The 57,671-nt window shown below is 36.7% G+C and carries 62 protein-coding genes, 1 pseudogene and 1 riboswitch (2 of these 64 only partly in view); of the genes and pseudogenes, 8 read left to right on the forward strand and 55 right to left on the reverse strand.

Annotation, left to right across the window (positions count from 1 at the left end; translation table 11 throughout):
- The 3 genes from ypeB to prsW all read right to left on the reverse strand — a co-directional run.
- Window positions 1-402, reverse strand: the 5' portion of a protein-coding gene (gene ypeB, locus ACZ427_RS08295; protein ID WP_461177850.1) for a germination protein YpeB. Its footprint begins 933 nt before the window's first position; only the first 402 of its 1,335 coding nucleotides appear in the window; the start codon lies at window positions 400-402; its stop codon lies off the left edge, out of view.
- Between the two features lie 15 nt (window positions 403-417).
- Window positions 418-1,245: a spore cortex-lytic enzyme gene (gene sleB / locus ACZ427_RS08300; RefSeq protein ID WP_461177849.1), complete on the reverse strand. Its 828-nt coding sequence runs from the start codon at window positions 1,243-1,245 to the stop codon at window positions 418-420.
- A gap of 253 nt (window positions 1,246-1,498) precedes the next feature.
- Window positions 1,499-2,176, reverse strand: a complete 678-nt coding sequence (gene prsW, locus ACZ427_RS08305; protein ID WP_461177848.1) for a glutamic-type intramembrane protease PrsW — start codon at window positions 2,174-2,176, stop codon at window positions 1,499-1,501.
- An 85-nt stretch (window positions 2,177-2,261) separates the two neighbouring features.
- On the opposite strand from prsW, the gene ACZ427_RS08310 reads away from it, so the two are divergent.
- Complete coding sequence (locus ACZ427_RS08310) at window positions 2,262-3,230, forward strand: asparaginase (RefSeq protein WP_461177872.1); 969 nt, start codon at window positions 2,262-2,264, stop codon at window positions 3,228-3,230.
- Between the two features lie 27 nt (window positions 3,231-3,257).
- On the opposite strand, the gene ACZ427_RS08315 is transcribed toward ACZ427_RS08310, so the two are convergent.
- From ACZ427_RS08315 to ACZ427_RS08345, 7 genes are all read right to left on the reverse strand, one after another.
- A complete protein-coding gene (locus ACZ427_RS08315) occupies window positions 3,258-4,244 on the reverse strand; it encodes a YpdA family putative bacillithiol disulfide reductase (protein ID WP_461177847.1) in 987 nt (328 codons plus the stop codon).
- A 110-nt stretch (window positions 4,245-4,354) separates the two neighbouring features.
- Entirely contained in the window at window positions 4,355-5,635 is a 1,281-nt protein-coding gene (locus tag ACZ427_RS08320; protein WP_461177846.1) for a Glu/Leu/Phe/Val family dehydrogenase, read from the reverse strand.
- Between the two features lie 256 nt (window positions 5,636-5,891).
- Window positions 5,892-6,470: a genetic competence negative regulator gene (locus tag ACZ427_RS08325; protein ID WP_461177845.1), complete on the reverse strand. Its 579-nt coding sequence runs from the start codon at window positions 6,468-6,470 to the stop codon at window positions 5,892-5,894.
- Between the two features lie 208 nt (window positions 6,471-6,678).
- Window positions 6,679-7,017 (reverse strand): hypothetical protein, encoded by a 339-nt coding sequence (locus ACZ427_RS08330; protein ID WP_461177844.1) that lies wholly within the window; start codon window positions 7,015-7,017, stop codon window positions 6,679-6,681.
- A 13-nt stretch (window positions 7,018-7,030) separates the two neighbouring features.
- Window positions 7,031-7,597: a lysostaphin resistance A-like protein gene (locus ACZ427_RS08335; RefSeq protein ID WP_464883557.1), complete on the reverse strand. Its 567-nt coding sequence runs from the start codon at window positions 7,595-7,597 to the stop codon at window positions 7,031-7,033.
- Entirely contained in the window at window positions 7,594-9,135 is a 1,542-nt protein-coding gene (locus ACZ427_RS08340; protein ID WP_461177842.1) for a RecQ family ATP-dependent DNA helicase, read from the reverse strand. Before ACZ427_RS08340 ends, ACZ427_RS08335 begins: the two co-directional genes overlap by 4 nt.
- A gap of 14 nt (window positions 9,136-9,149) precedes the next feature.
- Window positions 9,150-10,199, reverse strand: coding sequence for a YpbB family protein (locus tag ACZ427_RS08345; RefSeq protein WP_461177841.1), 1,050 nt, complete (start codon window positions 10,197-10,199; stop codon window positions 9,150-9,152).
- Between the two features lie 134 nt (window positions 10,200-10,333).
- On the opposite strand from ACZ427_RS08345, the pseudogene ACZ427_RS08350 reads away from it, so the two are divergent.
- Window positions 10,334-10,587: pseudogene (locus ACZ427_RS08350) on the forward strand (ferredoxin).
- Between the two features lie 122 nt (window positions 10,588-10,709).
- Here ACZ427_RS08350 and ACZ427_RS08355 read toward each other — a convergent pair.
- From ACZ427_RS08355 to ACZ427_RS08430, 16 genes are all read right to left on the reverse strand, one after another.
- Window positions 10,710-11,891 (reverse strand): hypothetical protein, encoded by a 1,182-nt coding sequence (locus ACZ427_RS08355; protein ID WP_461177840.1) that lies wholly within the window; start codon window positions 11,889-11,891, stop codon window positions 10,710-10,712.
- Window positions 11,888-12,421 (reverse strand): RNA polymerase sigma factor SigX, encoded by a 534-nt coding sequence (gene sigX / locus ACZ427_RS08360; protein WP_461177839.1) that lies wholly within the window; start codon window positions 12,419-12,421, stop codon window positions 11,888-11,890. Before sigX ends, ACZ427_RS08355 begins: the two co-directional genes overlap by 4 nt.
- Window positions 12,422-12,517: 96 nt before the next feature.
- Entirely contained in the window at window positions 12,518-13,033 is a 516-nt protein-coding gene (locus ACZ427_RS08365) for an ECF transporter S component (protein WP_461177838.1), read from the reverse strand.
- A 7-nt stretch (window positions 13,034-13,040) separates the two neighbouring features.
- Window positions 13,041-13,463 carry a DUF4430 domain-containing protein gene (locus tag ACZ427_RS08370; protein WP_461177837.1) on the reverse strand — a complete coding sequence of 141 codons (423 nt, stop codon included), beginning with the start codon at window positions 13,461-13,463 and terminating at the stop codon, window positions 13,041-13,043.
- A 275-nt stretch (window positions 13,464-13,738) separates the two neighbouring features.
- Window positions 13,739-13,920: riboswitch (cobalamin riboswitch) on the reverse strand.
- A 51-nt stretch (window positions 13,921-13,971) separates the two neighbouring features.
- Window positions 13,972-15,735 carry an ATP-binding protein gene (locus ACZ427_RS08375; RefSeq protein WP_461177836.1) on the reverse strand — a complete coding sequence of 588 codons (1,764 nt, stop codon included), beginning with the start codon at window positions 15,733-15,735 and terminating at the stop codon, window positions 13,972-13,974.
- Entirely contained in the window at window positions 15,735-16,451 is a 717-nt protein-coding gene (locus tag ACZ427_RS08380) for a response regulator transcription factor (protein ID WP_461177835.1), read from the reverse strand. The genes ACZ427_RS08375 and ACZ427_RS08380 overlap by 1 nt, the downstream gene beginning before the upstream one ends.
- A gap of 264 nt (window positions 16,452-16,715) precedes the next feature.
- Window positions 16,716-17,897, reverse strand: coding sequence for a c-type cytochrome biogenesis protein CcsB (ccsB, locus tag ACZ427_RS08385; protein WP_461177871.1), 1,182 nt, complete (start codon window positions 17,895-17,897; stop codon window positions 16,716-16,718).
- A 70-nt stretch (window positions 17,898-17,967) separates the two neighbouring features.
- Complete coding sequence (gene resB / locus ACZ427_RS08390; protein WP_461177834.1) at window positions 17,968-19,608, reverse strand: cytochrome c biogenesis protein ResB; 1,641 nt, start codon at window positions 19,606-19,608, stop codon at window positions 17,968-17,970.
- Between the two features lie 19 nt (window positions 19,609-19,627).
- On the reverse strand, window positions 19,628-20,203 hold the full coding sequence (gene resA, locus ACZ427_RS08395; RefSeq protein ID WP_461177833.1) for a thiol-disulfide oxidoreductase ResA: 576 nt from the start codon (window positions 20,201-20,203) through the stop codon (window positions 19,628-19,630).
- 51 nt (window positions 20,204-20,254) lie between these two features.
- Complete coding sequence (locus tag ACZ427_RS08400; RefSeq protein WP_461177870.1) at window positions 20,255-20,998, reverse strand: pseudouridine synthase; 744 nt, start codon at window positions 20,996-20,998, stop codon at window positions 20,255-20,257.
- 75 nt (window positions 20,999-21,073) lie between these two features.
- Window positions 21,074-21,604, reverse strand: a complete 531-nt coding sequence (locus ACZ427_RS08405; protein WP_461177832.1) for a spore maturation protein — start codon at window positions 21,602-21,604, stop codon at window positions 21,074-21,076.
- 2 nt (window positions 21,605-21,606) lie between these two features.
- Window positions 21,607-22,191, reverse strand: a complete 585-nt coding sequence (locus tag ACZ427_RS08410; protein ID WP_461177831.1) for a nucleoside recognition domain-containing protein — start codon at window positions 22,189-22,191, stop codon at window positions 21,607-21,609.
- A 1-nt stretch (window position 22,192) separates the two neighbouring features.
- The gene (locus ACZ427_RS08415; protein WP_461177830.1) at window positions 22,193-23,293 is read right to left on the reverse strand and encodes a D-alanyl-D-alanine carboxypeptidase family protein; all 1,101 of its coding nucleotides are present in this window, start codon (window positions 23,291-23,293) and stop codon (window positions 22,193-22,195) included.
- Between the two features lie 132 nt (window positions 23,294-23,425).
- The gene (locus ACZ427_RS08420) at window positions 23,426-24,307 is read right to left on the reverse strand and encodes a superoxide dismutase (RefSeq protein ID WP_461177829.1); all 882 of its coding nucleotides are present in this window, start codon (window positions 24,305-24,307) and stop codon (window positions 23,426-23,428) included.
- A 244-nt stretch (window positions 24,308-24,551) separates the two neighbouring features.
- Window positions 24,552-25,139 carry an SMC-Scp complex subunit ScpB gene (gene scpB, locus ACZ427_RS08425; RefSeq protein ID WP_461177828.1) on the reverse strand — a complete coding sequence of 196 codons (588 nt, stop codon included), beginning with the start codon at window positions 25,137-25,139 and terminating at the stop codon, window positions 24,552-24,554.
- A 2-nt stretch (window positions 25,140-25,141) separates the two neighbouring features.
- On the reverse strand, window positions 25,142-25,879 hold the full coding sequence (locus ACZ427_RS08430) for a segregation/condensation protein A (RefSeq protein WP_461177827.1): 738 nt from the start codon (window positions 25,877-25,879) through the stop codon (window positions 25,142-25,144).
- A 169-nt stretch (window positions 25,880-26,048) separates the two neighbouring features.
- Between ACZ427_RS08430 and ACZ427_RS08435 the strand changes: the two genes are divergently transcribed.
- A complete protein-coding gene (locus ACZ427_RS08435) occupies window positions 26,049-26,132 on the forward strand; it encodes a YjcZ family sporulation protein (RefSeq protein ID WP_089062556.1) in 84 nt (27 codons plus the stop codon).
- Between the two features lie 65 nt (window positions 26,133-26,197).
- On the opposite strand, the gene ACZ427_RS08440 is transcribed toward ACZ427_RS08435, so the two are convergent.
- From ACZ427_RS08440 to ACZ427_RS08535, 20 genes are all read right to left on the reverse strand, one after another.
- Window positions 26,198-26,563: a GNAT family N-acetyltransferase gene (locus ACZ427_RS08440; protein WP_461177826.1), complete on the reverse strand. Its 366-nt coding sequence runs from the start codon at window positions 26,561-26,563 to the stop codon at window positions 26,198-26,200.
- A 268-nt stretch (window positions 26,564-26,831) separates the two neighbouring features.
- On the reverse strand, window positions 26,832-27,299 hold the full coding sequence (locus ACZ427_RS08445; protein WP_461177825.1) for a site-2 protease family protein: 468 nt from the start codon (window positions 27,297-27,299) through the stop codon (window positions 26,832-26,834).
- A 34-nt stretch (window positions 27,300-27,333) separates the two neighbouring features.
- Window positions 27,334-27,771, reverse strand: coding sequence for a peptidylprolyl isomerase (locus tag ACZ427_RS08450; protein ID WP_461177824.1), 438 nt, complete (start codon window positions 27,769-27,771; stop codon window positions 27,334-27,336).
- A gap of 83 nt (window positions 27,772-27,854) precedes the next feature.
- Window positions 27,855-29,162 (reverse strand): diaminopimelate decarboxylase, encoded by a 1,308-nt coding sequence (lysA, locus tag ACZ427_RS08455; protein ID WP_461177823.1) that lies wholly within the window; start codon window positions 29,160-29,162, stop codon window positions 27,855-27,857.
- Window positions 29,163-29,245: 83 nt separating this feature from the next.
- A complete protein-coding gene (locus ACZ427_RS08460) occupies window positions 29,246-30,727 on the reverse strand; it encodes a spore germination protein (RefSeq protein WP_461177822.1) in 1,482 nt (493 codons plus the stop codon).
- A 27-nt stretch (window positions 30,728-30,754) separates the two neighbouring features.
- A complete protein-coding gene (locus tag ACZ427_RS08465; RefSeq protein WP_461177821.1) occupies window positions 30,755-31,183 on the reverse strand; it encodes a stage V sporulation protein AB in 429 nt (142 codons plus the stop codon).
- Window positions 31,161-31,778 carry a stage V sporulation protein AA gene (locus ACZ427_RS08470; protein WP_461177820.1) on the reverse strand — a complete coding sequence of 206 codons (618 nt, stop codon included), beginning with the start codon at window positions 31,776-31,778 and terminating at the stop codon, window positions 31,161-31,163. Before ACZ427_RS08470 ends, ACZ427_RS08465 begins: the two co-directional genes overlap by 23 nt.
- Before the next feature lie 392 nt (window positions 31,779-32,170).
- Window positions 32,171-32,926: an RNA polymerase sporulation sigma factor SigF gene (gene sigF, locus ACZ427_RS08475; protein ID WP_461177819.1), complete on the reverse strand. Its 756-nt coding sequence runs from the start codon at window positions 32,924-32,926 to the stop codon at window positions 32,171-32,173.
- An 11-nt stretch (window positions 32,927-32,937) separates the two neighbouring features.
- Window positions 32,938-33,378: an anti-sigma F factor gene (gene spoIIAB / locus ACZ427_RS08480; RefSeq protein WP_461177818.1), complete on the reverse strand. Its 441-nt coding sequence runs from the start codon at window positions 33,376-33,378 to the stop codon at window positions 32,938-32,940.
- Window positions 33,375-33,728: an anti-sigma F factor antagonist gene (spoIIAA, locus tag ACZ427_RS08485; protein ID WP_461177817.1), complete on the reverse strand. Its 354-nt coding sequence runs from the start codon at window positions 33,726-33,728 to the stop codon at window positions 33,375-33,377. Before spoIIAA ends, spoIIAB begins: the two co-directional genes overlap by 4 nt.
- A gap of 105 nt (window positions 33,729-33,833) precedes the next feature.
- On the reverse strand, window positions 33,834-35,015 hold the full coding sequence (locus ACZ427_RS08490) for a D-alanyl-D-alanine carboxypeptidase family protein (RefSeq protein WP_461177816.1): 1,182 nt from the start codon (window positions 35,013-35,015) through the stop codon (window positions 33,834-33,836).
- A gap of 187 nt (window positions 35,016-35,202) precedes the next feature.
- Entirely contained in the window at window positions 35,203-36,507 is a 1,305-nt protein-coding gene (locus ACZ427_RS08495) for a pyrimidine-nucleoside phosphorylase (RefSeq protein ID WP_461177815.1), read from the reverse strand.
- A gap of 22 nt (window positions 36,508-36,529) precedes the next feature.
- The gene (locus tag ACZ427_RS08500) at window positions 36,530-37,351 is read right to left on the reverse strand and encodes a purine-nucleoside phosphorylase (RefSeq protein WP_461177814.1); all 822 of its coding nucleotides are present in this window, start codon (window positions 37,349-37,351) and stop codon (window positions 36,530-36,532) included.
- A gap of 16 nt (window positions 37,352-37,367) precedes the next feature.
- Complete coding sequence (deoB, locus tag ACZ427_RS08505) at window positions 37,368-38,546, reverse strand: phosphopentomutase (RefSeq protein ID WP_461177813.1); 1,179 nt, start codon at window positions 38,544-38,546, stop codon at window positions 37,368-37,370.
- Between the two features lie 90 nt (window positions 38,547-38,636).
- Complete coding sequence (xerD, locus tag ACZ427_RS08510) at window positions 38,637-39,530, reverse strand: site-specific tyrosine recombinase XerD (RefSeq protein WP_461177812.1); 894 nt, start codon at window positions 39,528-39,530, stop codon at window positions 38,637-38,639.
- 4 nt (window positions 39,531-39,534) lie between these two features.
- Window positions 39,535-39,741, reverse strand: coding sequence for a YqzK family protein (locus ACZ427_RS08515; protein ID WP_461177811.1), 207 nt, complete (start codon window positions 39,739-39,741; stop codon window positions 39,535-39,537).
- A gap of 386 nt (window positions 39,742-40,127) precedes the next feature.
- A complete protein-coding gene (gene fur / locus ACZ427_RS08520) occupies window positions 40,128-40,595 on the reverse strand; it encodes a ferric iron uptake transcriptional regulator (protein ID WP_461177810.1) in 468 nt (155 codons plus the stop codon).
- A gap of 110 nt (window positions 40,596-40,705) precedes the next feature.
- On the reverse strand, window positions 40,706-41,341 hold the full coding sequence (spoIIM, locus tag ACZ427_RS08525; RefSeq protein ID WP_461177809.1) for a stage II sporulation protein M: 636 nt from the start codon (window positions 41,339-41,341) through the stop codon (window positions 40,706-40,708).
- A gap of 101 nt (window positions 41,342-41,442) precedes the next feature.
- A complete protein-coding gene (locus ACZ427_RS08530; protein ID WP_461177808.1) occupies window positions 41,443-42,612 on the reverse strand; it encodes an endonuclease Q family protein in 1,170 nt (389 codons plus the stop codon).
- A gap of 1 nt (window position 42,613) precedes the next feature.
- Entirely contained in the window at window positions 42,614-43,159 is a 546-nt protein-coding gene (locus tag ACZ427_RS08535) for an NUDIX hydrolase (RefSeq protein WP_461177807.1), read from the reverse strand.
- 133 nt (window positions 43,160-43,292) lie between these two features.
- On the opposite strand from ACZ427_RS08535, the gene ACZ427_RS08540 reads away from it, so the two are divergent.
- A complete protein-coding gene (locus ACZ427_RS08540; protein WP_461177806.1) occupies window positions 43,293-44,213 on the forward strand; it encodes an aldo/keto reductase in 921 nt (306 codons plus the stop codon).
- Between the two features lie 41 nt (window positions 44,214-44,254).
- Here ACZ427_RS08540 and ACZ427_RS08545 read toward each other — a convergent pair whose 3' ends face one another.
- Together ACZ427_RS08545 and ACZ427_RS08550 are read right to left on the reverse strand one after the other, a co-directional pair.
- On the reverse strand, window positions 44,255-44,578 hold the full coding sequence (locus tag ACZ427_RS08545) for an iron-sulfur cluster biosynthesis family protein (protein WP_461177805.1): 324 nt from the start codon (window positions 44,576-44,578) through the stop codon (window positions 44,255-44,257).
- Between the two features lie 843 nt (window positions 44,579-45,421).
- Window positions 45,422-46,213, reverse strand: coding sequence for an SDR family NAD(P)-dependent oxidoreductase (locus ACZ427_RS08550; protein WP_461177804.1), 792 nt, complete (start codon window positions 46,211-46,213; stop codon window positions 45,422-45,424).
- A 159-nt stretch (window positions 46,214-46,372) separates the two neighbouring features.
- Here ACZ427_RS08550 and ACZ427_RS08555 point away from each other — a divergent pair, with 159 nt between their 5' ends.
- The 3 genes from ACZ427_RS08555 to ACZ427_RS08565 all read left to right on the forward strand — a co-directional run bounded on the left by ACZ427_RS08555 (window position 46,373) and on the right by ACZ427_RS08565 (window position 49,524).
- Entirely contained in the window at window positions 46,373-47,119 is a 747-nt protein-coding gene (locus ACZ427_RS08555) for a glycerophosphodiester phosphodiesterase (RefSeq protein WP_461177803.1), read from the forward strand.
- A 94-nt stretch (window positions 47,120-47,213) separates the two neighbouring features.
- On the forward strand, window positions 47,214-48,140 hold the full coding sequence (gene rnz, locus ACZ427_RS08560) for a ribonuclease Z (protein WP_461177802.1): 927 nt from the start codon (window positions 47,214-47,216) through the stop codon (window positions 48,138-48,140).
- A 13-nt stretch (window positions 48,141-48,153) separates the two neighbouring features.
- The gene (locus ACZ427_RS08565; RefSeq protein WP_461177801.1) at window positions 48,154-49,524 is read left to right on the forward strand and encodes an aldehyde dehydrogenase; all 1,371 of its coding nucleotides are present in this window, start codon (window positions 48,154-48,156) and stop codon (window positions 49,522-49,524) included.
- Between the two features lie 39 nt (window positions 49,525-49,563).
- Here the strand turns inward: ACZ427_RS08565 and ACZ427_RS08570 are convergent, their stop codons facing one another.
- The 5 genes from ACZ427_RS08570 to ACZ427_RS08590 form a co-directional block, all read right to left on the reverse strand.
- Window positions 49,564-50,814, reverse strand: coding sequence for a DNA polymerase IV (locus ACZ427_RS08570; protein WP_461177800.1), 1,251 nt, complete (start codon window positions 50,812-50,814; stop codon window positions 49,564-49,566).
- Window positions 50,815-50,923: 109 nt separating this feature from the next.
- Entirely contained in the window at window positions 50,924-52,048 is a 1,125-nt protein-coding gene (locus ACZ427_RS08575; RefSeq protein WP_461177799.1) for a M20/M25/M40 family metallo-hydrolase, read from the reverse strand.
- A gap of 21 nt (window positions 52,049-52,069) precedes the next feature.
- Window positions 52,070-53,617, reverse strand: coding sequence for an acyl-CoA carboxylase subunit beta (locus ACZ427_RS08580; protein ID WP_461177798.1), 1,548 nt, complete (start codon window positions 53,615-53,617; stop codon window positions 52,070-52,072).
- A complete protein-coding gene (gene mce / locus ACZ427_RS08585; protein ID WP_461177797.1) occupies window positions 53,617-54,441 on the reverse strand; it encodes a methylmalonyl-CoA epimerase in 825 nt (274 codons plus the stop codon). The genes ACZ427_RS08580 and mce overlap by 1 nt, the downstream gene beginning before the upstream one ends.
- Window positions 54,442-54,456: 15 nt before the next feature.
- A complete protein-coding gene (locus tag ACZ427_RS08590; RefSeq protein ID WP_461177796.1) occupies window positions 54,457-56,103 on the reverse strand; it encodes an acyl-CoA mutase large subunit family protein in 1,647 nt (548 codons plus the stop codon).
- Window positions 56,104-56,230: 127 nt separating this feature from the next.
- On the opposite strand from ACZ427_RS08590, the gene prli42 reads away from it, so the two are divergent.
- Window positions 56,231-56,344, forward strand: a complete 114-nt coding sequence (prli42, locus tag ACZ427_RS08595; RefSeq protein WP_461177795.1) for a stressosome-associated protein Prli42 — start codon at window positions 56,231-56,233, stop codon at window positions 56,342-56,344.
- A 229-nt stretch (window positions 56,345-56,573) separates the two neighbouring features.
- Here prli42 and ACZ427_RS08600 read toward each other — a convergent pair whose 3' ends face one another.
- Together ACZ427_RS08600 and ACZ427_RS08605 are read right to left on the reverse strand one after the other, a co-directional pair.
- Window positions 56,574-57,536 (reverse strand): aromatic acid exporter family protein, encoded by a 963-nt coding sequence (locus ACZ427_RS08600; RefSeq protein WP_461177794.1) that lies wholly within the window; start codon window positions 57,534-57,536, stop codon window positions 56,574-56,576.
- A 100-nt stretch (window positions 57,537-57,636) separates the two neighbouring features.
- On the reverse strand, window positions 57,637-57,671 hold the end of the coding sequence (locus ACZ427_RS08605) for a BrxA/BrxB family bacilliredoxin (protein ID WP_461177793.1). Its footprint extends 397 nt past the window's final position; 35 of the gene's 432 nt are visible here — the last part of the coding sequence; its start codon lies off the right edge, out of view; its stop codon occupies window positions 57,637-57,639.

Genomic DNA, 57,671 nt, shown 5'->3' on the forward strand with positions numbered 1-57,671 from the left:
CTGTTCCAGTGACTCTGTTTCTTCTTCTGATAGTGGTTCATCTTTCAGGTTTCTTACGGCTGTTCGATAGGTAAAGTCTCCAATATCGGATAAGAATTCTTCCGTTTTGTTAAATGGTAGTAATCCTAATGGCAGCTGTCCAACATCTGCTAGTGCTTCAGAAGTTAATCGCCATATATCCACTAATTTTGGTGAAAGTCTTGTATCTGAATTCATAGCTAAAGCCGTTCCAATCTCATCATGCATAAGGTCCATCCGATAGGAAAGTTCGTGAAACGCACGCTGGTAATTATTCTCTGCCTGGATTAATACGGCGTTCTTTTCCTGGTGTTCTTGATATCCCCAAAAAGCAGTTCCTGCAACTCCAATTGACAGAATCGCTATTAATATCCATCGAATCATAAGGATCACACCTTTCTATTTACAAAATATATGTTTTCCAATTTTTTTAATTTGCGGTCTTGACCATATCCAATCTGAGGTAGCAGTCACCGGATTAAAATAATATTCTGCATTTCCAGAAGGATCCCAGCCATTAATTGCATCTAATACAGCCTGCTTTGCCGTCTCATTAGGCGTTAGCCAAATCTGCCCATCCGCCACTGCTGTAAAGGCTCGTGGCTCAAATATCACTCCTGACACTGTATTAGGAAACGTTGAGCTTTCCACACGATTTAAAATTACCGCTGCAACTGCAACCTGTCCGACATACGGTTCTCCTCTGGCCTCTCCATGAACAGCATTTGCCATTAATTGAATATCATTTTGTGAATACCCCTGCGGAACATTTACGGCAGTATTATTCGTTGTTTCCGCATTTGTATTGGTATCTCCTCCACTATCACCCGAAGAAGATTGATTTTGGTTATCTGTTCCCCCATAATGTGTAAATTCTTTTCCCTGATTAATCTGATCCTTTACATAACCTTCATCATAATTACTTACCTGTGTAAGTTTCTGTTTTGTAGTCTCCCCTGCTAAACCGTCTATTTCCATCCCAAATTCATACTGAAAGTTTCGAAGTGCCCAGTAGGTTCCCCATCCAAAAACACCATCAATGTTTCCGTTATAAAAACCTAAATATTGCAATCTGGCTTGCAGTTCGATAACATCTTCACCAACAGCACCCTGCTGAATTACTTGTTCACTAAAAGCCGCAGCTGGCTTTGGCGAAAATGAAGATTGCAGTCCTATAAATAAAAAACATAGGAAAATCATTGAGAGCATCAGTTTTTTATAGGTCATTTTAAATCCTCCTGCTTATCCATTGTATTTCTAATACCTATTTTTCGAATAAATACCTTTTTTATTCATAAATAAATGATTGACTTACGAAAGATGCTATATTTCAAATTTGATATAGATTGATCGACGGTAGGTTATAGCCGGATCCTCCTGTTACATTTGAACGTTTTATCTTAAAATATTAGAATCCTTGGTATGAACTTATGTAATAAGAATCAAGAAAAAATCCCCTGTATTTAATATACAGAGGATTTCAGGCGTGCTGTTTATTGTTTTGTCGGTTGGAGTGTGAATGTTGAAGATTTGCCATTCTTACTCGCCTTAATCCCATCCACCATAAAATAATCATAAAGGGAGCGAGCAGGTACAACCAATTACTTGATAAAGATTTCAAAATATAATTATATATTCCATGCAAAAAGAACGGAATCAGGAATGCCAGGGCAATGTTTCTCCTTATATGATGTTTTGAAACTTTCGCTTTACCAAAATAATATCCCATTATGACACCAAATAAAGCGTGCGAAGAAACAGGGAACAGTGCTCTTGAAAAAGCATATCCGACCCCATTCGTTAATAAATATAAAACATTTTCCACAGAAGCAAACCCTAAACTCAGGGCAACAGCGTAAACAATACCATCATACTGTTCATCAAATTCCCGGTGGTGATAAATCATATATATAAAAATAAACCATTTGAAAAACTCTTCAATTAATGCAGCAAATAAAAAGGATTGAATGAAATTACTTTCAGTGAGCCCTTCCGTATTTAAGACATACTGAATAAACATAATCGGAAAGACAAGTAATGAACCAGATATAAATATTTTCAAGGTCAATGAAAGGGGCTCCGTAAAGCGGTCTTTCAAATAAATGAAAGACATTAATGCTAATGCTGGAGCAATTCCGGCGGAAAAAACAGCAAACATAGGTTAAACCTCTTTCCAAGTACGTTTCATTTATCGTATCATTATGTAAGCATAATGAAAATAGAAAAAAAGGAAGGTGAATGAATTGAAAGATATACTAATTATACACACTGGTGGAACAATATCCATGCTTGAGGATAAGGAAACTGGTGAAGTAAGCCCCACCAGTCAACACCCTTTAACTGATTTATCTTATCATTTTCAACCCTATGCAAATATTGAAGAACATGTTGAGTTTGACCTTCCTTCACCACATATCACACCACACCATATGTTAAAGCTATCGAAAAAAATCGAAAAGGAAATTCCAGATTACGATGGGATAGTTGTGACACATGGTACAGATACATTGGAAGAAACAGCTTATTTCCTGGATTTGGTTCTTAATACAGATAAACCTGTTATCGTGACAGGAGCAATGAGATCAAGTAATGAGATAGGTTCAGATGCATTATACAATCTCATCAGCTCAGTTAGGGTTGCTGCCGAAGATGAAGCTTTCCATAAAGGCGTGTTGGTTGTGATGAATGATGAAATACATACCGCGAATAATGTTACGAAAACATCAACAAGCAATGTAGCCACTTTCCAAAGCCCGCAATATGGACCAATTGGGATTATCACGAAAGATACAATTATTTTTCATCACACAATTCTGTCGAGAAGCATTCGACAAGTCCATAAAATATCTAAAAATGTATTACTCTTAAAAGCCTATGCCGGCATGGATGAACAAATCCTTAACGCCATACACCAGACACAGCCTGATGGAATTGTAATTGAAGGGCTGGGACAGGGTAATTTACCACAATCAACAATAGAACCACTGAAAAAGATGATAGCAGAACAAATTCCAATAATACTTGTGTCTAGATGTTATCAGGGAATTGTACAGCCTACCTATAGCTATGAAGGCGGTGGAAGACATTTAAAAGAAATGGGTTTAATTTTAGCAAACGATTTAACAGGACCTAAAGCTAGAATAAGATTATTAATCGAATTAGAAGCAACGAGTAACCTTGCATTATTAACGGATGTTTTTAGAGCAACCTAAAAAAATGATAGCAGAATAAAACTGCTATCATTTGTAATTTTCTTTATTGATAATCGCCTCTGCTATTGTTTGTCCATGAAAGCGTCCATTCTCAATAAATATTTTATTATTATTATAACCTGCAGCAACCACTCCAGCTATAAAGATATCGGGAATATTGGTTTCCATGGTATTTTCATTATAATTGGGTTTTCCACTTCTCTCATCGATCGTTATCCCGATTTCTTTAAATAAGTGATAATCAGGCTGATATCCTGTCATTGCAAAGACAAAATCATTTTCAATTTTATATGTCTTTTCATTCACAGAATAGTATACATGATCTTTTGTAATTTTAGTAACTTTTGCATTAAAATCCATATGTACAATACCCTTGCTTACAAGCGAATCAAATTCAGGAAGAATCCATGGTTTTATACTTTCGGAGTATTTACTGCCCCGGTATAACACAGTAACTCTTGCCCCGGCTTTGTGAAGTTCTAGGGTAGCGTCGACAGCTGAGTTTTTCCCCCCAACTACTACAATATCCTTATTATAATATGGGTGTGCTTCTTTAAAATAATGCATTACTTTATTCAAATCTTCGCCAGGGACGTCCATGTAATTAGGCTGGTCATAATATCCGGTAGCGATGATGACATGGTTTGCAATGTATTGATACATTTCATCTGCTTTCGTTTCTGTCTGTATGTGAAAATGCTCTCCCGATTTTTTTACAGAAATAACTTTTTCATATGCATTGACTCTTAAATTCATCCGTTCGGCAACCGTTCTATAATATGCCAACGCCTGATTTCTTACAGGTTTTTGTTTTTCAGTGATAAAAGGAATATCTCCAATCTCCAATTTATCACTGGAACTAAAAAATGTTTGATGTGTGGGGTAATTGTAAATAGTGTTTACAACATTTTCTTTTTCAATAATTAACGGGCTTATTCCATGTTTCTTTAGTTCAATCGCACAAGATAAGCCACATGGACCTCCACCAATAATAATAACTTTTTCACTTTGCAAAAATAGCCACTTCCTTCTTGACTTCGACATTATTTCTATATGGTCTCACAAAAAACTCTTATCTATCTATACATGATAAGAGTTTTTCATCTTGTATTTTTTAATTCATATTAAACCCAGCCACGGAATCTTGATGCTTCTGCCATTTTTCTTACACCAACCATATACGCAGCTAAGCGCATATCTATACGTCTGGTCTTTGCAGTATTATAAATTGAATTGAAGGATTTAATCATAATTTCATGAAGCTTTTTATCAATTTCCTCTTCTGTCCAATAATAACCCTGATTATTTTGTACCCACTCAAAATAAGAGACTGTAACTCCTCCTGCAGAAGCTATTACATCAGGGACCAGAAGAATATCTCTTTCCGTCAATATCTTTGTACCTTCTATTGTAGTAGGACCATTAGCAGCTTCTACAACAATACTCGCCTTAATATTATGTGCATTTTCTGCCGTTATCTGATTTTCAACCGCTGCAGGTACTAAAATATCACAATCTAATTCCAACAGGTCTTTATTGGATATTGTAGTTTTAAATAATTTAGTAACCGTACCAAAACTGTCTCTTCTATCTAGTAAGTAATCGATATCAAGTCCTTCAGGATCATGTAATGCCCCATAAGCGTCTGAAATTCCTACAACTTTCGCTCCGGCATCATTCAAGAACTTTGCCAAAAAGCTCCCTGCATTACCAAACCCTTGCACTACTACTCTTGCACCCTTGACATCAATTCCCTTTTTCTTCGCGGCTTCATTTAGGGCAATTGTAACACCCTTAGCAGTTGCAGACTCTCTTCCATGTGAACCACCAAGAACAATTGGTTTACCTGTGATAAAACCAGGGCTGTTAAATTCATCAATCCTGCTATACTCATCCATCATCCAGGCCATAATTTGTGAATTAGTAAATACATCTGGTGCAGGGATATCCTTTGTTGGACCAACGATTTGACTGATTGCCCTGACATATCCCCTGCTCAAACCTTCAAGTTCACGAAAGGACATTTCACGAGGGTCACAGACAATACCACCTTTTCCTCCTCCATATGGGAGATCAACAATCCCTGCTTTTAAAGTCATCCAGATTGATAAAGCTTTAACCTCTCTTTCCGTAACGTTCGGGTGGAAACGAACTCCCCCTTTTGTAGGGCCTACTGCATCATTATGTTGTGCACGATATCCTGTAAAGACTTTAATGGATCCGTCATCCATACGAACTGGAATTCTTACTGTCATCATTCGAATCGGGTCTTTAAAAAGTTCAAAAACTTCGTCAGGGTAACCCAACTTTTCCAATGCAGTTTTTACAACAGTTCGTGTTGAACTTAAAATATCCATTTTATTATTATCTTCTTTGGTAGAATCTGCTGTTTTATCGGCTACCATGAATTTACCTCCTAGAATATCCATAAGTGTTTTATATATAGATGTACTCAGAGATTAGTATACACCTTCACTATAAATATGCAATAAAATAAAACTGTTTGTGTATTGTCTGTAAATATTGTTTTTTAATGGCTGAGAAGGCTCTCCATAATCAATCATTTTATAAAGGAATCCTCTTTTTCTGTTTGCAATATTTCTCTCTCTGAACGCTTCGTTGAAGGTGACCTTGGCGAGCATCCTTGTGTCAGGGGAATGATTAATAAAAAACCTCAATAATTTGTTTCACGGCATTTGATTGATAAATTTCTTTTCCATATTCTTTTAACCGATGAGAAGTTATAATACTGGGATTGGAGTACTCAGACATAATGGCAATAATGTCTTCCTTATTTTTATTGTATAAATCATTGTCACTTAATAACATATAGTAAAGATTACCCATATGATAAACCTGCCCTCCATTTATCGATAATGCCGACAAATAGGAAGCTAATTGGATTATATCCTCAAAGGTATCAAAGGAAAAGATTAATTCTGCACTTTCATCCAAAGTAACTTTCATTTCAATGAAGTCCTCATCCCAATCTATATTTTCAAATTTCTGTGTAACCATTACATGCATACCCTGTGCTTGCATTAAGTACACATGAACCTGTAACATTCCTTCTAATTCAAATCCAAGCTCAGAACTGGCTTCGTAAAGCATATCGCTAAACAGAACACGGACACTTGACGCATCGTGCCACAAATCCTCTTTCGTAAAGCCCCGTTCGATTAAATCATCAAATGTTAAAAAAATCGTGAACTGATTCTCGGCCACTCTTTCAATACGCATACAGTATCCCCCTTTTATTTGACTAATTGATTTACCATAAAAACATATTTATGACACTCGGCATTAAAGCTGTAATTATCTTTATTATTAATTCTTATTACAGTATATGCCTTTTGTATAATTGTTGAACTCACATATAGTTTTATTCTACTTTATTTTAAAATGGAAGTACATGATAGCGATATCTTTCCCGTGATATCAATGCACATCACATCAATGGATAATAATATATAATCCATTGAAAATTAAATATGTTTATAAACTGAATGAATGCATCTTCCCATACAAAATAAACTCCTGTTATTACACATAAAAGAATAATTATGACAACAAGGAATCTAACCAGAGGAAAATTTATTTTAAAGTGTGTTCGTTTTTTCTTTGTACTATGTATTTCTTTTCTTGGAGGCAAATTTAATACATCAATTTCCTTAAATTCTTTTGTATCGGATTCGTTCTCAGAATTTATATCGTCATTTTGTTCAAGATTTAGAAATTCCTTCGTGTTTTTTTGTGATTCTTTATTTTCATTTCTTCTGTCATTCAATTTAAAAAACACCTCACTTTTTAAAGCGAATAAATAACCCTAATAGGAAGTCAACGGTAAAATGAGCAGCTATTGTCACAGCTAAATTTTCTGTCAATTCGAACATATAACCTATATAAAAACTTACAAATAGTACAGAAATCAGCAAAACAGTTTTTTTCAAATAACGAATGTGAACCAAAGCAAATAAGAAGCTCGCAAATACATAGCCAAAAGTAGTTTGAACAACACCCCTAAATAATATCTCCTCAGAGACGGCCACCATAAAAGAAATAAGTACTATGTAGCGGATGGATTGGTTTTTAAAAATTCTTTCGTTTATACCACCGTCATCATAATATCGTTTTGGAAAAACAAAGATTAGAATCATATCCATAATAACAATGATTAGACCGGTTACAATGCCATAAAGGAGTATTTCCTTTATATCCCATGTAAAGTATAATAGCCAATCCAAAATGTTTTCAAAAAGTAACAAGCTAAGTATAAAACCAATGATCAAAAATATGAACTGTGACCATATTAATTGCTTCGTTAATTCTTCATCTGACAATTGCTTAATTAATTCACTCTGCTTCATCTTTCTTCGCCAATTAATAATAAGTTTTTTAATTTGCTTTGCCATGTACTTGTCATATTTTCATTCCTTGTGATTTCTTCCGGATTCCATTGAGAAAATGAAAAACCGCAATTACTGCAACATTGAAATTTTGCTTCGCTGAATGATGGTTGAAAATTTTTATAAAGATGCTTACGAAGACATTCTTTCTCATGGATCCATACCAACATTTCTGTTAACTTATTCTCCTTCAATTGCTTTCTTGCTGTTATATAATTATTTATTGCTCTGAAAGCTTCGTTCCAGGTTTTTCCATGGTAAGTAATAGTGTTTTCCTTAATGATGCCATGCTTTTCCAATTGATAATGTAAAAATCTCCACTGGATTTCATTTATTTGAAATAGGTTTTCACATTGTACTACATCCCGTGGTAACGGCTCTTGGGTTTCAAATAAGTTTTGCAATTGTTGCATGACAAAATGTAACTCTTCAATGGATGGAAGTTCCTGCTGAATTATCTTTTTTGGAAGATACAAATCATTGTCCGAAAAAAGCAGTAAACTGACACTTGAACCTCCGTCTCTTCCAGCTCTGCCAACCTCCTGTATATACGATTCTATTTGTGTAGTGAGATGGTAATGGATGATCAGCCTGATATTACTTTTATTGATACCCATCCCAAATGCACTTGTACAGCATATGACATCTAGTTGTTGATTCATGAATTGTTGCTGAATGGTTATTCGATCAACCTGTTCCATACCACCGTGGTAGAATGCAATTTTTCGTGTCGGAAGTTTCTCAGAAAGTATTTTTGCTGTAGTTTCTGCAGTTTTTCTACTGGAAAAATAAATTAACACAGGCACTCGATAGTTTTTTAGAAGGTTAATGATGACCGTTTGCTTCTCATAATCATTAGAAACCTTCTGAATAGAGAAAGTGATGTTGTCTCTGTCCATTGGATAGATATGCTTAACAATCCCGGGTCTTTCCAATGAAGTGATAATATCCCGCTGCACATAAGGGGTAGCAGTTGCACTAAGTGCGAGTATCGTGGGGTTATGTAATTTCTCAATAATGACACTTAGCTTTAAATAATCCGGCCGAAATTCATGGCCCCATTGTGAAATACAATGCGCTTCATCAATAACGAATAAATCAACTTTTAATTGTTCCAGGTGTCTGATAACTTCTGTCCTCTGCAATAGTTCCGGAGAAACATAAATTAACTTATATGTATGTAACTTTTTATATACCCGTTTTTTTTCCATCGGATCCATAAAACTGTTTAGTGCAACGACCTCTTTAAAATTTACAGCCTTTAACTGTTTTACCTGATCGAGCATTAATGATATCAATGGTGAAACAACAATTGTGGTGCCTTTTTGCAATCGTGCCGGTAACTGATAGCAAATGGATTTACCTGAACCTGTAGGGAGAATTCCCAATACGTCTTCCCTTCTCATTACGTCTTCTATTATTTCCTTTTGTCCCGGAAGGAAGGAAGTGTAACGGAAATGTTGGTTCAAACTGGCTTCCAATTCAGAATGTGAATTCATTTAATCACCTCATTTCAATAGATTCCCCTGGCAATTACTAAGCGTATTTGAAAATAACTGATATCCTGGTTAACCAGCTGTTTAATATCTTTTAATTTACGGGTTTGTGTTTCATGAATGGCATTAATAATCTCCTCTTGGTGTTCATCACTCACATAGCTATTAATCGGAAATTCTTTATAGTATAGTGCTATTTCCACGATGTGATCATGAATGGTGTTAGCCTTTAATTGCCTTATTCGAGTAATTTGATCAATGCTATAACCCTTGAGTAATAGTTGATAGGTGGTATAAGCCGAACGTGTAATATAGTCATGACTTAATAAGTCTTTGATTAATGTGGTCATAAAAGGAAAACTGTTTTGATTGCTGATAATGTTATCAAGCATTCGATGTATTATTGCCACTAATAACAATTGTACATCTTCCATTGTCAATTGATACTTATCTGCTAACTGATTCAAACTCATTCCGTATTTTTTATAGCCAGTTAACCGGTCAACAAAGATTCCAGCTTCCTGATCGTTCAAATTATCGAGCAAGAGATAAATTTCATCATATAATGCAGGTAACAGGGAAGGTTCTTTGGGTCTCATCCTTTTATAGAATAGCTTGACCCAATTTTCAATATCCGGCTTGTCAATGACAGGAATAAATGAAAAATAGCCCATCTTACTATTCGCCAACGTTTGTATAAGCAATGTTAAACGGTCAAAATAAATATTACCGATTTCATGATATTTCAGTCCTTTGTAATAGTCCAAAGGCAGCTTTTCTTCATGTTCGTAAAGCCATTTTTCTCCCTGTCCAGTAAGCGTATAAGCGGTATTTGAATCTGAGTTATGCTTGATCAAACCATTTTTTAATAATACCATCAGTTTGTTATTGTATTGCGTTTTTGAAACTGATTTATATATACCGTAAAAATTTTCAAGTGAATAGATATGTACGTCCTGAACGGTCTGGATTGATTTTTTTCCTTTAAGTAAATGATAAATAGCTGAACCTGATCGCTCCCCTTGTAAATTTGAACTGCATTTGAGAATAATTCCTTCAATTAACAACGGTATGACTCCTTTAGATGATTTTTAACATTTAAACGCTGACCATTAAATGCATTGAAATACTCAATAATCAGTTTTACAATATATTTAGCAACCTTCAGGAATTTTTACAGAAATTTTAAGGAGAAAACAAGATGCCAAAATACGCAATTGTAGATAAAGAGACATGTATCGCATGCGGGGTTTGTGGAGCCGCCGCCCCTCAACTGTTTGCTTATGATGATGAAGGTGTATCTTTTATCAGATTGGATGGGAACACAGGAACAGTAGAAATCAATAAATATCTGGAAGAAGATATAATTGATGCAAGTAATGGTTGCCCGACGAATTCTGTTAAAATTTGGATAAACCATTTCCTGCTCACTCACGAAAACATGAAGTTGACTAGTTCCACATTCACTTTATTATTATCTTAAGGTGTCATCCGATAAAAGTCAAAAAGAAAAAGTGCTTCTATAAACGGATCCGAAAACACTTTTTCTTCAGCTTTATGCTGCACCTGAACAACTTTTAAATCGGATTTACTGCGTCAGGAACTTCCACTGGCACAGATAGATCATAAGCTCCTATTTGTTCAATAGATGAATTTTTAAAATTCACTGTTTCATAACCATAACTTTTAGCCGTCATCAATATGGCTTCAATCATCGTGACATAATCCTGGTTGCTCTTCATCAGAGAATCTTCCGCAAATGAAACAATCAGCTGTCTGTTGCCTGATTTAACAGAAAAATTCACATCATCTGGTATTGTCTGATACACATTTAAAGATTTCTGTCCAATCTTCAATTCATTTAACGCATCTTCAATTGTGGCTTGCTCCTCATTTGAAATGGGAATTAAAAAAGACCGGGTTTCTTCGGACTTGCGATACAGTTTATAACTCTCCTCTTTCTCTTCCCTTATCGGCAGTTCCTGGACTACGCCAATTTTCCCCAAATTCACTCGCTGATTATCTTTCGTATCAAAAATCACTTTTTCAATACCATGTGGTGTAAACATTCTTGTTAGCATTTGTTCAAAAATATATGTTTTAGCTGACCCTTCACCCAGTGTATGATTTTTTGGGAGATCCATGACTACCAGATTCTCCGCTTTTCTCAATGTAAACGACACATCTTCAAATGGATAGTTGCTTACCCCCCACTCATTCTCTTCAATGCGGTCATCCAGATTATTATAATGTGTTGATATATCATCAGACTCCGATACGATTAGCGATAAAGGAATCACGTATTGCTGTTTTGAATCCGAAATAGCTCCATGAACAATTGTCATATTATCTCCAATTTCCTGTATGACATGAGTATCTGAGGAAGGATCCGCCAGCATCGTTTCCTGCTCGACATCATCATTGCTGGATTCCTGTCCAAATGAATCAGTTGTAGATTCTTGTTGATTTTCAGTGACCTCATTTTGATCGGAAACATCGAGTGCATAGTCTGCGGATTGTTCGTCATTATTTTGAAACATTGATGAATTCAATAATGACGGTACAATAAATACAATGATTACAAAAGTCATTATTATTCCTAAAGCAGGTATAAACCTTTTATTTTTATTCACTTTTACGTCTTTATCCTGATGTGAGGAGATCCGCTGGAATAAGTCGTCTTTATCTGTTTCGTCAATTATCACAGGAAATTGCTTGAGCTTATCTGCAATCTTTTGCTTTTCCTGTTCTTCCATCATGCTTCTCCCCCTTTCTCCTGATCTTCTGATATGAATTTCTTTAATGCATTTAACCCTCTATGTTGCGTGGTTTTCACCTTACTCACACTAAAGTTTAATATTTCAGCAGTTTCCTTGATTGAAAAGGATTGTATATAACGCAATATCAGTACACTTTTTTGATCGTTGGTGCATTGATCCAAATATTTATAAATCCTCTTCATTTCATCACTTTGTATCGCAATTTCTTCTGGCAATGGAGTATCATCCTGAATCAACTCCCCTTTTTCACCCCAGTCGAAGAATTCCAGTATTCGCTTCTTTTTTCTATTTTTGGAACGGAAATAATCATAGGTAACATGTCTTGCAATCGAAAATAACCATGTTTTCTCACTACTTTCTCCCTTAAATGTTTCAAATGATTTTAAAACTTTTATGTATACTTCCTGAACAAGGTCTTCTGTTAATTGCTTATCTTTTACCATATAAAAAATGAACTGAAACAAGTCCTTATGGTAATTATCATATATTCGATCGAAAACGGCCCTCATATAGTACCTCCGTTCATTCAATTAGTCGTTTGGCATCATTATAATGTTACAATGTAATATTACTATAATGGAAAAAAAGAAAAACACCAACTCGTATCAGTTGATGTTTTGCAGATCAAAACGTTTATCGGAGTATTTTTTTAAAAAATATGAAATAGCTGGATAAAGCAGCACGATGAAAATTGCGTTTCCTATTGCATGTGAGGTATCAAATGGCAGTCCTGCTAAATAGTATGGCAGGAATTTCCCGGTAACCTGGTAAGTTGTCAAGGAAACTATAAATCCATATAAATACCCACTAAATATTCCATATATTACAATAACCAATAATGGAATTCGTTTCCAAGTCTTTCCAATGCATCCACTTATCAATCCGATGATAGCCCACGAAATAACTTGCCAAATTGTCCAAATGCCCATACCTAATAATATATTGGATAAAAATGTTGTTAATAATGCCAACATTACTGCAGCTAATGGTCCTAGAAACAAACCACTGATGATGATAATCGCTGTAACCGGCTGAACATTTGGCAGAAATCCTAAAGCAAATCTGCCGACGACAGCCAATGCTGCAAGAAGTGCCAGCAGGGTTATTTTATATGTATTCAATATTACATCATTCCCATGCCTGCAAATCAAATGTAACTTCATCATCAGGTGATAACTCGAGCTCTTCCGCTCCTACCATAGCCGTCTCCCCATTCACAAAAAACATCCATGATTTTTCCTCGCCCTCTTCTGGGGCTATTCCATCTATAGAGGTAATAAATCCTCCATCATGTTCGATATCAAAGTTTTCTTCCATTACATCCATTAGAATGGCATCTTCTTCTATTGCTACTTCTTCTTCCGTTATTACTTCATCACCATCGTCCTTTGAGAGTGTAATGGTAACCGATTCTTCACTTTCCTGTGTTTCCGCTGGCTGTTCCTGACTAGCTTCAGTTGATTCTTCCTGTTGAGAATCATTCGCGCCACATCCTGCGAGGACTCCAATAACCAGCATGAGGATTCCCAGACGCAACATCCATTTGTTCATTTTATTCCATCTCCTTCGTTAATAGTTTGTAATTAAGGATACGTTTGCGATTAAAAATCTTCATTATTTTAGAAAAACTTGGTTTATCATCAAGACCTGATCACCAAACCCTAAGAAATTATATTCTTTACTCCATATAAATCATTTTTTTCTAAAATAAAAAAAGAAAAGCTAACTCGTCATCGAGTTAGCTTCCTGCAGACAATCGAAACATAAAAAGGTCGGTTTATGCATTTATGTATCCGGTTGTCTCAATCGCTCATACCCTCGAAGCATTGAAACAGAAGAATTTGGCAGGTCTACTGACTTATGATTCTTACCTACTCTAAGCCCTTCCCATATGACTATTCATACAGTGGTTTCGCTTATTTCGTTAATCATTTACAGTTGCGAGGACAGTTCCGGATTTTCACCGGATTCCCTTTTAAGCAATTACACCAACATTCCCTAGATGTATTCAATTCAATTACTATTTAAATCATATCATATATTGATCGTTTAGAACATATTAATTATTTTGAGGTAGTTTGAAAGTGAATGTAGTCCCTTCATTTTCTTTACTTTTAACTGTCAGCGTTCCGTGGTGTGCATCTATTATATTTTTTGCGATTGCTAGTCCCAAACCAGTTCCTTTTTTAGATTTATTTCTGGTTCTGGCCTTATCTGCTTTGTAAAAGCGTTCAAATACGAACGGTAAATCCGCTTCAGCAATTCCACTACCACTATCTTCAATATCAACATGGAATTCATGCTTACCAGATTCGATATGAACTTTAACAAAACCGTGTTCATCGGTATGACGGATAGCGTTATCAATTAAGTTTGTGAAAACCTGTTCAATTCGGTCAGGATCTATGGACACTTTTGGTTCAATTAAATTCTTGGTGAGTATTAATTCAATATGATTGTCTTCTGCCACACCCTTAAATTTTTTTAAAATACGATCTACATAAATATCTGCTTCAACTACTTCTACATTTAACTGGATATGCCCTGCTTCCATCCGGGCAAGATCGAGCAGTTCATTCACAAGCCTGCCCATGCGTAAGGATTCTTCATGAATAATTCCTGCGAGTTCATTTTTATCTTCTTTGCTTTCAGCTACATCATCTACAATCGCTTCACTATAGCCCTGCAACATAGAAATCGGTGTCCGTAATTCATGTGATACATTTGCAATGAAATCCTTACGCAATATATCTGACCGTCTTTCATCTGTCATATCCCGGATAACAGCAACTGCGCCCCGGACGTAAGATTGGTCATATAATGGAGTCATCAGCATTACCCAGTTTCTCCCCTGCAATTGAAATTCATTTAAAGATTCTGACTCGCCATCAATGACTTTCTGTAGAATTTCATGTAATTCACTGGGAAGCTTTTTATTATCCATATCATTATCTATATTATTTTCAAAAAACCAATCGTCGATAAATTTTTCCGCAGGTGGATTGGTTACAATCATATCCCCATTGCGATTCAAGGTAATCACACCATCAGCCATGGACCGCACAATACTGGACAGCTGTTCTTTTTCCTGCCTTAGTGCATTAATATGAAATTTGAGTTGCCTGCCCATACGATTGAACGCGATTGCCAGCTCACCAATTTCATCATGGGTTAATATTGGAACTTTCGTATTAAATTCTCCTTTTGTTAAGTCGAATGCAGCTTCACGCATTTTAATCAATGGTGAAGTAATACGAGTAGATAGAAAAACTGCAAAAATAGTCGTTAAAACAATGGCAATTCCAGCTGTAAGCAATATGATCCTTGTCGTTTCAGCTTTTGTTTGTGCGATTACATCTAATGATTGATATACAAAGACTCCACCATCATTTGTTGAAACTGGTGCACCTACCAACATTGCCTCTGTATCACTATTAGGTAATATCATATGGTTCACGATTTCTTCATTTTCTGTAAACATCTGTCTTAATTCCTCTTCATTTTCTAACCATGTTTCCTCAAATTCAGTTAAATTTTGATTCGCAGTATCAGAAACCCAAATATCACCATCGTCAAATACGATAGCGACACGACTATCCAAATCAATAATACGTTCTGCCGTCTCAATCACCAAAGACTTTTCAGGATGCTGCTCGACCAAAATGGAAACTTTTGTCGCCGTCTGCATCATTGCTTCTTCAGCTTCTTGCATATGAAAGTTTTCAAAAAACTCCAGTAATAACATTGTAAGTACGAATAATACAAAAGAAACTAGCAATAAAATCGTTATTGCTAGTTTTCCCACTACACTACGCCATATCATTATACATCATCTACCTCAAATTTATATCCTATTCCCCATACAGTTACAATCATTTTTGCTGCTTCTTTTGATACATTATTTAATTTTTCCCGCAACCGTTTTACATGTGTGTCAACTGTACGTAAATCACCGAAAAACTCATATTGCCATACTTCTTTTAGCAATTGTTCCCGATTAAAAACTTTATCTGGAGATTCTGCCAGGAAACAAAGCAATTCATATTCTTTGGGGGTCAAGCCAACCTCTGTACCACCAGCGGTAACTCTATGTGCATCATGGTCAATCGTTAAATGAGGGAAAACCATGATGTTTTTAGCAGTCGCTTCAGTATTATTAAAATTGGAATTGGATACTCGGCGAAGTAATGCTTTTACACGAAGTACGACTTCCCTTGGGCTGAATGGTTTAACAATATAATCATCTGCCCCGACTTCAAAGCCCTGAACTCTATTTGCCTCTTCTCCTTTAGCTGTCAGCATTATAATAGGAGTAGTCTTTTCCTTTCTCAGCTCCTCACTGACTTCAATTCCATCCATTTCCGGCATCATTATATCCAATAGAATAACATCATAATTATGATGCAGGGCTTTTTCCAAAGCTTCACTTCCATTTTCAGCTTCATCTACAACATAATCTTCTCTCTCAAGATACATACGAATCAGGCGACGAATCCGTTCTTCATCATCTACTACTAAAATATTCGTATTTGTTTCCATGTAAACTCCCCCCTTATTCGTCCTTACATTGAGTATAAACCAACAGATTAAAAATGTATAAGATTGTCTACATCTTCCTGCCAGGACGGTTAAGTATGTCCTCCAACCTATCTCAAAAATCAATCTTCATTCGAACACTTGGCCTTTAGCCAAGCTTTTTATGGCGATAAGGCCTTCGCTTGAACTTAAGCAGTAAAAAAATTTATGTTTTCTTATCTGCCAGAGTAGAAGCCAAGGCACCTACATTGGATGCCTTGGCTTCTGTTAAGCATAGGAATGTAAACCTGCTAAAACCAGATTAACTACAATTAAGTTGAACATAATGATGGCAAAACCGGCAACTGCGAGCCATGCCGATTTTTCACCATGCCATCCCCTGGAAAGTCTCAGATGTAGATAGGCCGCATAGAAAAACCAGGTAATTAATGCCCAAACTTCTTTTGGATCCCATCCCCAGAAACGATCCCAGGCAATTTGCGCCCAGATAGCTGCAAATATTAAACCGCCTAATGTGAATACAGGGAAACCAATTGCTACAGCACGATAATTAATTTCGTCAAGAATATCAGGTTTTGTATTTTTAAGCACTGGTTGAATAGCCGCACCAATTCGTTTTCTCAAAATTAACCGTACCAGAACATATAGGATGGAGCCAGTGATGAAAGACCATATTACTGTGTTAAATTTATTACCTGCATCTTGTCCATGCATCCATCCCGGTGTTTCAAACCATGGTTGCATAACATCATCGGTTAACAGCGTGCCCCCGTTTGGCCCAGCAATAGCCGGCAGACGGTAATCAGTTGTAACAGTAGTATTTTGTTCCGTATGTTCAAATGTTGCATTATAATCCATCAAATTAAATACTGAGGTTATAACGATAAAACCAACAAACAGAAATATTGTGTACAGCACTATTTCTAACCAGGTTGTACGTTTACTTCGGACAGTTTGATCAATTTGTCTGATTAAATAAATAAGCCCAGCCACAAAACTGATAGCCAATATACCCTGTCCCAAAGAAACAGTAGTTACATGTATGTACAGCCAATGACTTTGCAATGATGGCACCAGTGGTGCTATCTCAGTCGGAAACATACTTGCATAGGCAATAATAATCATGACAATCGGCAATGCAAACAATCCCAGCACACTTAATTTATAAATAAAATAAATGATAATAAACGCAAAGACCAAACACATACCCAAAAATGTAGTAAATTCAAATAAGTTACTGACTGGCGCGTGTCCGCTTGCCATCCATCTTGTTATGAAATAAACAATCTGGGCTGCAAAACCTATGACAGTAAGTGAGATTGCGATGGTACCAGCTGCATTTTTTGTGGTTTTTGCCCGTTTATCTTTTATTGTAAAACCAAAGAAAAACGTAGCAATCAAGTACAGTATAAATGCCGCATAAAGCATTGTACTGCTGACTTCTATCATACTCATAAAATACCCTCCATCTATGTCAATAAAATGATGCTCACGCAGAATTAAGCTGCGCAGCTATTCATCATTCATCCAATTCCTGTTGATCAACTACATTATTAATATTTGTATCGGTAATCACCTTTTCTATATCTTTCTGAACGCCGAACCAATTTTTATTGGTATGAGCCGCTAATAATACACCTTTTCCTTTTGGATGAATCCATATTCTTCTATGATTAAAATACATACCTTGTGTAACACCAATCATAAAAATAGCAGCACCAAGACCAAAGAATGGTAATGTATGGTCTACTCTGACAGTCAAACCACTAACATCATGGGTCTCGAAATCTGTAATCCCTACGTTATATTGATTTTCTCCAGTTGCATCAATGTTTTTGCCTATTCCAAGGAAGCTAACTTCAGCGGTATCACTGCCTGGTGGATAAACAAACAGTACGAATGCTGGGTTTCTCGGATAATTCGTTTCGGATGCGGGTATGCCATTATCATCCAAATAATAATCCGGATAGTACTCGCCCACTTCTACCCGAAAACCATTCTCCAGTTCATAATCGGATTCCGGCGACGTCATATCAATTGTAAATGTATCTAATGCTTCCTCATCAGGATCATCTTTTTCGTGAATTTTAAATGACATATTTGTAAACTCGTTTTGCTGATAACCAGCCTGATATAGCGTATAATCATCAAATTTAACTGGATGATTCAGGCGGATTTCATCTTCAACAATTGGTGTAAGTTCAGGTTCCGCTCCGGCCACCGACGACTCTTCTTCCTTATAGACAACTATATTGGTCTGAAAATTACTAGCAACTGGACCTTGCTGGGCAATTGCCTCTGAAAAACGTTCGTCATTTTCATTGTGGGTTTCCAATATAAAGTCTTTATTTTCGATATAATACTCCCTGTCAGTTCCGGGTATAACTGTCTGTTCCCCTTCTCTGACCCATACATATTCGTCCATATAAAGCACATCTGAGAATCGTAATATGGCAGCAAGTAAAATAATAATTAGACCGATATGATTGACATAAGGCCCCCATCTTGAGAATCTTCCTTTTTCTGCGAGAATGTGACCATCTTCATCTCTGACTTTATACCTCTGATTTTTCAAGGCTTGTTTCACATTATTAATTTCATCTTCTGTAACAGTTTCCGTTTCACTGTAAAGTCGCTGTCTGTTAATAAATGTCTCATGTCGTTTCGCTTTTTGTATTTTCAATGCTTTATACAGAGGAACAACCCTATCAATACTACAAATAACCAAAGAAACCCCAATCAAGGCAATTAATAGTATGTACCACCATGAGCTATATAAATTATGTAAGCCTAATTGGAAGTAGATAAGCCCGAATATTCCGTAACGTTCTTCATAAAACACTTCCGGACTACGATTTGGTGCATCTGCAGGGATATACATTTCCTGGGGGAAAATGGACCCTATTGCAGATGCAATTAATGTTAGGACAATTAACCAGATTCCCACTTTTACTGATGAAAAGAAACTCCAAATTTTGTCAATTACTGATTTATTATATGTTTGCGACCTGCGAGCACTGCCATCATAACGCATATTCAACAGTTTTTTCTTGTCATTGCCATCAATATGCTGATTTTCTTCAACCGGCTTACCGCAAGCTTCACAGAGCACCGTTCCTTCTGGGTTAACGTGGCCGCACTCACATTTAATCTTTTTCATTTAAATCCCTCACAATTTGTTATACTTCTGGTTGAATTTCCTGTAAGTATCCTTCTATACGTTCCAGCGTTAAACCACCTTCAACAATTTCCTCTATTTCACCTTTAGGATTGATAAAGAACGTGCTTGGCAGCGGGCCAACCTTGTATAGATCCATTACTTCCCCTGTTGTATCATGAGGAATTGGAAATGTAAGGTCATAGTTATCAATAAAACGATCAATAACTAATTCCGTTGTATCTAAACTGACTGCGACTATCTCTATCCCCTTATCTTTATATTCAGGGTAGAGATCTTGCATATACGGCATTTCATCTTTACATGGTTCACACCATGTCCCCCAGAAATTCAGCATAACACCCTTTCCTCTTAAATCACTCAACTGTACCGATTCTAATTCATTGTTATCGCTGATCTGTTGGAGCTTAAAATCTGGTGCCTGATCTCCGACACGGTAAACTGTGTTATCCGCCTGAAGGTTTGAAACCAAAGTAAATACCACAGCTGCTAACAGTACTGCTATGATAGAAGTTCTAAATATTAAACGATTTCTTTTTTTATTTTTCTTTTTCCTTTTCACTTCTTCTAAACCCATATAAAACCACTCCCAATGTAGTATATCATCTATATGTGGTATTAAATTTGACTATTTTTCAACATTATTTACTGCCATATTTCTCATCTGTTTAATTTCCTTAGGCGTGAGAGGACGATAATTACCAGGCTGCAATCCTTCTAATGTCAGCATGCCATACTTCTCCCGTTTTAATTTCATTACAGGATAGCCTAAATTTTCCATCATTCTTCTAACATGTTTATTTTTTCCTTCTCGCAATGTTATTTCTAAAATCGTTGAACCCTTTTTCTTGTCGGTTGATAAAATATTATATCCCACAGCCTTCAAAACATCTTTTTCCGACTTAACGCCTTTTCGTAACTGTCCTAATTCTGCTTTACTTGGAGTCCCTTTAATTTTTGCCACATATACCTTGTCCACTTCATATTTAGGATGCATTAACAAGTTAGCAAATTCTCCATCGTTTGTTAATAATAATATCCCGGAGGTATCATAATCCAATCTGCCAATAGGAAAAATCCGTTCCTCGATTTCACCTAACAAATCTGTTACTACCTTTCTCCCCTTATCATCCTTTAAAGACGAAATAACACCGCGTGGTTTATAAAGCATGTAATATACGGGCGCCTCTTTTTGCAGAGGTATATCGTCAATCTCAATCTTGTCTTCTGAAGTTACTTTGGTCCCCAGCTTTGTAATCACTTTATCATTTACCTTTACTTTTCCCTCAATAATAAGTTGTTCTGCTTTTCTTCTTGAAGTTACACCGCTTTGTGCAATAACTTTTTGCAGTCTTTCTGAATCATTCGTCATATTATCACCAAATTTTAATTTATTTTTTACTCCCATAATAATAGCGCTAACTTAACGTTAACGCTACTTTAAAGCCTATCCAAATACAAGTCCAACAATAACGATTGATGCTAGTATACCAATTAAATCAGCTACAAGTCCAACCTTCAATGCATATCTCATTTTTTTTATTCCTACTGCACCAAAATAAATGGTAAGAATATATAATGTTGTGTCCGTACTCCCCTGCATGGTGGAAGCTAATCTGCCAATAAAAGAATCCGGTCCATGAGTACTGATCAACTCAGTTGTCATACCAAGTGCTGCAGTTCCTGATATGGGTCTTACCAATGCGAGGGGTACTATATCAGGTGGAATTCCAATGAATATTAAAAGTGGTGAAATAAGATTTATAAATGCTTCCAGTGCACCTGAACTTCTAAGAATAGAAATGGAAACGATCATCCCAACTAAAAAAGGAAGTAAAGAAAATGCCATCTTGACACCTTCTTTCCCCCCTTCAACAAACATTTCATATGTTGGGACACGTTTCCACGTTGCAGTAAATAGCACAAGTAATATAAAACACGGTATAATCCATGTACTTACGGAAGTTATCATCCCCATATTTATTTCCTCCAGATACTCTTGTAATAGAAGAATCGGTCAACCAAAACTGCACTAACTGAAGATATGAATGTTGCAATTATTGTGGTGCCAACGATCTCGGTAGGGGCTAGAGAATCATACTGCATTCGAATGGCAATAACAGTAGTTGGAATTAATGTTAGACTTGACGTATTTAATGCTAAAAAAGTAATCATTGACCTGGACGCGGTATCATTGCCGCTTAATTGTTTCATTTGCTCCATTGCTTTGATTCCCATTGGTGTAGCTGCATTCCCCAAACCAAATAGATTTGCAGTGAGGTTTGACAAGATATATCCCATAGCTGGATGGTCTTTGGGTATCTCTGGAAAAAGTCTGATGATTAACGGCCTGAATAATTTGGAAAGTACCTTTAATATCCCAGCCTCTTCCGCTATTTTCATTATTCCAAGCCAAAAAACCAATACACTGATTAAACCAATCGCTATTGTAACAGCTTCACCGGCGCTTTCAAATACAGCTTCATTCACTTGATCCATTGTTCCATTAAACATTGCATATACGATTCCAACAATGGCCATACAAGCCCAGATAATGTTAACCACTTTATCCCAACCCTATTACTTTCTTATAAAAATACAGCACTTTAGATAGAAACCCTTCCTCTTGTTTTCTCAATTCTCCATCTAAAATTGGTGCTTCCATTATCGGCTTTTCCTCAAGATAAAAAATTACTTTTCCAATTGTATTTCCTGCTGGTTCAAATTCTTGCCTCAATAAATAATTCTGGTGATTAACTTGGTTTATTTCCTTCTTTGTAAGAGGAAACAATATGTCACTTGGCAAATACCCTGTTGCTTCCTCCTCTTCCCCTTTAATCTTGTAATTTTTTTCTCCTTCCTCAGCAATTGATTCCATCTCATAATTGTCAAAGGCCCATTCAAACATCGCTATATGGTCTCTCCAGTCATCAGGGGCGTTTAGCGTGACTGCAATAAGATCCATTCCGTTTTTACTGGCCGAAGAAATTAATGTCCTCCCCGCTTTTTTCGTAAAACCTGTCTTTCCACCTGTGCTGTTCTCATACAATTGAGTCAATAATTTATTTTTGTTCTGCCAGCTATAAGCTCTGTTACTAGATTGATAAGATGTTGATGCAGTTATCTCCTTAAATTGTTCATTATCCATTGCATAACGCATAAGCAATGCCATGTCATATGCTGTTGAATAATGATTGTCCGCATCCAGTCCATGTGGATTATCGAAACTTGAATTTGTCATGCCAAGCCAGTTTGCTTTATCGTTCATTAAGTGAACAAATCCTTTTTCACTACCTCCAATATATTCACTTATCGCAACAGCTGCATCATTCCCGGATCGGAGCATCAAGCCATAAACAAGATCTTCTATCGTTATCTTTTCTCCCTGTTCTAAATAAATGGAAGATCCTTCCGTGTAAATTGCTTCTTTGCTAACTGTAGCTTTTTCACCCATTTTCCCGGACTCAACAGCAATGATAGCCGTTAACACTTTCGTGATACTAGCAATCAACTGGGTCTCATGTGCCTGTTTTTCAAATAAAACCCTTCCGGTAGATTGTTCAATTAAAATGGCATTATTTGCGGATACTGTCGGTGCAGCCTGTCCACTTGATGGGTAAATAAGGTTCACCAATAATATGAATATAATGCATAGAATAAATCGCATAGCAGGCTTCCTCCCACAGATTTCTCAGTCTGTATATGATATGCATCCAAAAAAGCTGATATGAATAAAAAAACGATTGGAATATATCTTATCAAACCGGCAACATCTGCAGGAGAGCGTACTATTAATGAATCAATATAAAGGCCATTTCACGTTTTTTGATTCAAGATAACGTTTATTTACATCATTCCAGTTCACTACATTCCACCAGTTATCTATATATGCCTTTTTGTCCGTTTGATATTGCAGGTAATATGCATGCTCCCACACATCCAAAACCAATAAAGGGATAGAATCTGCTATTTGAAATAATTGATGTTTTTCAAATGATTGCACAGCAAGCCTCCCACTTCTTGGATTCCATAAAAGCACAGCCCATCCGTCACCTTCAACAGAAGCTGCTACTTTAGAAAATAGCTCCTTAAAATTATTCCATGAACCAAAATCTTCTTCTATCCTTTTTTCTATCTCACCAATTGGTTTTTTATTGGAATCTGGTGTCATATTGAACCAGAAAATGGTGTGCAAATTATGACCGGATCCATGAAACGCTTGATTTCTCAACCAATGTTTTATCAAGTCTTCAGCAGGTTCGTCTAGATATAACGCTTGTTCTGCCTTGTTTAGCCCGTCAACATAGGATTGATGATGTTCATCGTGATGCAAACGCATGATTTGCTCACTGATATATGGCTCCAGGGCATTGTATTCGTAAGGCAATGGCGGTAAATGATGTTGGCCAAAAGGTATATACTGTGACTTCTGCTTTTTATTTCCTTGTTTTTTTATATCCTGAAATATTCGTTGACCTTTATTTTGTAATAATTCAATGTTTCTATCTGTTATTGTTTCGTCATAATCTAGGTTATTCTGGATATCCGTTTGCCAATTATCTATTTGGACAGTCCACTCACTTATTTCACTTTCTGAAACATTTAAATTACCCAATAACTCTTTTGTTTTGTCTCCCCATTCAATCAGTTGATTTAAGTACAATTGTTTATTATTTTCCATATAATCACCCCGTATTATGCCTATGCAACCTTCGATGAAATGTGTTTTTAAAAAAGATTTTTCTAAAACCTCGTTGTTGCTATATTTTATATAATTTATAAAGTGCGACATACTTTATCCTGATTTTGTGTCTTACGAAAACATGACAAATTAATGCCAACTCTTATCGTTCAACTGGTTTTCTTCATGCAAAAAGTCCTTACATAATGGTAAACATCAGTGTAAGGACTTCATATTAAATATCTTATTTATTGTCAGTTTGCTGATTAAAGCGATCAAAAAATAAATCTGCTTCCTTTTCAATATCTTCCGTATCTGTGTTTTCAGGTAGTGGGGGTAATTCATCTAAGGAAGTTAATCCAAAGTATGTCAAAAAGTCCTTGCTGGTAGCAAATAATACAGGTCTTCCTATGCTTTCTTTTCGCCCTACCTCTTCGATTAATGATCTTAAGAGAAGTGTTTGTACCGGCCGATCACTTTTCACTCCTCTAACCTCTTCAATTTCCGTTCTGGTTATTGGCTGTTCATAAGCAATAATTGCCAGGGTTTCCAATGCTGCCTGTGACATTCTTGATTGTTTAGGTGTCTCTAGTAACTTTTTGAAATAATTGCTGTGCTCAGGTTTTGTAGTCATATGAAACACCTGATGTGATTGCATAATCATAATCCCACGTTCTTTATTATCATAATCGTGTTTTAGTTGCTCCATTATATGCTCCACTTTAGTTTCTGAAATCTCCAGTATTGTTGACAATTGTTTAATCGTTAAACCCTCGTCTCCACTCGCAAATAATAAACCCTCTAAAACAGATTTCAGTTTCGTAATTTCCACTCTTATTCCTCCATGCAATAAACATATAATGCATCGAAATGCTGCTGTTGTTTACATAATACTTTATTACTCTTCATTAATTCCAATAATGCCATAAATGTTATTACAATATTGGAACGTGATTTATACGTAAATAATTGATCAAAAGATACGCCTTCTTTTGATTTTTCCACAAATTTCATTATATCTTTCATTCGATCCTCTATTGGTATTTCAGCCCGTTTTATTTTTGTGTCTAATGGCTCATTCCATTTTTTTCGTTCTAACATTTTTCCTAAAGCTCCGAGCATGTCATAAATGGAAAGTTCACCCTGTACAATCGGTTGTTTAGCGGAAACGAAATCATCAAAAATGACTGGCTCTCTTGTATAAATATGATTTGCATCAGCTTCTCTTTCCTTCAAAGTCTCTGCAGCATCTTTATATTTTCTATATTCGATTAACCGTTGCATAAGTTCTTCTCTTGGGTCTTCCATATATTCTTCTGTATCATCTATGATTTCCTGTTTCGGTAAGAGCATTTGACTCTTGATAGCCACCAATGTAGAAGCCATCACAAGATATTCACTAGCAATATTTAATTCCAAATCTTGCATTGTATGGATATACTCCATATATTGGTCAGTTATTTGAGACATAGGAATATCATAAATATCAATTTCATATTGATTGATTAAATGTAATAATAAATCAAGCGGTCCTTCAAAGGTATCTAATTTAACTTGATAAGCTTGATTCATTCATTATCTTCCTTTCTGAAATATGTTAAAAATATTTTAAGTAAATGAAAATGATTTAGGTTTTGTCGTAAACGCCTATACATGATGACGATTGATGGCATATGTTATTTATGTAAGATAAATGTTACCACAAAACATTTATGAAAAGTACAAAAGGAGGCATTTCATTATGAGTGGTAGTTATGGCGGAGGATTCGCGTTAATCGTAGTACTGTTCATTCTTCTTATTATCGTCGGTGCTGCTTGGATGTAGTTCAATATCATATTGGACAGTATATAGGAAGGTAAAAACCAGCCCACCTGAAAGGGCTGGTTTTTTTATTCCTGATTATTGCTTTCGTTTCGTTTATTGAAAAATTCCTCTATTTCATCTGTTGTACTTACAACATATTTTTCTTGATAAAGATGGACAACTTCATTAATCATTTTTCTGCCGATGCCTATATTTCGATAAGAAGGGTTTACAGAAATATGTTGAATTACAGCATTTATGTCATCGTCAATTCTTAAACCAACCGCACCTATTATGTCGTCTTCCTTCCATAGATAAAGGTGCCAATCCGGGTTTATTTCATATTCTTTTATGGTTTGCTGCAATTTTTTCACATCTTTCTTTTCTTCCGGCATGAAAGAAAGTAATCCCATTGCGATCTTTTCTGAGTTTTTCTTATAACGAATTAACATAGTTACCCCTCATTAACAAAATCTTACATTTAATTAAGTACACTTATAGCCAACACTGCTCTATATTATTATTGAATCTATGTATCAGGTTCTTGTTTGAATTTATATCATGCAAAATAGTGACTGCTTTTTCAAATGGAGCTCCTAAAGTTCCTTCCACCATTATGAACAATATTCATATAGAACATACTGCTAATAATTCCTAAATTTAATGAATAGTACTTTTCCTGCGAAGGGTACGCTTCAACGCAAAAAAATTTATACTACTCTACCGTTTAAAAAAGAAATTATTTCGCAAAATAGTCTTCAAGATTATATAACCATCTGTCTGCTTTTCTTTCATTTTAAATGGAATAATATTTACAACAGCAAGCCATAGATTAAATAAGTAAAGTAGTTGCAAATAACCATTCGGATACATGGTAAAGAGAATATAAGCAAGCAAAGCAAAAATTCCGCTGGTAATCGGTCCCCAAATAGTAAACCAGATAATTTCAACCGATTGATAGGGAATTTTTCTTTCGCTTTTTGCCAATCCGCCTACAAAGAATGCAAGGTGAAATATTATTTGAACTCTCCCCAGAAACACCTTCCAAATTCTTTTTCCCATACCAACGGATAATGTAATCCGATCTGCATTTACAGACCGCGCCGCAAAGGCGTGACCAAGCTCATGAATGGTCGTGCTGCATGGCGCGACTATAAATATCAAGTATAGTAATAAATAAATGTCCATAAATAACTTCCTGTGAAGTGTTCATTTTTGTATCCTATTCTGAAACTACTTTAACTTCCTTCATTACATCTCCATTTTTCATGGCTTTAGCATATTCTATACCTGAAGTAACTTGTCCAAACACCGTATGAACCCCATTTAAATGCGGCTGTGATTCATGAACAACAAAAAACTGGCAACTACCTGTATCTTTACCGGCATGCGCCATTGATAAAGAACCCTCAACATGTTTGTGTGGATTTCCTTCCGTTTCACATTTAATGGTATAGCCGGCGCTACCTGTTCCATTTCCAACCGGACATCCGCCCTGGCTTACAAATCCATCGATAACTCTATGAAAAGTCAATCCATCATAGAAATTGTCATTAGCAAGTTTTTCAAAGTTTGCTACGGTGTTCGGTGCTTCATTAGGAAACAGGTCAAACTCAATTTTATCTCCATTTTCCATTAATATATGTCCTTTTTTGCTCATCGTCATTTCCCCTTTAATATTTGTTTAAATCCTAATTCATTTTACCACTTAAATTACGATTTATAAAGAAAATCAACAGGTCACTAATAATAGGACAGGTCATTTCTTACGACATCTTCATATGTTTCTCTTTTAACGACCAACTTGTCCCTTCCATTTTCAACAAATACAACCGCAGCTTTTGGAAGACGGTTATAGTGATTCGCCATGGAATAACCGTAAGCTCCTGTAGAAAAAACGGCCAAGATATCCCCATGATCGACTTCTGGTAAAGGCAAATCCCATATTAGCATATCACCGGATTCACAACATTTTCCTGCAATGGAAACTGTATCCTGAGGTTCATGGTTCGCTTTATTTGCGAGAACAGCTTCGTATTTTGCCTGGTATAATGCCGGTCGTAAATTATCCGTCATACCACCATCAACGGAAACATAATTACGAATTTCAGGTATTTGTTTCGTGGCACCAACCGAATACAAGGTTATACCAGCATTTCCAACAATTGCACGGCCAGGCTCAATCCATATCTCCGGTATCGCAATATTTAATTTTTCTGCCCCATCTTTAACAGCATCTGTCAGTTTTTCAGCATATTTATGCAATGGTAAAGGAGAATCTTCCCCGATATAACGTATCCCAAAACCACCCCCAAGATTTAACACTTCCGGTACGTAACCATATAGTGTATTCCACTTGGAAATATTGTCAAATAAAACATTTATCGCCATTATAAACCCTTTTGTTTCAAAAATTTGGGAACCAATATGGCAGTGCAATCCTTTAAATTGAATCAATTCATGGTTATATAATTTGTTAAACGCTTCTTCTGCCTGGCCATTTTGAAGATTAAAACCAAACTTGGAATCTTCATTTCCTGTCATTATATAATGATGTGTATCCGATTTGATTCCAGGAGTAACACGCATTAATACATTCATCTTTTTCTCATATTTTTCCAAGAGACTGCCAATCATCTCTATCTCATAAAAATTATCGACAACAATACACCCGATATCATGCTCAATAGCCATCGTCAGCTCCTGAAGACTTTTGTTATTTCCATGCAAATGGATTCTCTCCGGTGGGAAATCGGCTTGAAGAGCAGTATATAATTCTCCCTCAGAGACTACATCAAGACACAACCCCTCCTCTTTTGCGACTTGGAGCATTGCAATGGAAGAAAAAGCTTTACTAGCATACGCGACTCTCGCTTTTACATCAAGCTCTTGAAATGTATTGACAAATGCCCTGCAATTATTACGGATCATTTCCACATCATACACATATAGTGGTGTTCCATATTTTTCTGCTAAAATAGTTGTATCTATCCCGCCAATTTCCAGATGTCCATTCAAATTGACATGAAATGGATGATTATCTATAATCATTTCATTGTTCCCCCGCTTCAGAGTTAAATATTATAAAAACATTAACATATTAAAGTATAAAACAAAAGAGCTAACCTGTACAATTAGCTCTTTTCTACGGGTTGCCGATAGTTGTTTTTTGGATGGACAACACTTGGTCTGGTGTTTGCATACGGGACAGGAACACGAAACAGGACATGCTTCATCGCTTTAGCATTGAATGGAATCAACGGCCATAAATACGGTGTTCTTATTGTTTTTAAATAAACCAAATACAATATGTGCCCTGTCACCCCAACGATGAACCCGATTACTCCAAAGAATCCTGTTAAAACAACCAAGGATACATTCACTACTTTATTAGCTGTACTCAGTTCATAGCTTGGTGTCACATAATTCCCCACGGCACTAATAGCAACGTATAGAATTACTTCCGGAGTGAACATTCCAACATCAATTGCTATCTGTCCTATTAAGACTGCTGCAATTAAGCCAAGGGAGGTCGCGAGAGCTGTGGGTGTATGAATTGCTGATAATCGCAAAAATTCCATTCCGATTAATGCCATAATTATTTGAACCGTTATTGGAATACTCCCTTGTTCATTTGGTCCAATAAACGACAACTCCGGTGGCAGTAATGTAGGATCTAATGTAAACAACAGCCATAAAGGCAACAGATATAACGAAGCAAAAACCGCCAAATATCTTATTGCTTTCACAAACGTACCGATGGCAGGAGCTTGACGATATTCTTCTGCATGCTGCAAATGATGAAAAAAAGTCGTCGGTAGAATGATTACGCTTGGGGAAGTATCGACAATAATTAATACATGCCCTTCCAACAAATGATTTGCTGCAACATCAGGTCTTTCCGTATATCTGACTAGAGGGTATGGAGAATTTTTCTGCTCTATAAAAAACTCTTCCAATGTTTTATCTGCCATGGTTATACCATCAATTTCAATTGCATTTATTTTTTCTTTTATTACATTAACCATCCCTTGATCTGCCACGTCCTGCAGATACGTAACACTAACATCCGTTTTGGAACGTTCCCCTACTTTTAACATTTCAAGACGCAATCTTGGGTCACGCAATCTCCTTCTTGCTAAACCAGCGTTTTCTATAATATTTTCGGTAAATCCATCTCTGGACCCTCTAATGACCCGCTCTGTATCGGGCTCCTCTGGAGTTCTTCCAGGATAACTACGAACATCAACAACAAAAGCAAACTTTACTCCATCTATAAACAATGTAATTAATCCAGAAAGCATTTGATCTGTTGCCTCATCCATTGTTTTTACTTGCTCAACCTGATGGTGGATGAGACGATTTTCAATAATTTCCGGTATTTTTCGGACATTCGTTTCTTTATCGTTAATTTCTACCAATTGTTCCATGATTTCCTGAATAAAAGAAGTATCAACCAATCCATTGACATAATATACTTGTACTTTCCTTTTTAAAACAATGATTTCCCGTATACCAAGATCAAATGATACATCCACTCCAACTCTCTCTTCCATGTATGATTGAATCTCATTGATTTTTGCCGAAACAGGAATTTTGTTTTGTGCTTGCTTCATATATATCCACTCCGCTTTTATATGCTTTTACTTTACAAAGTACATCCATTGAAATAATGAACCTGCGATTTTACCAAAAACAAATGCCATAAGCAGCAATAATAGATGCTTCTCTATTCTGATCCGCTTCGATATGATAGGGAATACGTTTAATACTTCTGTTAAAGCTGCAGCAAGCATTCCATTAAAGATTCCATGAAATATCCCCCATATAATCAGTATTATAAGCGGTTGATTCCATGTTATATTCGTAAAAGACAAGTAAGTTCCAAACAGGGAACCCGCAATGACACATGCGGAGAAAACAGTCAGTAATTTTTCTGATTTTGTTAACTGAATTAACCTGGGGATAATTCCCAGAACAGCTAAAAAAGCCACAAATCCCCCGCCTACTGCAAGACCACCGCCAAGCCCAATGATAACCTGAATAAAATTAATGAGGATGTTTTGTATCATTTAATTTATTTTCATGATAATTTACATAATTATCGAGATCCTCTTGATAGTTGTGGATCTCTACTTCCAATGGACTTGGCTCTTCATTAAAGCGTTTATTAAACCAGTGGTTAAAGAATAATAACATACCAACACCCAAACCGAATGAATAAGGTATTTGAATCCATAAAGGAAATTCATTGTTCTCACCTGTAAGCAAATAGTGAAGTTTTTGCTGGACCTCCTGCATACTGACATCATAATGAAAATTCATGATTGTCATTGCAGTTCCGATAAATAATAAAATCCATACTGCAGCAACAGCTACTAGGGAAGGACTCTTCTTTGTTTTATTTACCCGAATAATTGTCTGAGTGGGACCAATTAGCTGAAATTCCAAATTGGTATATGCATGATTTAAATGGTCGATAATAAGAAAGCTATCGATAACAACAATATTTTTGTCTTTTTCTGTTATTCTGTAGATCTGTGTATTTTCCAATTTTTTCTTATACTTGGAAGATGCAGAAATGTATGCGATATGTTTCAAATGCACCTCTTGTAATGTGGACAATTCTATATTTTTCTTCAGACGAATATAAACAGTCTCAGTCATTAAAATCATCCTTTGCTTGTTCGATAAAATTAGTATTTGTCAGAAACACATTTTTTACACGTTCAGATGGTATAAAATTTGTAAATCATCCAGAATGTTAGAAAACTTGGCATTCGCCATAGGTTAGGCAAATGCTCATAAGCCCGCACTTATGCAGTAAGAAAGTTTTATACTTTAACTGCGAACAAAAGCTCGGGGCGCCTTGACCACCCTAAGGAATAGCTTTAAGCAAGAACTTAGGGATGCGTTCTTGGCTCATGAGGGAGTTCTCGCTTAAAACCTCGAGGGCGGAGGCGCTGGAACTGGCCGGGGCGTTTACTGACGAGGAAATGAAACGCTGCCAAATATTTATATATTCTTATACAAAAAAATCACCACATCTGTGGTGATTTTCATAAGTCCATATTCAATTTCATGTCGTGTAATATTTTCTTTTCCAAACGCGATACTTGGACCTGTGATATACCCAGTCTTTCAGCAACCTCTGTTTGTGTTTGATCCTTATAATAACGCAAGTATACAATTAAGCGCTCGCGTTCATTTAAATCTCGGATAGCCTCTTGAAGGCTAAGCTTATCAAACCATCTCGTATCGTGTTCAGCAATCTGGTCTAATAAGGTAATCGGATCTCCATCATTTTCAAATACGGTTTCATGTATGGAATGAGGAGATTTTGAAGCTTCTTGTGCATGTACTACCTCTTCCGGTGAAATGTCAAGAGCATTCGCAATTTCACTAACGGTCGGGGACCTTCCATATTGTTTAGTCAGATCATCTTTCTTTTTACGTATTTTATTACTACTCTCTTTTAATGACCTGCTCACTTTCACACTGCCGTCATCCCTGATGAAACGCTTGATTTCCCCAATTATCATTGGAACAGCATATGTAGAAAATCGCACATCATAAGATAAGTCAAACTTATCTATTGATTTAATCAACCCTATGCTGCCAATTTGAAATAAATCATCCGTGTCATATCCTCGATTGATAAAACGTTGTACAACTGACCATACAAGCCGTATATTTTTTTCTACCAGTACGTCTCTCGCTTCCTTATCTCCTTGTTGACTCTTTAAAATATATTCTTTAACCTGTTCATCCGTGAACGCCTCTTTACGGTTATTGTTTTTCACATTTACATCCATCGGCATGGCCTCTAATTATGAACCGTTTTGCTTTTAGTCAATTGTTTGGTCATATGAACAGTTGTTCCATTTCCAGGATTGGATATGACTTCTACAGTATCCATGAAATTTTCAATAATGGTGAATCCCATTCCTGATCGTTCTAATTCAGGTTTGGATGTATATAGCGGCTGGCGTGCTTCATCAATATCTGTCATACCGATACCATTATCTTTAATGGTCAGTGCAATTTCATCATTATACAATGCACATTCAATAGATATCTTATGATGTGCGTCATTATTATAACCATGAATAATGGAGTTAGTAACAGCCTCCGAAACGACAGTCTTAATTTCCGTCAACTCATCCATGGTTGGATCCAATTGGGTAATAAATGCCCCTACTGTTACCCTTGCAAAGGATTCGTTTTCACTTACACTTGAAAATTCGATAGCCATTTCATTTTTCATGACGCCACCCCCAACGTTTCTAGAGCAAATGATTCATTCTCCTCTAGGCGTATGATTTTAAATAATCCTGACATTTCAAATAATCGCTCTATCGGCGGAGAAATAGAACATACGACCATTTCTCCCCCAAGCTGTAAAACCTCTTTATAACGTCCAAGTACAACCCCCAATCCGGAACTATCCATAAATGTTACAGTTTCCAGATTTAATATGACATGCTTCACCGTATTTTTATAAAGCATGTCTTTCCATTTATTACGTAATGCCTCAGCCTCATGATGATCCAATTCCCCAGACAGCCTTACGATGAGTACATCTTGTTTAATCTCAAACAACGAATAGAGACCCATTTCATTTCCTCCTCTTTACATCTTGTTATGTCTTTATTCTTTTTCAGGTGGGTGAATTCCTGCTATGTGACAAAAGTAGAAGTTATTCGTCTGAAATAGAACCAATCACTTATATTTCACCAATTCCTGCAATGACCTTTTTAATAAAATCAAATAATTGGCTTTATTAATATCCTGATCCACTACTAATGGTGTTTCTGATAATACTTCACCATCATTTTCTACCGTCAGAATACCTACCTGATCCCCTTTTTCTAATGGTAGACTAATATCCTGATCAAGTTTCGCCGTTGTTTTAAGATTCTCTGTCGACGTTCCTTTTGGATGAATTGTACTTATCGATTGAGATGCTACAACATTTATATTATTATTTTCTGCTTTTAAAAGCTGCAGGTTGGCTATTGATTCATCTTTATCAAATATTTTTTTCGTATCAAAATGATTAAAAGCATAATCCAGCATCTGTGTAACCATTGCATTTCTTTCCTTTGTTGTTTCGGCTCCCATAACAACAGCAATAACTCGCATGTCACCCTTCTTGGCGGTAGCAGTTAAACAATATTTCGCATCATTCGTAAAACCTGTTTTTAATCCATCGACACCTGGATAAAATCGGACCAGCTTATTTGTATTAACTAACCAAAATTCGTTATCTTCCCCTTTTCTTAAATAATCCTCGTAGATAGACGTATAATCAGTTATCGTCTCATATTTTAATAATTCCTTTGCAATCATAGCCATGTCGTACGCCGTACTGTAGTGGTCCTCTGCTGGCAGTCCGGTTGTATTTTGGAAATGGGTGTTCTTTAAGTTGAGTTCATCTACTTTTTCATTCATTTTCTTAACGAAAGCTTCTTCACTGCCGGAAATTCTTTCAGCTAGTGCTACACTGGCATCATTCCCGGATGCTACAGCTACCCCCTTAAGTAAATCTTCGACAGACATTTCTTCACCGGCTTCCAGAAATATTTGTGATCCCCCCATGGATGCTGCCCGCTCACTTATCCTTATTGTTTCATCAAATTTCAAATTCCCCTTGTCCAGGGCTTCCATAATTAAAAGCAATGTCATTACTTTAGTCATACTTGCAGGAGGGAGTTTTTCATGTGCATTTTTGTCAAACATCATTTTTCCGGTATCACGTTCAATAAGGATAGCTGATTGAGCATCTTCTGCGAGATTCGGTGAATCATTCGAATCAGTTTTCTGTTCTTCAGCAAACACGGGATAACCTGAAACAAAAATCGTCGAAAATATAAGGCTTACGATTACTGCATACTTTTTCATAGTTTAACCTCCAACAATCAATATGACTATAGGATTGCCTTTTTAAAATTTTTTATACTATTATTAGTGCTACATTTCACCCGTATATTAGAAAATACCACTTTCACCAAGCCTTAGGTGTTCACCTTCGTACACTTATGCTTACATTAAAAAAAGTACACAACAAATGTGTACTTTTTTCAAAAAATCACTTTAATATCGTGTCATATATTAATTGTGGTGCGTCAACTTTCGAACTTGAAATTTCTATACTGTCATATAATTTTTCTTTTACAGCTTCTATATTATTTTGATTAGCGTGTATCGTTAATAATGATTCGCCCTCTTTTACAGCATCGCCTATTTTTTTATGAAGCACAATCCCAACAGAAAGATCGATTTCCGATTCTTTCGTAGCTCTTCCTGCTCCAAGCATCATTGCTGCAGTACCAACATCATCTGCAATTATTTTCGACACTGTGCCAGACTGTTTTGCCGGTAATTCTATTTTGTATCTTGCCTGTGGTAACTTTTCTGGAGAATCAGCGACACTTGGGTCGCCTCCCTGGGCAGTAAGGAAGCTTTTAAACTGTTCAAAAGCTTTTCCATTCGCCATATTTTCTGTTAATCTAGTTCTTGCTTCTTCAATACTTTCGGTGTTTCCAGCCAACACAGCCATTTGGCTGCCTAAAGTAACACATAATTCTGTCAAGTCTCTTGGACCTTTACCCTGAAGTGTTTCAATAGCCTCTTTGACTTCTAGCGCATTTCCAATTGCAAACCCTAATGGTTGACTCATATCCGAGATAACTGCCATCGTATTTCTGCCTACACGATTACCAATTGAAACCATTGCATGGGCTAATTCCCTGGAATCATCCAGCTCTTTCATAAATGCTCCTGCTCCTGTTTTTACATCAAGAACTATCGCATCTGCTCCAGAAGCAATTTTTTTACTCATAATAGAACTTGCAATCAAAGGGATAGAGTTTACAGTAGCTGTAACGTCTCTAAGACTGTAAAGTTTTTTATCGGCAGGTGTTAAGTTACCGGATTGACCAATTACGGCAGCCTTATTTTTATTGACCAGATTGATAAACTCTTCATTCGAAATTTCAACATGGAAACCAGGCACTGATTCCAGTTTATCAATGGTTCCTCCTGTATGTCCGAGTCCTCGGCCACTCATCTTAGCCACCGGAACACCTAAAGAAGCAACCAATGGTGCCAAGATTAATGTAGTTGTATCCCCAACTCCACCTGTGGAATGTTTGTCCACTTTTATTCCTGTGATCGCCGAAAGGTCAATCTGATCTCCAGATTCAACCATTGCTGTTGTTAAATCTGCACGCTCATCTTCTGTCATATCCTGAAAGTAAATAGCCATCATTAGAGCACTTACCTGATAATCCGGAATTTCATTCTTCGTATAACCATCAATAAAGAACTGTATTTCTTCTCTTGTCAGTGTGTTTCCATCTCTCTTTTTTTCAATTATGTCATACATCCTCATGAGTCTTTCCACCTTCTGAAAATTATTGTGGTAATGTTTGAATTATCTTCTTGACAAACTTAAGAAAATCTTCCCTCACTTTTTCCGTTGTTTCCATAACCTCAGCATGTGTTAAGGGCTGATCTATTATTCCTGCTGCCATATTTGAAATACAGGAAATGCCTAGTACACGTAATCCGGAATGATTAGCAACAATTACTTCTGGCACAGTAGACATCCCTACAGCATCCCCTCCAAGTGTTCGAAGCATTTTGATTTCAGCTGGAGTTTCATATGTTGGACCACTATTTCCGACATAGATACCTTTTTGAACAGTTAATCCAAGTTCTTCAGCACTTGTTTCTGCATGCTTCACATATTCTGCATCATAGGCTTGAGACATGTCAGGGAAACGTTCACCAAGTGATTCATCATTTTTTCCAATTAGAGGATTATCTCCCATATTGTTGATGTGGTCTGTAATCACCATTAAATCTCCCGGGTTAAATTGTTCATTTATCCCGCCTGCTGCATTGGTAACAATAACAGATTCAACACCCAAATGTTTCATCACACGGACCGGGAAAGTTACCTGTTCCATGGAATATCCCTCATAGTAATGAAACCTGCCCTGCATTGCTATAACTTGTTTCCCCTTTAGAATCCCCGCGACCATTTGGCCTTTGTGGCCAGAGACTGTTGATTCTGGAAAATAGGGAATTTCAGTATACGGAATGATTACTTGATTTTCAATTTCCTCTCCCAAAACTCCGAGACCGGAACCCAGAATTAAACCAATTGTCGGTTTTTCTGTTAACCTGTCTTGAATATACAAACTGGCTTTTTCAATAGCAGTATTATCCATCTAACATCTTCCCTTCTTATTTAATCTCCTTTAAAAAGCTTGTGCCAAATTCAGGCATCTTAACACTAAAATTCTCCGCAATTGTTGCGCCGATATCAGCAAATGTTTCTCTGATCGCTAACTCCTTGCCTGCCGTTAAATTTGAATGATGAATTAGCAATGGAACATATTCACGTGTATGATCTGTCCCATGATGTACGGGGTCATTACCATGATCAGCTGTAATTATTAACAAATCGTCTTCTTTTAGCTGTTCAAATACTTCCGGCAACCTTGCATCATATGCTTCCAGAGCGTCTCCATATCCTTTTGGATCACGGCGGTGACCATATTTCGCGTCAAAATCAACTAGATTTAAGAAGCTGATACCAGTGAAGTCTTTCCCCATGGATTCCACCAGCTTTGACATTCCATCTTCATTATCAGCTGTACGTATTGCCTCTGTAACTCCTTCTCCATCATATATATCAGATATTTTCCCTAGAGCAATTACGTCATAATTTTCATCTTTTAGCTCATTCATCACTGTCCGGCCAAAAGGTTTCAAGGCATAATCGTGACGGTTTGATGTACGTTGATATGATCCCGGAGTTCCGACAAATGGACGAGCAATTACACGCCCCACCATATACTTTTCATCTAATGTCAGTTCTCTTGCTATTTCGCATATACGATATTGCTCCTCAATCGGAATAATTTCTTCATGTGCTGCAATTTGAAGTACTGAATCGGCTGAGGTATAGACAATTAAGGCACCCGTATCCATATGCTCTTTTCCAAGCTCTTCAAGAATTTCTGTACCTGAAGCCGGTTTATTTCCGATTATCTTTCTTCCTGTCTTCTCTTCCAACTCCTGAATTAATTCAGGGGGAAAGCCATCAGGGAACGTTCGAAAAGGCTGTGCAATATTCAGCCCCATTATTTCCCAGTGTCCTGTCATTGTGTCTTTCCCGTTTGAAGCCTCCTGCATTTTAGTATAGTAAGCTTTAGGACGTTCTGCTTTCTCAATTCCCTTTATTTGTCTAATGTTGCTTAAACCTAACTCACCCATATGCGGCATATGAAGACCACCCATGTGTTGCGCAATATGCCCTAATGTATCTGCACCTTTATCATTAAATTTCGCAGCGTCTTTTGCTTCGCCAATGCCAACAGAATCCATAACAATTAAAAATATTCGTTTATAATTCTTCATTTTAAAACCTCCTACTGATATCTTCCCAATATCATCCAATCCTATGTCAAAAATCATGTTGTATGATGTCAGACTTCTAAAAATAAAAAATTAAGCCCGTGGATGGTATGTCTTATATATATCTGTTAATCTTGCTTTTGTTACATGTGTATATACTTGAGTAGTAGATATATCGACATGTCCAAGCATTTCCTGAACGATACGTAAGTCTGCCCCATTTTCCAGCAGATGTGTAGCAAAGGAGTGTCGCAGGGTATGTGGTGTAATGGTTTTCTTTATATCTGCCTCTTTTGCCGCTGATTTTAGGATTTTCCAGAATCCCTGTCTGGATAATGGTCTTCCATGTTGATTAACAAATAATACATTTTCATCCTTTTGACGTTTGACAAGAGTTCCTCTGGCAAACTGTAAATAGTTTTCAACTGCATTCTTTGCAGTATCTCCAAGTGGGACAATTCTTTCTTTGGATCCTTTCCCAAAACACTGAACAAATCCCATAGTCAGGTGGAGATCACTCACTTTTAATGTAATTAATTCACTTACACGCAGACCAGTCGCATAGAGTAATTCAAGCATTGCTTTATTTCGAACCTTTAATGGTGAATTATCATTAATATTTAATAAGCTTTCAATATCCTTTACAGCTAATACATCAGGTAATTTCCTTTCTTTTCTAGGTGTTTCAATATGTAAACTTGCATCTTGTTGAACATAACGCTCACGAATCAAATACTGATGAAATGAACGAATGGTTGAAATATGGCGTGAAATAGTTGCTGCAGACTTTCCATCATCCCTGAGCATATGCAAAAAACCAACAATGTCATTTCTGCCAACGTTTTCCCAGTTCGTTTGCTGTACAACTTTCTCAATAAAGTTGACATATTGAGTCAGGTCCCGCCTATAGGATTTTAGTGTATTATCAGATAATCCTCTTTCTATTTGCAAGTAATGAAAGAAATCTTCGAATGCGTCTGCCAGCATATGCTTACTCTCCTAATCGAAAAAATAAATTCAACCGGTCAATAAAACTTTTATCTTCGTTAAATACCTTAACAGCAGGTCCTTCGGGTGGGTCATATCGATGATATTGTTCATACTCCGCATGCATCATTCGTAAACCAAAATAAAACAGAAATGTACAGGCCGTAAAAATTATAAATACCTTACATGTATCCCACACTAATCGCTTCATATGGCATAGCCCCTCGCTTAATTATTCGATGCTATTAGAAGGTATGCCAAAGTAGAATAATAATATACATATAATTTTAAACTTGCTAGAATAAAGTACGTATAATTAAAATGTAACCTTTATGGTACAATTTGTAAATTATAAACAACTAAAAGTCATCAATTCAATTTAAATTTCATTAGAAAACTTGTGGCTTTTGCCAAGTATTTTCGGTGGGGCGAGTAATCGCAGTCCCAAGTATTTTCGGTGGGGAGAGTAACCGCAGTCCCAAGTCTTTGTGGCAAAAGCATTAGCCCACACTTATGCAGTAAGAAAGTTTTTATGCTTTTTTTACCTGCTAAAACAAAAAGGCCCTCCTTCCTACAGAAAAAGGCCAATCTATTTCCTTATTGCGTTGATTGTGTTGCCTTAACCGTAACTTCCTGACATTGTTTACACAAACCATGAAACGTTAAACGATGATCTTTCACCATAAAACCCCAGTCGTTTTGAACAATTTTTTCAACGTCTTCCAATAAATCCTCGACAATTTCTTCAACAGAGCCACATTCTATGCAAACAAGATGGTGATGAAAATGTTTAGCTCCTTCTTTTCGCAGATCATAACAGGATACGCCGTCACCAAAGTTAATTTTATCAACAATTTTCAGTTCGGAAAGTAAGTCCAATGTACGGTAAACGGTGGCTAACCCGATTTCCGGTGCTATTTCTTTTACAAGTAAATAAATTTCCTCTGCACTTAAATGCTCTTCTTCCCGTTCCAATAGAATTCGTACGATAGCTTCTCTTTGCGGAGTAAGTTTATAACTCTGTGCATGGAGCTGTTTTTTTATTCGGTCGATTCGATGTTCCATGGCAAGTAACCTCCCTCATATCCCATCTTTATTATATGCACCTATGAATGATGTGTCAAAGTATTTTATATCAGTTTGTATTAATAATAATTATAATCTTAGTTTTATTATTAGTAAAATGATTTGATTATTGCTTCCATCGTTCCGTTTGCGACATATGCTTCCAATACTGCAGCAATAGAAGAAATGGCTAATAATAATCCAAACATTATAACATACCTGCCAAATGGCTCGAACACCGGCCGTGAAAATCTGCCGGAAAATAATTTACTTAATAAAGTCAAGGAGAAAATCATAGACAGACTGCCTGCAACAATATATACAGGAATGATTAAAATGTTCTGCGGAGCAATTGATAATGCAGCTAATAAAAGACCTTCGGCGCCAAGCTGATTCACAATAAAACCAACTGAAAAACCGACGACCATTCCCTTTATAAACAATAGAATCCAAATAACTGGCAGACCAATAACAGATAATCCCAAAACGAATAACAACAATAAATATTTAACATGATAAAATAGACTGCTTTTCAGTATTTCGACATTATCAATATGCTGATCATTTACGATTTGTCCAAAAAAACGTTCTAAATAAAAAAACAAATCTTGTTTTTGAACAAAACTCATACTGTTAACAATAATTGCTCCAAAAATAATCCCGGTTAAGAATAAAATAATCATAAAAAGATAGATCGTCGCATGTTCTCTTAAGTGACTACCTACCAGCTCTCTATTTTTATACATTGGAATCCTCCATTCGAAAGATGGTTCTATCATTAAAAACTATGAAGAATTCCGTATAAAAATACCAAATTAACTATTTTTTATTTTTTCATTTGAGTTTATTATGGTTGAATCGATCCGTATCTGCCTCCACCCCCTGCTTTTATCGCTAATTCACCCTCTCGCATTTGGACAATCGAAACTGCTAGACTCTCAGGGACGACCTCTTTTAAATCATCCAGTGCTGCATGGTGAATCACATTCATTTCAGTTTGGAAATGATGAAGCAATTTTTCAAAAGTTTTTTTTCCCAGTTTTGGCAAATACTCAAGTGGTACCTGATATAAATAAGGTGGACGTATAAACTGGTGATTTCCATCAATATCTTTTAATTCCTTAATTCGATCCACTACACCTTTTATAATTTTTTTGGATCCACAGACAGGGCATTGCCCGGTCCCCGGCTTTAATGATTCCAGGCAATGATTGCAAACAGTTGTGTGGTACTTCCCCAATTGGGGATTCATACCGAAATTTTGTTTTATTTTTCTACCCTTAATCTTGTGTAGCGCCCAGTGGAACTCTTTAAATGAAGGTTCTGCCATATATATTTCCTGATATTCACGAGCAATTTTCGCTAATGAATGTGCATCTGAATTTGTAACAAAGGTATAGTCATGAAGTTCATTGATTTGGTCCGCCATCGTTGTATCTGAACTGAGGCCAAGTTCAATTGCGTCAATGAGATCCGGATCTAATACCTCACGTAATGACCGATTGACACCTTTTCCGTACATACTTTTGAATGGTGTAAATACATGTGCGGGAATAAAAATGCCTTCCAATTCCTTCACTTTATACTGGAGTTCTTTAGCTGTACCGTAATACCTCTGTGAACTGAGTGTTATATTTTTCATCCTGCCTGTCAGCCACTCTGAAAATTCCTTCATATGGGCTAATGAAGGCAAATAACATAGAACATGAATCGGCCCCTTACAATTTTCGTCATATACTTCAATTTCTGACCCCAATAATAATGTAACCTTTTCAAACCGAATACCACCGTCATATAGTTCATAGGCTTCATTTTCCTGGATCAGCTTCCATATTTCCTGTTGGACAGCAGGGGCATGAGCGTCAATCACACCAACCATATCAATTCCTTTTTTACGACTGGATTCTTTTAAAATATTTGTCAGTGTCAAACGTTTTGCCCCGGTGATTTTAACCGGTTTATTATACATATCTCTCCCGATATGTATGTGCATATCGGCAAAATACGAATTCTTCATGTTACATTCTCCCCAGTGCATGTAAGTATAAAATGGCATAATTAGTTTTTGCATCATGAATGCGTTCTTCTTCAACATATTGTTTTGCTTCATCCAATGTCAATTCCATTACTTCAACAAATTCATCATCATCGCCAGTCACCGGAGTATCTAATACCTCGAGCTCATCCGTTATATAGATATACATTAACTCATTTGCAAATCCAGGTGATGAATAAAAAGAAGTAACAAACGAAAGGTGCTTCGCTGTATAACCGGTTTCTTCCTCAAGCTCACGAATTGCAGTAACTTCCGGTTCTTCCCCTTCTTCCAGTTTGCCTGCCGGAATTTCGATGAGTGGTTTTTCCAGAGGTTTACGATATTGTTCAACAAAAACAATCTTGTTATCCTTTGTAATCGGAATTACTGCTACTGCACCCGGATGTTTAATTAGTTCCCTTTTTGCAGTTTCTCCGTTCGGTAATGTTACCTCATCAACCTGTAATTGAATAATTTTTCCATCATATACGCTTTTAGTTTTTATTGTTTTTTCTTCAAATTTTTTCACAATCATTCACCCTTATATTCAAATATATCTACCATTTTATCATATCTTGCCCATATTCCCTCCTTTAAATAGTTGTGTTTTAAGATTTCTATTCCTACAATAGATTTAGCAATAAAGAAGCGGAGGGTATAAAATGAGAAAAAACCAACTTGGGAAATCGGAAATTTATGTATCTGCGTTAACACTTGGTTGCATGTCACTTGGAAAGCATGCCAAAGAGGCTACCAACATTATCAATCATGCACTTGAGTCCGGCATTAACCATCTGGATACAGCGGATCTTTATGATTTTGGGGAAAATGAAGAAATTGTCGGGAAGGCAATAAAGGAAAAACGGGAGCAAATCATATTAACATCAAAGGTTGGAAATAATTTTGATAAGGATAAGGGGGAGTGGTTCTGGGATCCTTCTAAAAAACATATTAAAAATGGTCTGAAAGAAAGTCTACAACGTTTGAATACGGATTATATTGATTTTTATATGCTTCATGGTGGTACAATCGACGATCCCATCAGTGAATCAATTGAAGCATTTGAGGAATTGAAAGCGGATGGGTTAATCCGTGCATATGGGATATCCTCTATACGACCTAATGTTATCCGCGAATATGTTAAACACTCCAATATGGATGCTGTCATGATGCAATACAGTATTTTGGACCGCAGACCAGAGGAGGAGATACTCGACCTGCTGCATGCCAATAGTATCAGCGTGCTTTCCCGAGGCCCCTTGGCTAAAGGAATGCTAAGTGATAAGGCTAATACAAAAATAGCAGAAAAAGGAACATCCGGATATTTGGACTACACATATGATGAGCTCATGAGGATATACCAGATTTTAACAGAAGATATTGCAGCGGAAAACGAGTTAAACGAAGTGGCGTTAAAATATGTACTAAAACACCCGGCTGTTGCGTCAGCTGTATTTGGAGCAAGTTCGATCGACCAGGTAATTGAGAATACAGATTTCGATTTGTCCAAATCCATGAAAAATGATACGTATTTAGCCCTTCAACAAGCTTCAAAAGCAAACAAGTATCAAAGCCATAGATAAGATAAACAGGGATGATATATAGCCATCATCCCTGCCTTAAATTATATCTCACAGACACTTTGCTCCGAAATAAATGGATTTAAGATCCCCTCAGGACTTGAAAGGCGGAAAGACCCGTTCACAACACTTAACTTCATATTTTCTTCAAAAAATACAGCCTGATCTTTATTGATTAAAGTTGGATACGAATCATTTTTTACTTCGATAGAATTTATTCCGCTTCCATCTGTAAAACCTATCATGGGGACACCACTAACACCACAGCCGCAACCATCAATATCGTACCATAATAATAAATATTGATTATTATTTCTATTCAACTGGGATAGTTTTTCTTTTGCTTCAGCAGTAATGCTTAATTGCATGATTCGCTCACCTCTGTAATTAATATTAGTACCTGACTCATTGATAACTCTCACTTCATCGGTACAGTATGAGATTACCTCTCTTATTATTAGAAAACTTGGCTTTTCGCCAAAGCCTCGTGGCAAAAACCAAAACCCGCACTTATGCAGTAAGAAAGTTTTATACTTTTTGTATGAAAACAACTGCTATTAGAACGGGAAAAGCTATTCAATATAACCACTATGAAACAAGATTATGCCTTTTTCTGCTTGGCTCTTTTCGTAAATTTTGTTACTCTTTAACGTCGCAGTTGATATAAAAGACGAAGTAACTGCTATGTCGATTTCCGCTGCGGACCGTTGCTTTCCGCGGGGTCTTCAGACACGTGCTGTTCTGAGCAGGAGTCAACGGTCCGCAGCTCCAATCAACCATCATATGAGTATTTTGATAAAGTTGCATTGCACATACCAGCGAAGGAAATATACGGAGACTCCTGCTCAGAACAGTGGCCAGAGTGAGACCCCGCAGAACGGAGTTCGAGGAGGCTCACGGGTCACCCGCGGAAAGCGTAGTGTATTTCCGCAGCGGTTAAAAAGCACCAATCTTCATTTCTAGTTATGTCGTCTTTTATATTTTTTGTGTCAAAAGCAACAGATCTTTTCGGTGGGATGAGTAATCGCAATCCCAAATCATTTCGGTGGGGCGAGTAATCGCGGTCCCAACCTTTTAGAGAACAGCCTTCTTGTAAATTAGCTGTTTTCATTAAAGATGGTGACGGCATGCTCTTAGCCGCCATGTTGGTTTCTTAACTGCTAACAAAAACTGAGCATGCTTTAACATAATTCGCTTTTGTAGCACAGCAGTTACTTTTTATTAAATTGTTTTCGTAGAAGGTGTTCCATTAATCCCGGAAATTGATAATACATCTTACTTCCTAATTCCATCCACCATGGTAAGTTAATTTCTCGTTTATCTGTGAACATATGCTTAATAATTTTTTGAGCAACCTTGTCCGGATCAAGCATATAGCGGTCCACGCTTTTTTGATAGTTTCCATCAGGGTCAGCAACATCAAAGAAATTGGTCCTTACGGGGCCCAGATTTACTGAAGTCACATAAATGCCATCAGCAGCCACTTCCATTCGTAATCCATTTGTGAATCCGAGCACTGCATGTTTTGTTGCACCATATACTGCTGATTTAGGGGTAGCCATCTTTCCCGCCTGTGAAGCAATGTTTACAATATGACCTTCACGGTTATGCAAATGTGGGAGTACACGCTTTGTTATACGAATCAGTGCAGTCACGTTCAGTTGAAGCATATTGGTTACATCCTTTATCTCCATATCCTTTACATATTTAAATACACCGGCTCCTGCATTATTAATTAATCCTTGTATCCTATCATGTTCCAGTAGAATCTGTTTCAGTTTCATATCCAAATCTGCGGAGTTTTGTAAATCTACGCGGTAGACAAAACTTGTTACATGAAATTCTTCCTCAATTCTTTTCTTTTGTCTTCTCAGTTTGTCACCGGAACGAGCCAGCATAATTGGTATTCCACCATTTTTGGCAACATGCCAGACGATTCTTTCACCAATTCCACTTGAAGCTCCAGTAACAATCACTTTTTTATTGGCTAATTTATTCTGCATGATATATCAATTTACCGTCCCCTATTAACATTCGGTTTCTTCTCCTATTTTACCGCCATTTTACGAAAATGTCATTCTCTAATCTTTCTCTATTAATAATTGATTTGCAAATTGACTTTTCTCAAAAAATAAAACACAATCAAGAATGAGGTGAATGTGTTGAACACAAAAATTATAGCCCACCGTGGTGCCAGTAAATATGCACCTGAAAATACAATGCCTGCATTTGAACTTGCTTACCATATGGGTGCAGATGGAATAGAGACAGATGTTCAGCTGACAAAAGACAATATCCCGGTATTGATTCATGATGAGCGAGTAAAACGAACCACAAATAGCGTCGGTTATATAAAAAGCTATACATTCGATCAATTGAAACAGCTTGATGCGGGGTCTTGGTTTTCCAGTAAATTTTCAGGGACTTCTATTGTTTCGCTAAATGAACTGTTGGAATGGATAAAAGATAAGGCTTTATACTTAAATATTGAACTTAAAAATAATAAGATAGATTATAAGAATTTAGAGTCCATTGTATACGAAGAAATTGACCACTTTAATTTATCGAACCGCACTACACTCTCAACGTTCAATCCAAATAGTGTAAAGCGTCTGCAGGGCTATCACAGTAAAATAGGTATCGCTTTATTGACATCAAAAAGAAATAAAAATCTGGCAGCACATGCCAGGGAGCTTGGAGCAAACGCCATTCACGTAAAATATCGTTTGTTGAACCATAAATTGGTGAGTGATTGTCATGACAAGAACATGGCACTCAGAATCTACACGGTTAATCGATTTTCACATATCATTCGCTGTGTAAAAATGGGCTGTGATGGTATTTTCACAGACATCCCGGACAAAGCAATACAATACCGCGATCTTTTTGTATCAAATAAAGAAACTTAACAAGGCAGTCACAACTGTCAATGGATTGGACGATTCATAAGAAACAACTGTACAATATCAACAAGGATATAAATAAAGCGCTGGAGGATTAATTATGGAATTGACTTTTCTAGGCACTGGTGCAGGGGTCCCTTCTAAGGAACGGAATGTATCTGCAATAGCTCTAAAGTTATTACAAGAACAGAATAGTATATGGTTGTTCGACTGCGGAGAAGCAACCCAGCATCAAATCCTTCGTACATCAATCAAACCAAGAAAAATCAACAAAATCTTTATAACTCACATGCATGGCGATCATGTATTCGGATTGCCGGGGCTGTTAAGCAGCCGGTCTTTTCAAGGTGGTAACAGCTTATTAACCGTTTATGGACCAAGCGGGATTAAAGAATTTATCGAAACTAATCTTCATGTGAGCGGTACACATTTGACATATCCTTTATCTATTGTTGAAATAAAACCAGGTCAATTATTTGAAGAGGAAAATTTCCGGGTTTATGTCAAAAGGCTTGATCATGTGATTCCAAGTTTTGGATATCGTATAATGGAAAAAGACAAGCCTGGAGAACTATTAGTGGAAGAATTAAAGAAAAATGGGATAATGCCAGGCCCAATTTATCAGCAAATTAAGGGGAACGATATTACAAAAACAGCAGATGGCCAAGAGATTCACCGCAAGGATTTTATTGGACCCGATAAAAAAGGGCGTATCGTAAGTATTCTTGGAGATACACGATCATCACATCAATATAAATCATTTGTTGAAAACTCAGATGTACTCGTTCATGAAGCAACATTCGATCAAACAAAAGCAGAAATGGCAAATCAGTATTATCATTCTACTACAAAACAAGCCGCATTACTGGCCAAAGAAAGTAAGGTTAAGAAATTAGTATTAACACATATATCTTCCCGTTATCAAAAGGAAGAAAATCAGCTGTTATTAGATGAAGCACGTGAAATTTTTCCTGGCACCGAACTAGCGAATGATTTTCATCGAATGATAATAGACACAAAAAAATAGAGGAGAGATTTCAGTGAAACAAATCGATACAGTTGTAGCTGACCAGCGAGCCTTTTTCTTGAATGGAAATACATTAAATTATTCCTTTCGCAAGGAACAATTACAAAAGCTGAAAAAAATGCTAAAAGAATATGAAACAGATATATATCATGCGCTAAAAAAAGATTTAAATAAATCCCAACATGAAACACTTACAACAGAGCTCGGCTTTCTGTATTCAGAAATTGATTTCGCAATTAAAAACCTGAGTTATTGGATGGATCCGATTAAAGTCCCAGCACCAATCACACATAAGGGAACAAAAAATCTAATATTGAAAGAGCCTTATGGCGTTACACTTATTATCTCGCCCTGGAATTACCCGTTACAATTGGCGATTGCTCCTGCAATTGGTTCCATTGCTGCTGGAAACTGTGTTGTAATAAAACCATCAGAGCATGCCGAGGCTACCACATCACTACTTACAGAAATGATCCAACACACCTTTAATTCGTCTTACATCACTGTAGTTGAAGGCACTAAAGAAACAAGTGAGAAATTATTAGAAGAAAAATTTGATTATATATTTTTTACCGGCAGTACAGAAGTAGGAAAAATTATTATGAGAGAAGCGAGTAAACACCTTACTCCCGTCACGCTGGAACTTGGAGGTAAAAGCCCGGTAATTGTCGATAAAGATGCCAATATAAATCTGGCTGCAAAACGAATTGTATGGGGAAAGTTTACAAATGCCGGACAAACCTGTGTAGCTCCCGATTACCTCTATGTACATGAAAAGGTTAAATTCAAACTATTGAAAGCAATGAAAAAACAAATTAAAGCTTTCTACGGTAAAGAGCCGTTGAAGAATAATGATTATATACATATTATAAACGAACATCATTTCAAACGATTAGAGCAGCTTTTATCCAATGGAACCGCATTACATGGTGGAAACATCAATCGCGATTTATTAGCAATCGAACCAACGATTTTGGATAAAATCACTTGGGATGATCCCATCATGCAAGAGGAAATTTTCGGACCAATCCTCCCTGTCTTAAGTTTTAATAATATAGAGGAAGCTGTAGAGGTTATCAGAGCCAAGGAAAAGCCGCTTGCCCTTTATTATTTTAGTGAAAATGACAAAACGCAGGAACAAATTATAAATTATTTATCCTTTGGTGGAGGCTCGATTAATGATACTCTCTATCATTTAGCTAATCCACACCTGCCATTTGGCGGGGTCGGAGCAAGCGGGATGGGTTCTTACCATGGAAGACACAGCTTTGATACCTTTTCACATAAAAAAAGCATCTTGAAGCAGACAACCAAATTTGACATGCCTTTCCGCTATCCAAGTAGTAAATTGGCACAATCTGTAACAAAAAGAATGATGAAATAACAAAAACTCACACCTATTGATTAGAATATGGTGTGAGTTTTATCGTTTATAATCATCTAAGAAGTCTTTTTGAAAACTTGTTCTTGGCTGCTCGCTGTCTTTTTTAGAGGTGTCTGGTTGCTGGAATGGATTTTTTCCGTATTTTTTTGATAATGTTTCAATTACTGTATACAATTTTTCTTTGCTTGCTTCTTTTTCATAAGTAAATAAATCAAGCTGTTTGCCAATCATCCTTTTTTCATCAACATCTTGTAATGTAATTCCCAGGAGTCGAACAGGATCACCATTCCAATGCTTTTGCATTAGCTCATTAGAAACTTGAAGGATATCTTCTTTTGTTTCGATATAAGTTTGCAATTTTTTGCTTCGTGTAATAGTTGTCCGGTCATGATAGCGTATCATAAGCTGAACACTTTTACCTGCCGCTTTTTTTCTCTCCACCCTTCGCTCCACATTATCCGCAAGCTGATGCATCAATTTACGGATTTCTGTTTCATCTGTTGTATCCTGCGGTAGAGTCTGTGAACTTCCGATACTTTTAAATTCGTTTACAGCATCTGGGTCGACTGCGCTTGTATCAATACCATTTGCTCTATTTTTTAGTCGTTCCCCATTTATACCCAAGACTTGTTTAAGTTCATATACATCTGTTTTGGCAAGATCACCAATTGTTTGAATAGAAAGGGAATGAAACTTTGATGCAGTTTTCTCACCGACACCATACATTTCTTCAATAGGCAGCGGCCAAAGCATTTGATCTAACTCTCTCTTTCGTAATACCGTAATCCCCATTGGTTTTTTCATGTCAGAGGCCATTTTTGCTAAAAACTTATTTGGTGCGATACCGATACTGCAAGGGAGATCAAGCTCACGCGAAAAGTTTTGTTGCAGTTTTTTGGCGATTTCCAATGGTGACCCATGCTCGGTACTGTCTGTCACATCCATATATCCTTCATCAATGGAGACAGGCTGAATTAGTGGAGTTATTTCAGATAACCTTCTAAATATTTCCTTCGATGCTGTGCGATAGCGGTCAAAATTAGGTCGCATGACGATTAATTCAGGACAGAGCTTTCTAGCCTTCCACAAGGTCATTGTTGTTTTAACTCCTTTAGCCCTTGCCTCATAGCTGCTTGTAACAACAATTCCCTTGCGTTCTTCGGGATTTCCAGCAATTGCTAATGGTTTTCCTTTTAGTTTTGGGTTATATGCCATTTCCACCGAAGCATAAAAACAATTCATATCGATATGAAAAATAACCCTGCCTTTTTTTGTACTTGGTTTTGTCATAGGAAGAACATCCTTTAAAACATATAATCTATTATGTATAGTATATCATAGATGCAGAAAGACCCTTTAAGAAAAGTACATTCTTAAAAGGTCTCAAATAAGTAATTAATTACTTTGCAACTTCATCAATAATCGCTGTTACTAATTCTGTAATCTTTATAAGTTCATCTATATGAATACGCTCGTTTGTTGTATGGATTTCTTCATATCCAACTGCCAGATTAACAGTTGGAATTCCAGAACCTGCAATGATATTTGCATCACTGCCCCCTCCGCTCTTTAACAACTTACTATCACGTCCGATTGTTTTAGCAGCAAGCCGAGCCACTTCCACAACCTGATCTCCTGCCTTTTGATTAAATCCTGGATACATGACTTTAACTTCTACCTCAGCGGATCCACCCATTTTTTCAGCTGTTGATTCAAAGGCTTCTTTCATTTTGGCAACCTGTTTTTCCATTTTTTCTGGAACTAAAGATCTGGCTTCTGCTAATATTTCCACATGGTCAACGACAATATTTGTCTGTTTGCCACCTTCAAAGCGTCCGATGTTTGCGGTTGTATCCTCATCTATCCGCCCATGTGGCATGTTGGAAATTGCTTTAGCTGCAATTGTTATCGCGGAAACACCCTTTTCAGGTGCCAATCCGGCATGTGCGGTTTTTCCTTTTATGATTGCATATACTTTTGCCTGTGTTGGTGCAGCAACGATAATATCACCAACGTTTCCATTGCTGTCAAGGGCATATCCATATTTTGCATGTATTAAAGAAGAATCCAATGCTTTAGCGCCGACCAAACCTGATTCTTCTCCCACTGTTATGACAAATTGGATATCACCGTGTTTGATATCATTTTCCTGAATGGTGCGAAGTGATTCAAGCATTGCAGCCAAACCAGCTTTATCATCTGCTCCTAAGATAGTGGTACCATCAGAGACAATATATCCATCTTGAACAGATGGGTTAATGTCTTTCCCTGGAACAACCGTATCCATATGTGAAGTGAAATAAATTGGATCTGCACCTTTTTTATTCCCTTTCAATGTGCAAATTAAATTGCCTGCTCCATGCCCAGTTTCTTTCATACTGGAATCTTCAACTACTTCCAACCCGAGATCCGTAAATTTTCGTTTCAGAACAACGGCAATTTCCGCTTCATTTTTAGTTTCTGAATCGATCTTTACAAGTTCAATAAACTCATTGATCAGCCGGTCCTTGTCTACTTTCACCATTATATAAATCCTCCAATAAAATTATAGTGGAATATTTCCATGTTTCTTCTTCGGGCGTTCTTCTTTTTTATTGTAAAGCATTTCCAGTGCCTGTATCAGTTTAATCCTCGTTTCCCGAGGATCAATGACGTCATCAACCATCCCCAATCCTGCTGCTACATAAGGATTCGCAAATTTTTCACGATATGTATCAATCTTTTCTTTGCGCGTTTCTTCGGGATTTTCACTTTCAGCAATTTCTTTGGCAAAAATAACATTCGCAGCTCCATCAGGACCCATCACAGCAATCTCTGCGTTTGGCCAGGCGTATACAAGATCTGCACCAATAGACTTACTGTTTAAAGCTACATAAGCGCCTCCATAGGCTTTTCTTGTAATGACTGTTATTTTTGGAACAGTTGCTTCTGAATAAGCATATAAAATTTTTGCTCCATGTCGAATGATACCACCGTGTTCCTGCTTTACACCAGGAAAGAATCCTGTGACGTCTTCAAATGTAATGATTGGAACATTAAAGGAATCACAAAAACGGATAAACCTTGCAGCTTTATCACTGGAATCAATATCAAGTCCTCCCGCCAAATGTTTCGGCTGGTTACAGACTAAACCAATCGTCTCCCCTTTTATTCGAGCAAATCCTACAACAATATTTTTTGCGAAGTTTTGATGAATTTCAAAAAAGCTGTCTTTATCCACGACCTGTTCAATTACATTTTTAACATCGTAAGGACTTCTCGCATTAAATGGTACGATGTCTGTTAAATCCGGTCGAGTGTCATCCGTTTGTTTACAATCATTTTTATCAGCTTTTTGTTCATAGTTGGCAGGTAAGTAATCAATTAAACGTCTAACTGCATCCAATGCCTCTTCTTCACTGCCGGCTTTAATATGAGCATTTCCACTTTTACTATTATGGATGTCTGCTCCACCAAGGTCATCGGATGAAATCTTCTCTCCAGTAACAGTTTCAATTACTTTAGGTCCAGTTATAAACATTTGTGAGGTCTCCTCAACCATAATAACAAAATCAGTTATCGCCGGAGAATAAACGGCACCTCCAGCACTTGGACCCATAATCACTGAAATTTGCGGGATAACGCCAGAATAGATGGAATTACGATAGAAAACCTGTCCATAACCATCAAGCGATGATACACCCTCCTGAATACGTGCCCCTCCCGAGTCATTCAACCCTATAAAAGGAACACCATTCTTTGCAGCCAAATCCATCACAGCCGCAATTTTCTTCCCATGCATTTCACCGAGAGCACCACCGTATACCGTAAAATCCTGAGCAAATAGATATACCGGTTTACCTGAAATTTTTCCGTATCCGGTAACAACTCCTTCACCTTTAGCGTTATTCGTATCCATACCAAAGTCCGATGCCCGGTGTTCAATAAACGGGTTTAATTCAACAAAGGTTTCGTCATCCAGTAAATAATCGATACGTTCTCTCGCTGTCATTTTACCTTTATTATGCTGTTTTTCTATCCGTTCATCCCCACCGCCAAGCTCTGTTTGACGGCGCTTATCATACAACTCATTAATTTTGTCAAAAATATCCATTATTTCTCACTTCCTCTATCCTGTTGACACAATTCAAACAACACGCCCTTTGCTGATTTTGGATGAATGAATGCAATTTGGCTGTTATGGGCACCCGGCTTCGGTTGTTCATTAACTAGTTGGACGCCTTCAGATTTCAACTGATTTAATCGGTCTGTAATATTTTCTGTTTCTAATGCAATGTGATGAATACCCTCTCCTTTATTTTCAATAAAACGATGGATAGGCGAGGTTTCATCCAATGGTTCCAATAATTCAAAACGTGATTCACCAATCTTTAAGAATGCAACTTTTACTCCTTCCGATTCTACCTTTTCTACGGCTTCCAACTGCATTCCCAATGAATCAGTGTAAAATGAAAGAGTTGCATCTATTTCTTTAACTGCAATTCCAATATGAGAGATCTTCTTCAGTTGGCTTATGCTCTTTTCTTCTGGCTTAATTAATTCCTGAATATAGTTTGCCAAAGATTCTGTGGAAGATCCACTTGTAAATATTTTTTTAATCCCTTTGTCTAACAAAAAGGGAATATCTTCGCTTGGGATAACACCCCCACCCACAACAGGAATATCACTTGCATTTCGTTTGTCCAGTTCTTCGAGGATTTTAGGAAATAATGTTTTGTGTGCCCCCGATAACGAAGAAAGCCCAATTACATCTACATCCTCCTGAATTGCCGCCTGTGCAATTTGCACAGGAGACTGCCGCAAACCGGTATAAATTACTTCCATCCCATGATCTCTTAATGCTTGAGATATTACCAACGCCCCTCGATCATGCCCATCGAGACCGGGCTTTGCGACTAATACACGTATTTTCCCCATCTGTATCTCCCCCTCTTATACTCCTGTATATTCTCCAAATTGACTCCGCATCACATTACAAATTTCTCCAATGGTTGCATAATTTTTAACGGCATCCAGAATGAATGGTATTAGGTTTGTATCAGGTGTTTTTGCTGCTTCACTTATTGCTTCTAACGCTGAGTTCACCTTTGAATCATTGCGCTTACTTCTAATTTCTTCAAGCGATTTTATTTGAGACTGCTCTAATGCTTCATCAACTTTCAATAAATCAGGATTAATTTCCTCTTCAAGCTTAAACTTATTTAAACCAACGATTACTTCTTCTCCGTTTTCAATTCTTTTCTGGGTTTCGTATGCTTTTTGATGAATTTCACGCTGCATAAATCCTTCTTCTACAGCCTGAACAGCTCCACCGATTTCCTTAATCCGGTCCAGATAATGATTTATTTCGTTTTCCATATTATCTGTGAGCTCTTCCACATAGTAAGAACCACCTAATGGATCAATTGTATCGGCAACACCACTTTCATTCGCTATTATTTGTTGTGTTCTTAAAGCGATACGTGCTGAATCTTCAGTAGGCAGTGACAAGGCTTCATCACGAGAATTGGTGTGTAAGCTTTGTGTTCCGCCCATTACAGCAGCTAAAGCTTGCAATGTTACCCTGACAATATTATTATCCGGCTGTTGAGCTGTTAAAGTAGAGCCACCTGTCTGTGTATGGAAACGTAATTTCCAGCTTTTAGGATCTTTCGCTTTGTAATGCTCTTTCATAATTTTCGCCCAAATTCTTCGTGCTGCACGAAATTTTGCAACTTCCTCAAAAAAATTATTATGTGCGTTGAAGAAAAATGCAAGCCTCGGTGCGAATGAATCAACATCAAGACCAGACTCAATTGCAGCATCCACATACGCCATACCATCTGCTATCGTAAATGCCGCCTCCTGAACAGCAGTTGCTCCAGCTTCACGAATATGATAGCCGGAAATACTGATGGTGTTAAATTTAGGAACATTTTCCTGGCAATATTCAAATATATTTGTAATTAGCCGCATAGACGGTTTCGGTGGATATATGTATGTACCTCTGGCTATGTATTCTTTTAAAATATCGTTTTGTATCGTGCCGGTAAGTTTCTCTAGAGGCACTCCCTGTTTCTCTCCAACTGCAATATACATACAAAGCAATACAGATGCAGGTGCATTTATCGTCATCGATGTACTTACTTTATCCAGTGGAATTTGATCAAGCAGTTTTTCCATATCTTCAAGTGAATCAATGGCAACTCCAACTTTTCCAACCTCTCCTTCAGCCATCATATCGTCTGAATCATAACCAATTTGTGTTGGCAAATCAAATGCTACGGATAGACCGGTCTGCCCCTGCTCCAATAAATAACGAAACCGTTTATTCGTTTCGGAAGCAGAACCAAAACCCGCATACTGTCGCATTGTCCAAAATCTGCTTCGATACATTGTTGGCTGAATTCCTCTGGTATATGGATATTGGCCTGGATATCCCAAATCGTTTACAGTTTCATTATTATTGGTATACAATCGTTTCACTTCAATATCGGAAGACGTCGTGAATGATGACTTCCTCTCGGGAAAGCGCTTTAAAATAGAATCAACGGATTTCTCCCAATTCTTTTTTTCCTCGTAATTTCCTTTATCAGACATATCGGTTATACCTCCATTATATTAATTATAATTTTTCTCTTCATTCTTTGTTCATTACTTTTATACTTGTCCAATATTCATTTTAAAGTTAAAATACAAATAGTAACAGGGTTAAAGGAGGATTTTTATGGCTGCTAATAAGAGATCAAAACGTGAACGCAGAACTAAAATAGTGGTTTATATAATGATTATTGCAATGCTTTTATCAACATTCACTGCTGCCTTTGCTATGTTTATATAATTAGAAAATCCAGGCTTTTGACCAAGCCTTTAATCAGTGTGTCTTAGTTGCACTTACGCAGTACGATACTTTTATACTTGCTTAACTGCTAGAACAGACTGGGCCCCAACCTAATGGTTCCAGTCTATTTTTGCATCTGGTACAATATAAAAGTTTAACATAACCAGTATAATTCGAGAGGCTTCAAATGTATTTGGTAGCTGTCCCGATTTTTAAACAATAAGCTTTCTTATTGCTTTTTTCTAATATCACTTTTTTTATATTTCATTTTTAATATTAAGTAATCTTCTATCTCATGTAATAACCGAAACAAATTCGCTCTTATCTCAAACTCTTCTCTTGTTTCGGGAAGCTCTTCATCGTTAAATTCATCTCTAAGTTCTTCCAGTTCTTCAAGAAATAAAGCAGCTCTATTCAGGGGTGACACATTTTCTGAAAGATTCTCAAAAAAATAACCAATTTTTTCTGACGTAATATCTGTATTTGGTAATTTTGTCACAAGCGGAAGCATGCGCTGCAATAATTCAAACTGTCTTGCCCGCATCCTGAAATACTCTCTGTATGGATGCTTGTTACGTAATAAATGATTTTCCCGATCACGTTCGACTAAATCAGCAGCTTCGCTTAACAGGTTTTCTGTTTCCGTTATTTCTTTACCATCCCAATTAATATCTTTGTTTCTTACATAATTTGCTATTTCATATAAAATCATCTGAAAATTATCTTCCAGCTTCTTTTGTTTACTTTTTAATTTATTATCCAAACTTGGCATATACAAATTTAAAAGCAACCCTGTACCTATGCCAATGATAATTAAAAGAAATTGATCCAGAATGAATACAAGCGAAATAGCTGATGCACTATATAAATTTAATATGATAACTGAACTTGTTGTTATTCCAGGAGTAATTTTCAGAAAAACAGTAGTTGGAATGAAGACTGCCAGCATCAGTCCAACAGAAACCGGGTTGTAGCCGAATAATTCAAAAAAGACAAAAGAATATAGAATTGCAATGATACAGGCAAAAAATCGATGCCATGCGCTCATAAAAGAGCGTTTTCTTGATGGTTGAATACATAATATTGTGAGTATCCCTGCAGAAACAAAATTGGTTACATCAAATAATTGAGCAATCGAAATTGCAATAGGCGTACCAATTGCAGTCTTAATTGTTCGATAGCCAATTTTCACATTAAAATCTCCCTTTTCGAAAAATCCGCTGCTGAATAAAAAGAGGCTGACCTACTTAAAATAGAAACAGCCTCATGATTAAAGAGTTTAACTGTAATAATTAAACCTCTTCGCAATATTCATCAAAAACATTTT

It is taken from the genome of Virgibacillus ainsalahensis, from assembly GCF_055380755.1.

What these genes read in the sequence shown, in the direction of transcription:
- ACZ427_RS08440 (WP_461177826.1), bottom strand. Translation starts at nt 26,563, where the DNA reads ATGTTAATTCGTTATAAGAAAAACTCAGAAAAGATCGCAATGGGATTA.
- ACZ427_RS08590 (WP_461177796.1), bottom strand. Translation starts at nt 56,103, where the DNA reads ATGTCTGATAAAGGAAATTACGAGGAAAAAAAGAATTGGGAGAAATCC.
- ACZ427_RS08325 (WP_461177845.1), bottom strand. Translation starts at nt 6,470, where the DNA reads ATGCGTATTGAAAGAGTGGCCGAGAATCAGTTCACGATTTTTTTAACA.
- ACZ427_RS08335 (WP_464883557.1), bottom strand. Translation starts at nt 7,597, where the DNA reads ATGAAGCAGAGTGAATTAATTAAGCAATTGTCAGATGAAGAATTAACG.
- resA (WP_461177833.1), bottom strand. Translation starts at nt 20,203, where the DNA reads ATGGGTTTAGAAGAAGTGAAAAGGAAAAAGAAAAATAAAAAAAGAAAT.
- ACZ427_RS08355 (WP_461177840.1), bottom strand. Translation starts at nt 11,891, where the DNA reads ATGATGGAAGAACAGGAAAAGCAAAAGATTGCAGATAAGCTCAAGCAA.
- ACZ427_RS08495 (WP_461177815.1), bottom strand. Translation starts at nt 36,507, where the DNA reads ATGAGGATGTATGACATAATTGAAAAAAAGAGAGATGGAAACACACTG.
- ACZ427_RS08470 (WP_461177820.1), bottom strand. Translation starts at nt 31,778, where the DNA reads ATGACTGAGACTGTTTATATTCGTCTGAAGAAAAATATAGAATTGTCC.
- ACZ427_RS08465 (WP_461177821.1), bottom strand. Translation starts at nt 31,183, where the DNA reads ATGATACAAAACATCCTCATTAATTTTATTCAGGTTATCATTGGGCTT.
- sigX (WP_461177839.1), bottom strand. Translation starts at nt 12,421, where the DNA reads ATGAGGGCCGTTTTCGATCGAATATATGATAATTACCATAAGGACTTG.
- spoIIM (WP_461177809.1), bottom strand. Translation starts at nt 41,341, where the DNA reads ATGTATAAAAATAGAGAGCTGGTAGGTAGTCACTTAAGAGAACATGCG.
- spoIIAA (WP_461177817.1), bottom strand. Translation starts at nt 33,728, where the DNA reads ATGGGTCTCTATTCGTTGTTTGAGATTAAACAAGATGTACTCATCGTA.
- ACZ427_RS08430 (WP_461177827.1), bottom strand. Translation starts at nt 25,879, where the DNA reads ATGAATCAAGCTTATCAAGTTAAATTAGATACCTTTGAAGGACCGCTT.
- ACZ427_RS08400 (WP_461177870.1), bottom strand. Translation starts at nt 20,998, where the DNA reads ATGACGAATGATTCAGAAAGACTGCAAAAAGTTATTGCACAAAGCGGT.
- ACZ427_RS08370 (WP_461177837.1), bottom strand. Translation starts at nt 13,463, where the DNA reads ATGAACAAATGGATGTTGCGTCTGGGAATCCTCATGCTGGTTATTGGA.
- prli42 (WP_461177795.1), top strand. Translation starts at nt 56,231, where the DNA reads ATGGCTGCTAATAAGAGATCAAAACGTGAACGCAGAACTAAAATAGTG.
- ACZ427_RS08415 (WP_461177830.1), bottom strand. Translation starts at nt 23,293, where the DNA reads ATGCGATTTATTCTATGCATTATATTCATATTATTGGTGAACCTTATT.
- ACZ427_RS08445 (WP_461177825.1), bottom strand. Translation starts at nt 27,299, where the DNA reads ATGGACATTTATTTATTACTATACTTGATATTTATAGTCGCGCCATGC.
- deoB (WP_461177813.1), bottom strand. Translation starts at nt 38,546, where the DNA reads ATGAAGAATTATAAACGAATATTTTTAATTGTTATGGATTCTGTTGGC.
- ACZ427_RS08570 (WP_461177800.1), bottom strand. Translation starts at nt 50,814, where the DNA reads ATGACAAAACCAAGTACAAAAAAAGGCAGGGTTATTTTTCATATCGAT.
- sigF (WP_461177819.1), bottom strand. Translation starts at nt 32,926, where the DNA reads ATGGATGTAAATGTGAAAAACAATAACCGTAAAGAGGCGTTCACGGAT.
- ACZ427_RS08450 (WP_461177824.1), bottom strand. Translation starts at nt 27,771, where the DNA reads ATGAGCAAAAAAGGACATATATTAATGGAAAATGGAGATAAAATTGAG.
- ACZ427_RS08515 (WP_461177811.1), bottom strand. Translation starts at nt 39,741, where the DNA reads ATGAAGCGATTAGTGTGGGATACATGTAAGGTATTTATAATTTTTACG.
- ACZ427_RS08460 (WP_461177822.1), bottom strand. Translation starts at nt 30,727, where the DNA reads ATGAAGCAAGCACAAAACAAAATTCCTGTTTCGGCAAAAATCAATGAG.
- prsW (WP_461177848.1), bottom strand. Translation starts at nt 2,176, where the DNA reads ATGTTTGCTGTTTTTTCCGCCGGAATTGCTCCAGCATTAGCATTAATG.
- ACZ427_RS08405 (WP_461177832.1), bottom strand. Translation starts at nt 21,604, where the DNA reads ATGGGGATGATAACTTCCGTAAGTACATGGATTATACCGTGTTTTATA.
- ACZ427_RS08340 (WP_461177842.1), bottom strand. Translation starts at nt 9,135, where the DNA reads ATGAATTCACATTCTGAATTGGAAGCCAGTTTGAACCAACATTTCCGT.
- ACZ427_RS08500 (WP_461177814.1), bottom strand. Translation starts at nt 37,351, where the DNA reads ATGGATAATACTGCTATTGAAAAAGCCAGTTTGTATATTCAAGACAGG.
- ACZ427_RS08320 (WP_461177846.1), bottom strand. Translation starts at nt 5,635, where the DNA reads ATGGTAGCCGATAAAACAGCAGATTCTACCAAAGAAGATAATAATAAA.
- ACZ427_RS08435 (WP_089062556.1), top strand. Translation starts at nt 26,049, where the DNA reads ATGAGTGGTAGTTATGGCGGAGGATTCGCGTTAATCGTAGTACTGTTC.
- ACZ427_RS08490 (WP_461177816.1), bottom strand. Translation starts at nt 35,015, where the DNA reads ATGAAAAAGTATGCAGTAATCGTAAGCCTTATATTTTCGACGATTTTT.
- fur (WP_461177810.1), bottom strand. Translation starts at nt 40,595, where the DNA reads ATGGAACATCGAATCGACCGAATAAAAAAACAGCTCCATGCACAGAGT.
- ccsB (WP_461177871.1), bottom strand. Translation starts at nt 17,897, where the DNA reads ATGATAGAAGTCAGCAGTACAATGCTTTATGCGGCATTTATACTGTAC.
- ACZ427_RS08540 (WP_461177806.1), top strand. Translation starts at nt 43,293, where the DNA reads ATGAGAAAAAACCAACTTGGGAAATCGGAAATTTATGTATCTGCGTTA.
- ACZ427_RS08575 (WP_461177799.1), bottom strand. Translation starts at nt 52,048, where the DNA reads ATGGTGAAAGTAGACAAGGACCGGCTGATCAATGAGTTTATTGAACTT.
- ACZ427_RS08420 (WP_461177829.1), bottom strand. Translation starts at nt 24,307, where the DNA reads ATGGAAAATAATAAACAATTGTACTTAAATCAACTGATTGAATGGGGA.
- ACZ427_RS08375 (WP_461177836.1), bottom strand. Translation starts at nt 15,735, where the DNA reads ATGATATGGCGTAGTGTAGTGGGAAAACTAGCAATAACGATTTTATTG.
- mce (WP_461177797.1), bottom strand. Translation starts at nt 54,441, where the DNA reads ATGGGGAAAATACGTGTATTAGTCGCAAAGCCCGGTCTCGATGGGCAT.
- resB (WP_461177834.1), bottom strand. Translation starts at nt 19,608, where the DNA reads ATGAAAAAGATTAAATGTGAGTGCGGCCACGTTAACCCAGAAGGAACG.
- rnz (WP_461177802.1), top strand. Translation starts at nt 47,214, where the DNA reads ATGGAATTGACTTTTCTAGGCACTGGTGCAGGGGTCCCTTCTAAGGAA.
- ACZ427_RS08545 (WP_461177805.1), bottom strand. Translation starts at nt 44,578, where the DNA reads ATGCAATTAAGCATTACTGCTGAAGCAAAAGAAAAACTATCCCAGTTG.
- ACZ427_RS08530 (WP_461177808.1), bottom strand. Translation starts at nt 42,612, where the DNA reads ATGAAGAATTCGTATTTTGCCGATATGCACATACATATCGGGAGAGAT.
- spoIIAB (WP_461177818.1), bottom strand. Translation starts at nt 33,378, where the DNA reads ATGAAAAATGAAATGGCTATCGAATTTTCAAGTGTAAGTGAAAACGAA.
- ACZ427_RS08550 (WP_461177804.1), bottom strand. Translation starts at nt 46,213, where the DNA reads ATGCAGAATAAATTAGCCAATAAAAAAGTGATTGTTACTGGAGCTTCA.
- xerD (WP_461177812.1), bottom strand. Translation starts at nt 39,530, where the DNA reads ATGCTGGCAGACGCATTCGAAGATTTCTTTCATTACTTGCAAATAGAA.
- ACZ427_RS08380 (WP_461177835.1), bottom strand. Translation starts at nt 16,451, where the DNA reads ATGGAAACAAATACGAATATTTTAGTAGTAGATGATGAAGAACGGATT.
- ACZ427_RS08580 (WP_461177798.1), bottom strand. Translation starts at nt 53,617, where the DNA reads ATGGATATTTTTGACAAAATTAATGAGTTGTATGATAAGCGCCGTCAA.
- sleB (WP_461177849.1), bottom strand. Translation starts at nt 1,245, where the DNA reads ATGACCTATAAAAAACTGATGCTCTCAATGATTTTCCTATGTTTTTTA.
- lysA (WP_461177823.1), bottom strand. Translation starts at nt 29,162, where the DNA reads ATGATTATAGATAATCATCCATTTCATGTCAATTTGAATGGACATCTG.